50 protein-coding genes and 1 pseudogene (1 of these 51 running past the window's edge) are annotated in these 56990 nt (G+C 63.5%); 25 read left to right on the top strand and 26 right to left on the bottom strand.

Translation table 11 applies throughout. From position 1 onward, the window contains the following. The 6 genes from rbfA to X743_RS149445 form a co-directional block, all read left to right on the top strand. Nucleotides 1-6 carry the 3' portion of a 30S ribosome-binding factor RbfA gene (rbfA, locus tag X743_RS149420; RefSeq protein WP_031257936.1) on the top strand. The gene continues 450 nt to the left of window position 1, outside the view, so only the last 6 of its 456 coding nucleotides appear in the window; its start codon lies off the left edge, out of view; it ends in the stop codon at nucleotides 4-6. Then, the gene (truB, locus tag X743_RS149425) at nucleotides 6-998 is read left to right on the top strand and encodes a tRNA pseudouridine(55) synthase TruB (protein WP_023766974.1); all 993 of its coding nucleotides are present in this window, start codon (nucleotides 6-8) and stop codon (nucleotides 996-998) included. Before rbfA ends, truB begins: the two co-directional genes overlap by 1 nt. A gap of 44 nt (nucleotides 999-1042) precedes the next feature. Beyond that, complete coding sequence (corA, locus tag X743_RS149430; protein WP_023766973.1) at nucleotides 1043-2137, top strand: magnesium/cobalt transporter CorA; 1095 nt, start codon at nucleotides 1043-1045, stop codon at nucleotides 2135-2137. Nucleotides 2138-2214: 77 nt separating this feature from the next. Beyond that, complete coding sequence (gene rpsO, locus X743_RS149435; RefSeq protein WP_280801310.1) at nucleotides 2215-2589, top strand: 30S ribosomal protein S15; 375 nt, start codon at nucleotides 2215-2217, stop codon at nucleotides 2587-2589. 277 nt (nucleotides 2590-2866) lie between these two features. Then, on the top strand, nucleotides 2867-5014 hold the full coding sequence (pnp, locus tag X743_RS149440; protein ID WP_023766972.1) for a polyribonucleotide nucleotidyltransferase: 2148 nt from the start codon (nucleotides 2867-2869) through the stop codon (nucleotides 5012-5014). 69 nt (nucleotides 5015-5083) lie between these two features. Next, entirely contained in the window at nucleotides 5084-6097 is a 1014-nt protein-coding gene (locus X743_RS149445) for a class I SAM-dependent methyltransferase (RefSeq protein WP_023766971.1), read from the top strand. Nucleotides 6098-6115: 18 nt separating this feature from the next. Here X743_RS149445 and X743_RS149450 read toward each other — a convergent pair whose 3' ends face one another. From X743_RS149450 to fabA, 4 genes are all read right to left on the bottom strand, one after another. Continuing rightward, entirely contained in the window at nucleotides 6116-7660 is a 1545-nt protein-coding gene (locus X743_RS149450; RefSeq protein ID WP_031257935.1) for a bifunctional diguanylate cyclase/phosphodiesterase, read from the bottom strand. Between the two features lie 128 nt (nucleotides 7661-7788). Then, nucleotides 7789-8601, bottom strand: a complete 813-nt coding sequence (fabI, locus tag X743_RS149455; RefSeq protein ID WP_023766969.1) for an enoyl-ACP reductase FabI — start codon at nucleotides 8599-8601, stop codon at nucleotides 7789-7791. A 51-nt stretch (nucleotides 8602-8652) separates the two neighbouring features. Further along, nucleotides 8653-9873 carry a beta-ketoacyl-ACP synthase I gene (fabB, locus tag X743_RS149460; RefSeq protein WP_023766968.1) on the bottom strand — a complete coding sequence of 407 codons (1221 nt, stop codon included), beginning with the start codon at nucleotides 9871-9873 and terminating at the stop codon, nucleotides 8653-8655. 49 nt (nucleotides 9874-9922) lie between these two features. Further along, nucleotides 9923-10438: a 3-hydroxyacyl-[acyl-carrier-protein] dehydratase FabA gene (gene fabA / locus X743_RS149465; protein ID WP_023766967.1), complete on the bottom strand. Its 516-nt coding sequence runs from the start codon at nucleotides 10436-10438 to the stop codon at nucleotides 9923-9925. A 241-nt stretch (nucleotides 10439-10679) separates the two neighbouring features. Between fabA and irrA the strand changes: the two genes are divergently transcribed. Next, complete coding sequence (irrA, locus tag X743_RS149470) at nucleotides 10680-11147, top strand: iron response transcriptional regulator IrrA (protein WP_013891257.1); 468 nt, start codon at nucleotides 10680-10682, stop codon at nucleotides 11145-11147. A gap of 22 nt (nucleotides 11148-11169) precedes the next feature. Next, on the top strand, nucleotides 11170-11550 hold the full coding sequence (locus tag X743_RS149475; protein WP_023766965.1) for a DUF4260 domain-containing protein: 381 nt from the start codon (nucleotides 11170-11172) through the stop codon (nucleotides 11548-11550). On the opposite strand, the gene X743_RS149480 is transcribed toward X743_RS149475, so the two are convergent. Beyond that, nucleotides 11540-12100, bottom strand: coding sequence for an SH3 domain-containing protein (locus X743_RS149480; protein WP_023766964.1), 561 nt, complete (start codon nucleotides 12098-12100; stop codon nucleotides 11540-11542). The genes X743_RS149475 and X743_RS149480 overlap by 11 nt on opposite strands. Before the next feature lie 148 nt (nucleotides 12101-12248). Between X743_RS149480 and X743_RS149485 the strand changes: the two genes are divergently transcribed. Then, entirely contained in the window at nucleotides 12249-13250 is a 1002-nt protein-coding gene (locus X743_RS149485; protein ID WP_023766963.1) for a D-glycerate dehydrogenase, read from the top strand. Here the strand turns inward: X743_RS149485 and X743_RS1000000169905 are convergent. The 10 genes from X743_RS1000000169905 to X743_RS149530 form a co-directional block, all read right to left on the bottom strand. After that, entirely contained in the window at nucleotides 13240-13827 is a 588-nt protein-coding gene (locus X743_RS1000000169905) for a GNAT family N-acetyltransferase (RefSeq protein ID WP_023766962.1), read from the bottom strand. The genes X743_RS149485 and X743_RS1000000169905 overlap by 11 nt on opposite strands. Beyond that, complete coding sequence (locus X743_RS149490) at nucleotides 13824-14312, bottom strand: GNAT family N-acetyltransferase (RefSeq protein WP_031257933.1); 489 nt, start codon at nucleotides 14310-14312, stop codon at nucleotides 13824-13826. The genes X743_RS1000000169905 and X743_RS149490 overlap by 4 nt, the downstream gene beginning before the upstream one ends. A 2-nt stretch (nucleotides 14313-14314) precedes the next feature. After that, nucleotides 14315-15067 carry a molybdopterin-synthase adenylyltransferase MoeB gene (locus tag X743_RS149495; protein ID WP_031257932.1) on the bottom strand — a complete coding sequence of 251 codons (753 nt, stop codon included), beginning with the start codon at nucleotides 15065-15067 and terminating at the stop codon, nucleotides 14315-14317. A 53-nt stretch (nucleotides 15068-15120) separates the two neighbouring features. Then, entirely contained in the window at nucleotides 15121-16254 is a 1134-nt protein-coding gene (gene recF / locus X743_RS149500) for a DNA replication/repair protein RecF (protein ID WP_031257931.1), read from the bottom strand. A 75-nt stretch (nucleotides 16255-16329) separates the two neighbouring features. After that, nucleotides 16330-17448: a DNA polymerase III subunit beta gene (dnaN, locus tag X743_RS149505; protein ID WP_010913340.1), complete on the bottom strand. Its 1119-nt coding sequence runs from the start codon at nucleotides 17446-17448 to the stop codon at nucleotides 16330-16332. Between the two features lie 305 nt (nucleotides 17449-17753). After that, nucleotides 17754-19298, bottom strand: coding sequence for a chromosomal replication initiator protein DnaA (gene dnaA / locus X743_RS149510; protein ID WP_013891250.1), 1545 nt, complete (start codon nucleotides 19296-19298; stop codon nucleotides 17754-17756). Nucleotides 19299-20155: 857 nt separating this feature from the next. After that, the gene (gene rpsT / locus X743_RS149515; RefSeq protein ID WP_013897320.1) at nucleotides 20156-20422 is read right to left on the bottom strand and encodes a 30S ribosomal protein S20; all 267 of its coding nucleotides are present in this window, start codon (nucleotides 20420-20422) and stop codon (nucleotides 20156-20158) included. A 178-nt stretch (nucleotides 20423-20600) separates the two neighbouring features. Next, a complete protein-coding gene (locus X743_RS149520) occupies nucleotides 20601-21374 on the bottom strand; it encodes an enoyl-CoA hydratase (protein WP_023766957.1) in 774 nt (257 codons plus the stop codon). A gap of 30 nt (nucleotides 21375-21404) precedes the next feature. Then, nucleotides 21405-22310, bottom strand: a complete 906-nt coding sequence (gene mutM / locus X743_RS149525; protein WP_031257930.1) for a bifunctional DNA-formamidopyrimidine glycosylase/DNA-(apurinic or apyrimidinic site) lyase — start codon at nucleotides 22308-22310, stop codon at nucleotides 21405-21407. Continuing rightward, nucleotides 22303-23559: a phosphopentomutase gene (locus tag X743_RS149530; RefSeq protein ID WP_023766955.1), complete on the bottom strand. Its 1257-nt coding sequence runs from the start codon at nucleotides 23557-23559 to the stop codon at nucleotides 22303-22305. Before X743_RS149530 ends, mutM begins: the two co-directional genes overlap by 8 nt. A 125-nt stretch (nucleotides 23560-23684) precedes the next feature. Here X743_RS149530 and X743_RS149535 point away from each other — a divergent pair, with 125 nt between their 5' ends. Further along, nucleotides 23685-24608 carry a phosphate/phosphite/phosphonate ABC transporter substrate-binding protein gene (locus tag X743_RS149535; protein ID WP_023766954.1) on the top strand — a complete coding sequence of 308 codons (924 nt, stop codon included), beginning with the start codon at nucleotides 23685-23687 and terminating at the stop codon, nucleotides 24606-24608. A gap of 4 nt (nucleotides 24609-24612) precedes the next feature. Here X743_RS149535 and X743_RS149540 read toward each other — a convergent pair whose 3' ends face one another. The 3 genes from X743_RS149540 to X743_RS149550 form a co-directional block, all read right to left on the bottom strand. Continuing rightward, on the bottom strand, nucleotides 24613-25236 hold the full coding sequence (locus X743_RS149540; RefSeq protein WP_023766953.1) for a TadE/TadG family type IV pilus assembly protein: 624 nt from the start codon (nucleotides 25234-25236) through the stop codon (nucleotides 24613-24615). 33 nt (nucleotides 25237-25269) lie between these two features. Next, nucleotides 25270-25860, bottom strand: a complete 591-nt coding sequence (locus tag X743_RS149545) for a TadE/TadG family type IV pilus assembly protein (protein WP_023766952.1) — start codon at nucleotides 25858-25860, stop codon at nucleotides 25270-25272. A gap of 137 nt (nucleotides 25861-25997) precedes the next feature. After that, entirely contained in the window at nucleotides 25998-26423 is a 426-nt protein-coding gene (locus X743_RS149550) for a pilus assembly protein N-terminal domain-containing protein (RefSeq protein WP_023766951.1), read from the bottom strand. 357 nt (nucleotides 26424-26780) lie between these two features. On the opposite strand from X743_RS149550, the gene X743_RS149555 reads away from it, so the two are divergent. The 9 genes from X743_RS149555 to X743_RS149595 all read left to right on the top strand — a co-directional run bounded on the left by X743_RS149555 (nucleotide 26781) and on the right by X743_RS149595 (nucleotide 35887). Further along, a complete protein-coding gene (locus X743_RS149555; protein WP_013897312.1) occupies nucleotides 26781-26957 on the top strand; it encodes a Flp family type IVb pilin in 177 nt (58 codons plus the stop codon). 170 nt (nucleotides 26958-27127) lie between these two features. Then, nucleotides 27128-27646, top strand: a complete 519-nt coding sequence (locus X743_RS149560; protein WP_023766949.1) for a prepilin peptidase — start codon at nucleotides 27128-27130, stop codon at nucleotides 27644-27646. A gap of 215 nt (nucleotides 27647-27861) precedes the next feature. After that, nucleotides 27862-28677, top strand: coding sequence for a Flp pilus assembly protein CpaB (gene cpaB, locus X743_RS149565; RefSeq protein WP_031250322.1), 816 nt, complete (start codon nucleotides 27862-27864; stop codon nucleotides 28675-28677). Further along, nucleotides 28674-30191, top strand: coding sequence for a type II and III secretion system protein family protein (locus X743_RS149570; RefSeq protein WP_023766947.1), 1518 nt, complete (start codon nucleotides 28674-28676; stop codon nucleotides 30189-30191). Before cpaB ends, X743_RS149570 begins: the two co-directional genes overlap by 4 nt. A gap of 14 nt (nucleotides 30192-30205) precedes the next feature. Beyond that, nucleotides 30206-30931, top strand: coding sequence for a CpaD family pilus assembly protein (locus X743_RS149575; RefSeq protein ID WP_031250323.1), 726 nt, complete (start codon nucleotides 30206-30208; stop codon nucleotides 30929-30931). Nucleotides 30932-30996: 65 nt separating this feature from the next. Further along, nucleotides 30997-32286: a CpaE family protein gene (locus X743_RS149580; RefSeq protein WP_032923236.1), complete on the top strand. Its 1290-nt coding sequence runs from the start codon at nucleotides 30997-30999 to the stop codon at nucleotides 32284-32286. A 23-nt stretch (nucleotides 32287-32309) separates the two neighbouring features. Further along, entirely contained in the window at nucleotides 32310-33815 is a 1506-nt protein-coding gene (locus X743_RS149585; protein ID WP_023766944.1) for a CpaF family protein, read from the top strand. Nucleotides 33816-33844: 29 nt separating this feature from the next. Next, nucleotides 33845-34858: a type II secretion system F family protein gene (locus tag X743_RS149590; protein ID WP_023766943.1), complete on the top strand. Its 1014-nt coding sequence runs from the start codon at nucleotides 33845-33847 to the stop codon at nucleotides 34856-34858. A gap of 9 nt (nucleotides 34859-34867) precedes the next feature. After that, nucleotides 34868-35887: a type II secretion system F family protein gene (locus X743_RS149595; protein ID WP_023766942.1), complete on the top strand. Its 1020-nt coding sequence runs from the start codon at nucleotides 34868-34870 to the stop codon at nucleotides 35885-35887. A 167-nt stretch (nucleotides 35888-36054) separates the two neighbouring features. Here X743_RS149595 and X743_RS149600 read toward each other — a convergent pair whose 3' ends face one another. Continuing rightward, nucleotides 36055-36885 (bottom strand): tetratricopeptide repeat protein, encoded by an 831-nt coding sequence (locus X743_RS149600; RefSeq protein WP_023766941.1) that lies wholly within the window; start codon nucleotides 36883-36885, stop codon nucleotides 36055-36057. Nucleotides 36886-37010: 125 nt separating this feature from the next. Between X743_RS149600 and X743_RS149605 the strand changes: the two genes are divergently transcribed. The 5 genes from X743_RS149605 (at nucleotide 37011) to pdeM (ending at nucleotide 43232) form a co-directional block, all read left to right on the top strand. Then, a complete protein-coding gene (locus X743_RS149605; RefSeq protein WP_023766940.1) occupies nucleotides 37011-38375 on the top strand; it encodes a leucyl aminopeptidase family protein in 1365 nt (454 codons plus the stop codon). Between the two features lie 72 nt (nucleotides 38376-38447). Beyond that, nucleotides 38448-38798 (top strand): MarR family winged helix-turn-helix transcriptional regulator, encoded by a 351-nt coding sequence (locus tag X743_RS149610; RefSeq protein WP_023766939.1) that lies wholly within the window; start codon nucleotides 38448-38450, stop codon nucleotides 38796-38798. Between the two features lie 27 nt (nucleotides 38799-38825). Next, nucleotides 38826-39686, top strand: a complete 861-nt coding sequence (locus X743_RS149615; RefSeq protein WP_031257929.1) for an NlpC/P60 family protein — start codon at nucleotides 38826-38828, stop codon at nucleotides 39684-39686. A 298-nt stretch (nucleotides 39687-39984) separates the two neighbouring features. After that, nucleotides 39985-42519 carry a ligase-associated DNA damage response DEXH box helicase gene (locus X743_RS149620; protein WP_023766937.1) on the top strand — a complete coding sequence of 845 codons (2535 nt, stop codon included), beginning with the start codon at nucleotides 39985-39987 and terminating at the stop codon, nucleotides 42517-42519. Beyond that, a complete protein-coding gene (gene pdeM / locus X743_RS149625; RefSeq protein ID WP_013897299.1) occupies nucleotides 42516-43232 on the top strand; it encodes a ligase-associated DNA damage response endonuclease PdeM in 717 nt (238 codons plus the stop codon). The genes X743_RS149620 and pdeM overlap by 4 nt, the downstream gene beginning before the upstream one ends. A 2-nt stretch (nucleotides 43233-43234) precedes the next feature. On the opposite strand, the gene X743_RS149630 is transcribed toward pdeM, so the two are convergent. From X743_RS149630 to X743_RS12075, 3 genes and pseudogenes are all read right to left on the bottom strand, one after another. Beyond that, entirely contained in the window at nucleotides 43235-44170 is a 936-nt protein-coding gene (locus tag X743_RS149630) for a DmsC/YnfH family molybdoenzyme membrane anchor subunit (protein ID WP_023766936.1), read from the bottom strand. 3 nt (nucleotides 44171-44173) lie between these two features. Further along, the gene (locus X743_RS149635; RefSeq protein ID WP_023766935.1) at nucleotides 44174-44908 is read right to left on the bottom strand and encodes a 4Fe-4S dicluster domain-containing protein; all 735 of its coding nucleotides are present in this window, start codon (nucleotides 44906-44908) and stop codon (nucleotides 44174-44176) included. Continuing rightward, nucleotides 44905-47911, bottom strand: a pseudogene (locus tag X743_RS12075) (molybdopterin oxidoreductase family protein). Before X743_RS12075 ends, X743_RS149635 begins: the two are co-directional and overlap by 4 nt. A 266-nt stretch (nucleotides 47912-48177) precedes the next feature. Between X743_RS12075 and X743_RS149640 the strand changes: the two are divergent. Continuing rightward, nucleotides 48178-49080, top strand: coding sequence for a LysR family transcriptional regulator (locus tag X743_RS149640; protein ID WP_023766931.1), 903 nt, complete (start codon nucleotides 48178-48180; stop codon nucleotides 49078-49080). Between the two features lie 143 nt (nucleotides 49081-49223). Here the strand turns inward: X743_RS149640 and X743_RS149645 are convergent, their stop codons facing one another. The 4 genes from X743_RS149645 to X743_RS149660 all read right to left on the bottom strand — a co-directional run bounded on the left by X743_RS149645 (nucleotide 49224) and on the right by X743_RS149660 (nucleotide 56608). Beyond that, on the bottom strand, nucleotides 49224-50480 hold the full coding sequence (locus X743_RS149645) for an Hsp70 family protein (RefSeq protein WP_023766930.1): 1257 nt from the start codon (nucleotides 50478-50480) through the stop codon (nucleotides 49224-49226). A gap of 186 nt (nucleotides 50481-50666) precedes the next feature. Further along, nucleotides 50667-51458 (bottom strand): TIGR02186 family protein, encoded by a 792-nt coding sequence (locus tag X743_RS149650; protein ID WP_031257928.1) that lies wholly within the window; start codon nucleotides 51456-51458, stop codon nucleotides 50667-50669. Further along, complete coding sequence (locus tag X743_RS149655; RefSeq protein WP_013897292.1) at nucleotides 51458-52381, bottom strand: sulfite exporter TauE/SafE family protein; 924 nt, start codon at nucleotides 52379-52381, stop codon at nucleotides 51458-51460. The genes X743_RS149650 and X743_RS149655 overlap by 1 nt, the downstream gene beginning before the upstream one ends. Nucleotides 52382-52573: 192 nt before the next feature. After that, nucleotides 52574-56608, bottom strand: a complete 4035-nt coding sequence (locus X743_RS149660; protein ID WP_023766928.1) for a peptidoglycan-binding protein — start codon at nucleotides 56606-56608, stop codon at nucleotides 52574-52576. Between the last annotated feature and the right edge of the window lie 382 nt (nucleotides 56609-56990).

Below are 56990 nucleotides of genomic sequence, written 5' to 3'. Positions count from 1 at the left end.
GAATAATGGCGCGCCGAGGCAAGAAGAAGGGCCGGCCGGTCTCCGGCTGGGTGGTGCTGGACAAGCCTGTCGGCATGGGCTCGACCGAGGCCGTTTCCAAGATCAAATGGCTGTTCCAGGCCGAAAAGGCCGGCCATGCCGGCACGCTGGATCCGCTGGCGTCCGGCATGCTGCCGATCGCGCTCGGCGAAGCCACCAAGACCGTGCCCTATGTTCAGGACGGCGCCAAGGTCTATCGCTTCACCGTGGCCTGGGGGCAGGAGCGCTCGACCGACGACCTCGAAGGGCCGGTGACGAAAGAGGCTGACCAGCGGCCGTCGGAAGCCGAGGTCAGGGCGCTGCTTCCCAAATACACCGGCGTCATCATGCAGACGCCGCCGCAATTCTCGGCCATCAAGATTGCGGGCGAACGCGCCTACGACCTTGCCCGCGAGGGCGAGACGGTCGACATTCCGGCCCGCGAGATCGAGATCGGCCGTCTCGACATCGTAGAGCACGGTGCCGATCAGACCGTTTTCGAAGTCGAATGCGGCAAGGGCACCTATGTGCGCTCGCTGGCCCGCGACATGGGCCGCGATCTCGGCTGCTTCGGTCATATCCGCGAACTGCGCCGGGTCGAGGTCGAGCCGTTCACGCCGGAGGATTTCGTCACCGTCGCGGAACTCGAGGCGGCCCGTTTCGGCGCGCCGGGCGAAGACGTCGAGGGGGAAGGCAAGTCGGAAACGGCGGATGCCGTCGACGTTGTGGAAGCGCCGAACGATTTCGGGGCGATCGATGCGCTTCTGGTCGATACGTCCGCCGCGCTCGACTGTCTGCCGCAGATCGCCATCAGCGACGACGCGGCGACCAAGATCCGCCTCGGCAATCCGGTCATCATCCGTGGCCGCGACGCGCCTGTCGAAGCCGAGGAAGCTTGCGCCACGGCACGTGGCAAGCTGGTCGCCATCGGCGCCATCGAGCAAGGCATGTTCAAGCCCAAGCGGGTCTTTGCCGGGTGACGGCTGTCGTCTAATCTCGGTTTCATTCTACGCTCGAGGGGCACATGGCAAAGGCCGAGGCGGTGAAAAAGCGGGCGCCGGTGAAGACGCGGCGGCCACCGGTCGGGGCCTCGCCAGGCACGCTGATCGCCGATCCGGCGGCGCGCCGTTCGGAACTGCGGCTGACGATGATCTCGCCGCAAAAGTACAAGACCATCGAAAACGCCAGCGTCGACGATATTGAGGCCAATTGCCGCAAATGGCCTGTCATCTGGCTCGACTGCACCGGTCTCGCCAACATCCAGCTGATCGAGGAGATCGGCCGCATCTTCAGTCTGCATCCGCTTGCGCTGGAGGACGTCGTCAACTCCGGCCAGCGGCCAAAGGTCGACTTCTTCGAAGATCATGCCTTCGTCGTCGTCCGCATGATCGACGATGTCACTTCGCATCGCTATGAACAGATTGGCCTCTTCGTCGGCGAGAACTTCGTCGTCACCTTCCAGGAGCGCGAGGGCGATCCGTTCGATCCCGTGCGCAAGCGCATCGAGAGTTCGGCGCCCAACCGGTTGCGGGCGCGCGGCGCCGATTATCTCGCCTATGCGCTGATCGACGCCATCGTCGACAGCTATTTCCCGCCGATCGAGGCGGCCGGCGATCTGGTCGACAGCATCGAGGACGAGATGCTGCACACACCGCACAAGCATCAGATGCGGCAGCTGCACGAATTGCGGCGCGACGCCAATGTCCTCAAAGGCGTGCTGTGGCCGATGCGCGATGCGCTGGCAACGCTGATCCGCAACGACGTGCCTTATGTGAAGGCTGAAACCAAGGTTTTCCTCAACGATACGCTTGACCATTCGCTCAGGCTGATCGAGCTGGTCGAGACCCAGCGCGACATGCTGACCGGGCTGATCGAGATGCATCTGTCGCTGAGCCAGGCCCGCACCAACGACGTCATCAGCTATCTCACCATCGTCTCGGTCATTTTCATGCCGCTCACCTTCCTGGTCGGCGTCTGGGGCATGAATTTCGATCCTGAATCCTCGCCATGGAACATGCCGGAGCTGAAGTCCTACTACGGCTATCCCGTATCGCTCCTGTTCATGGCAGTTGTGGCGGTCGGGCTGATTGCCTTCTTCAAGTGGAAGAAATGGCTTTAGCAGCGACAAAACTTGCCATTTGGGCTGGAAAAGCCGGCTTGTGAATTGGGCTGGTGTTTTCCGGGGAATTGCACTATATGCGCCGCAGCATAGCGCCACGAGGCTTTGCTTGCACCGGCCCCTGCTGGACGACATCCCGGCTGAGGGCGACCCGTTTCCTCGAACAGATAAGGAAAAACACGATGTCGATTACTGCCGAGCGCAAACAGGAATTGATGGGTGAATTCGCAACCGCCAAGGGCGATACCGGTTCTCCGGAAGTCCAGGTGGCCATCCTTTCCGAGCGCATCAAGAACCTGACCGATCACTTCAAGGACCACAAGAAGGATAACCATTCCCGCCGTGGTCTGCTCGCCCTCGTCTCCCAGCGCCGCAGCCTGCTTGATTATCTCAAGCGCAAGGACGACGCGCGCTACCAGACGTTGATCGAGAAGCTCGGTCTGCGCCGTTGACGAATTGACTGGCGGGCTTTCCTCGGAAAGCCCGCCAGTCGCGCATTCTGCCAGTCTTATAGATTGGCCAGACCCGGTTTCGAGCGCGCAGAGGGCCACTCGAAACCGCCCATGGACGGTCATGGGGCAGGATTGCAGGACGCTCGCGCGCTCACCGCGCTGACACCACCCGAGCTTCCCGTTGTCTTGCCCGTGGCTGCCCGAGAAAGGAAGCCAGGGAAAGGGCATCCGCGCACCGTGAAACGGCGCGCCCCTTTCCGCTTATTAAGGACAAGATATGTTCAACCACCACAAAGTGGAAATCGAATGGGGCGGCCGTCCGCTCATCCTCGAAACCGGCAAGATCGCGCGCCAGGCCGATGGCGCAGTGCTCGCCACATACGGCGAGACCAAGGTGCTGGCCACCGTCGTTTCGATGAAGGAGCCGAAGCCCGGCCTCGACTTCTTCCCGCTGACCGTCAACTACCAGGAAAAGACCTATGCCGCCGGCAAGATTCCGGGCGGCTATTTCAAGCGTGAGGGCCGTCCGAGCGAGAAGGAAACGCTGGTTTCCCGCCTCATCGACCGCCCGATCCGCCCGCTCTTCGCCGACGGTTACAAGAACGACACGCAGATCGTCGTCACCGTGGTCCAGCATGACCTCGAGAACGATCCGGACATCCTGTCCATCGTCGCCACCTCGGCCGCGCTGACCCTGTCGGGCGTTCCCTTCATGGGACCGGTTGGCGGTGCCCGCGTTGGTTACATCAACGGCGAATACGTTCTCAACCCGCACATCGACGAGATGCAGGAATCCAAGCTCGACCTCGTCGTCGCCGGCACTGCCGACGCCGTGCTGATGGTTGAGTCCGAAGCCAAGGAACTTGGCGAAGAGCTGATGCTCGGCGCCGTCATGTTCGGTCACAGGGGCTTCCAGCCGGTCATCGACGCCATCATCAAGCTGGCCGAGGTCGCCGCCAAGGAGCCGCGCGATTTCACGGCGCCGGACTATTCCGTGCTCGAAGCCGAGATGCTGAAGATCGTTGGTGACGAGCTCAGCAACGCCTACAAGAACGTCGACAAGCAGAAGCGCTACGCCGCCGTCGACGCCGTCAAGGCAAAGGTCAAGGCAGCCTTCGCCCCGGCCGAAGGCGAAGAGGCCAAGTACACGTCCGAGCAGATCGGTTCGGTGTTCAAGGAACTGCAGGCCAAGGTCGTGCGCTGGAACATCCTCGACACCGGCTCGCGCATCGACGGCCGCGACTTGAAGACGGTTCGCAAGATCGTTTCCGAAGTCGGCGTGCTGCCGCGCACCCACGGTTCGGCGCTGTTCACCCGCGGTGAGACCCAGGCGCTGGTCGTCGCCACGCTCGGCACCGGCGAGGACGAGCAGTATGTCGATTCGCTGACCGGCATGTACAAGGAGAAGTTCCTCCTTCACTACAACTTCCCTCCCTATTCCGTCGGTGAGACCGGCCGCATGGGTTCGCCGGGCCGCCGCGAAATCGGCCACGGCAAGCTCGCCTGGCGCGCCATCCGCCCGATGCTGCCGAGCGCCGACCAGTTCCCCTACACGCTGCGCGTCGTCTCCGAGATCACCGAGTCCAACGGCTCGTCCTCGATGGCCACCGTCTGCGGCACCTCGCTGGCGCTGATGGATGCCGGCGTTCCGCTGGCCAAGCCCGTCGCCGGTATCGCCATGGGCCTGATCAAGGAAGGCGAGCGCTTCGCCGTTCTGTCCGACATCCTGGGTGACGAAGATCACCTCGGCGATATGGACTTCAAGGTCGCCGGCACCACCAGCGGCATCACCTCGCTGCAGATGGATATCAAGATCGAAGGCATCACCGAGGAGATCATGAAGATCGCGCTGGACCAGGCCAAGGATGGCCGCCAGCACATTCTCGGCGAAATGGCTCATGCCCTGACCGGTGCCCGTCCCGAGCTCGGTGAGTTCGCGCCGCGCATCGAGGTGATGCACATCCCGACCGACAAGATCCGCGACGTCATCGGCTCGGGCGGCAAGGTCATCCGCGAGATCGTCGAGAAGACCGGCGCCAAGATCAACATCGAGGACGACGGCACGGTCAAGATCGCTTCCTCGAACGCCAAGGAGATCGAGGCGGCGAAGAAGTGGATCCACACCATCGTCGCCGACCCGGAAGTCGGCGAAATCTACGAAGGCACGGTCGTCAAGACCGCTGACTTCGGCGCCTTCGTCAATTTCTTCGGTCCCCGCGACGGCCTGGTCCACATCTCGCAGCTCGCCAACGAGCGCGTTGCCAAGACCTCCGACGTCGTCAAGGAAGGCGACAAGGTCTGGGTCAAGCTGATGGGCTTCGACGAGCGCGGCAAGGTCCGCCTCTCGATGAAGGTCGTCGACCAGGCCTCGGGCAAGGAAATCGTCCGCGACAAGAAGTCCGAAGGCGAAGAAGACGCCGCCTGAGCGGTCTGACAGGAAAATCGAAGCGGGCGCGGCTTATGTCGCGCCCGCTTTCGTTTATGGAGCAAAGGCATGTCCGCTGAGGCGCTGAAGACGCTGTTCCATCCGTTCGAGGCCGAGGCCATCGCTCTGCCGCGAGAGAATGAGCGCATGCTCTTCCTCGGCGCCGAGCCTGGCCTGCGGCTGCCGCAGGGTTTCGAGACCGCGCTGCATCTCGTGCAGGGCTTCCGCCCGCATTTCCGCGCGTTGCAGGCGGCGAAATTCACGGTTACGCCGCAACCGGAGGGCGACGGTTTCGATGCCGCGCTGGTGCTCGCCGGCCGCCATCGCGGGCAGAACGAGCTGCGCATCGCGGAAGCGCTGGAGCGCGTGGTGCCGGGCGGATTGATCGTCGTTGCCGGCGGCAAGGATGACGGCATCGCCAGCCTGCGCAAGCGCATCGACGAGCTTGTCCCGCTCGACGGCCATATGCCGAAATATCACGGCATCGCCTTCTGGCTGAGCCGTCCTGCCGATCCGGCGGCCGCACAAGAGTTGCGTGCCGCCAATCCCGTCTTGCTGGTTGAAGGCCGATTCCACACCGCGCCCGGCATGTTCTCCTTTGATCGGATCGACGCCGGCTCGAAACTGTTGGTGGATAATTTGCCCGGCGACCTGCGTGGCAACATCGCCGATTTCTGTGCCGGCTGGGGTTATGTGGCGGCGGAAGTCGCTTCACGGTCCCCTGGCATAACGGCGCTTGACCTCTATGAAGCGGATTTCGCGGCGCTGGAGGCGGCCAAGCGCAATCTCGGCGCGGCGGCCCTCGTGCCGGGCTTCTTCTGGCTCGATCTGCTCGCCGAACCTGTCGAGCGGCGCTATGACGCCATCGTCATGAACCCGCCCTTCCATCGCGCCCGTGCGGCTGAGCCGGAAATCGGCGCCGGCATGATCCATGCGGCAGGCAAGGCGTTGAAGCCAGGCGGGCGGCTGTTCATGGTCGCCAATCGCCAGCTGCCTTACGAGCCGGTTCTCAAGGCCGCCTTCTCCAGCCACGCTGAACTTGCCCGCGACGGTATGTTCAAGGTGTTGTCCGCGCGTCGCTGAAACGATGCGAGGTTGCGTTCAATGCAGACTGGCGACGCGCCGGACTTCATCGGTGGCGTGGGCGTCACCCATGCTGAACTTGAGCGGAGCCGGCCGGCCGAACAAATAGCCTTGCACGACTTCGCAGCCAGCCGCCCGCAGCAGCGTCGCCTGGCTCTCGGTCTCGACGCCTTCGGCGATGATGCTGACGCCGAGTGCACGCGAGAGCCCGACAATGGTCGAGACGACCGCGCCCGAGCTGGAATCGGTGTCGATGCGGCTGACGAAGGAACGGTCGATCTTGAGCTTGCCGAACGAGAAGTCGATGAGGTAGCTGAGGTTCGAATAACCGGTGCCGAAATCATCGACGGCGACCGAGATGCCCATTTCGGCCAGCTCTTTCAGGATGGCCGCCGCACGGTCGCGATCCTGCATCATCGCCGTCTCGGTGACTTCCAGTTCCAGCCGTGACGGCTTGATACCTGTGGCCCGCATCGTGTCGCGAACGATACCGACGAAGTCCTTGGTCATGAACTGGACCGGCGAGATGTTGACGGCGACGAAGCAGTCGTCCGGCAGATGGCGGGCGTCGCTGCAGGCTTTGCGCAGAACCCATTCACCGATCGGATTGATCATCCCGGTTTCCTCGGCGATCTGGATGAACTCCATGGGCGGGATCATGCCGCGTTCGGGGTGGTTCCAGCGGATCAGGGCTTCATAGCCGACGATGCGGCCGGTCGGCAGGTCGAGCTGCGGCTGATAGTGAAGGTCGAAATCCCCGCGTTCGAAAGCAGTGTGCAGCTCGGATTCGACCCATTGGCGATAATCGGCGACACGCCCCATCTCGCTGTCGAAGACCGACCAGTTGCCGACGCCGCCGGCGCGCGCATTCTGCAGCGCCAGGTTGGAGCGGCGCAGGATAAGCACCGGATCGACGCCATCCTTGGGCATGGCCACGATACCCACCGACAGGCTCACCGATTGCTGATGGCTGCTGAGTTCATAGGGCTCCATCATCTCGTCGAGGAGCCTCTCGACCATGCTTTCCATCGTTCCCGGGATCTGATGGTCGGGCAGCAGCACCGCGAACTCGCCGGCGCCGATGCGCCCGATCAGGGAGCGTGCGGGCACGCAGCTCTGCAGCCGCTTGGTGAAGGCGCGGATCAGCTCGTCGCCCTGTGTATAGCCGATCGCGTCGTTGATCTGCTTGAAGCGGTCGATGTCGATGTCGATCAGGAACACCGGTTCGCCGGTCCGGCTTGTCGTGCAGGCCGCCTCGGCGATCTTGCCGACCATCGCCGGGCGCCCCAGCAGCCCTGTCAGCTTGTCGAAATGGGTTTCGTTGAAGACGAAATCCGCCGATTCATCGACGCCGGCGAAGAAGGACATTGCCGCCACCGACGCCGCCAGCGCGCAAAGCGCAGCCATGATCGCGACCATCATGTCCGCCGATATGCCGGCAAACCCACCGCCGAGGCCGTACTTGAGACCCCAGATGCCAAGGACGAAACTGCCAATACCCGAACTTGCTATCGTGAGCAGTCGGAACACTGGTGTTCGCTTTGGATCGCTGACGGCAGGCATTAAAAATCCCCAGACTGCGGGACTCTATAGCGGAAACCTTCTTAAAATGAGTTGCCGCGAATGCGTCCAATTTTACTGGAGAGCATCTTTTTTACTGAAGGCACTTCGGCTCAAGGCAAGGCGACGCTTTAGTCGCGCGTGCCATCCGTCTGCTTCAACTCGTCGAGCGTCGGCATCGAGACGATGTGGTAGCCTGAATCGACATAGTGGATTTCGCCGGTGACGCCCGAGGAGAGGTCCGACAACAAATACAGCGCCGAGCCGCCGACCTCGTCGATGGTCACCGTGCGACGCAGCGGCGAGTTGCGCTGCTGGTAGGAGAACATGTGGCGGGCGTCCGAAATGCCGGCGCCGGCGAGCGTGCGCACCGGTCCCGCCGAGATGCCGTTCACCCGGATGCCGCGCGGGCCGTAATCATTGGCGAGGTAGCGCACGCTGGCCTCGAGTCCCGCTTTGGCGACACCCATGACATTATAGTTCGGCATGACGCGGACCGAGCCGGCATAGGTCAGCGTGATCATCGACCCGCCATCGTTCATCAACGCGGCCGCATGGCGGGCGATCTCGGTAAAGGAATAGCAGGAGATCACCATGGTGCGGACGAAGTTGTCGCGGCTGGTGTCCGCGTAGAGACCCTTAAGCTCATTCTTGTCGGAAAAGCCGATGGCATGGACGACGAAGTCGAGCCCACCCCATTCCTTGTTAAGCGTCTCGAACGTGGCGGCGACCGAAGCACTGTCCTCGACATCGCAGGGAACGACAAGGGCGGCGCCGAGCTTGTCGGCAAGCGGCTTGACCCGGCGGCCGAAGGCCTCGCCCTGGTAGGTGAAGGCGAGTTCCGCGCCATGCTCGGACAGCTTCTTGGCAATGCCCCAGGCGATCGAATGATCGTTGGCGACGCCCATGACAAGCCCGCGCTTGCCCTTCATCAGTCCGTTCATGGCCGCCAAATCCTTATTTAAAATTGCTGGCCTTGTACAAAGACAATGGCCCTATGCGGAATAGCGCTGGAAAACGAGCGTCGCGTTGGTGCCACCGAAACCGAAGGAATTCGACAGAACGGTGTCGATCTTGGCATTGTCGATGCGCTTTCGCACGATCGGCATACCCTCGAATTCAGGATCGAGCGTCTCGATATGGGCGCTCTCGCCAATGAAGCCGCCTTGCATCATAAGGATCGAATAGATCGATTCCTGCACACCGGCCGCGCCCAGCGAATGGCCGGTCAGCGATTTCGTCGAGGTGATGAACGGCATCTTCTCGCCGAACACTTCGCGGATCGCGCCCATTTCCTTGGAATCGCCCACAGGCGTCGAGGTGCCGTGGGTGTTGATGTAGTCGACCGGCGTGGAAACCGTCGACAGCGCCTGGCGCATGCAGCGGACGGCGCCTTCGCCTGACGGCGCGACCATGTCGTAACCGTCGGAGGTCGCGCCGTAGCCGACGATTTCGGCGTAGATCTTGGCGCCGCGCGCCTTGGCGTGCTCCAGCTCTTCCAGCACCAGCACGCCGGCACCGCCGGCAATGACGAACCCATCGCGATTGACGTCATAAGCGCGCGAGGCGGTCGATGCCTTGTCGTTGAACTTGGACGACATGGCGCCCATGGCGTCGAACAGGTCCGACATCGTCCAGTCGAGATCCTCATGGCCGCCGGCAAAGACCATGTCCTGCTTGCCCCACTGGATCAGTTCGTAGCCATTGCCGATGCAATGCGCCGAGGTCGAGCAGGCCGACGAGATCGAATAGTTGACGCCGTGGATCTTGAACCATGTGGCCAAGGTGGCCGACGCGGTCGACGACATCGCTTTCGGCACCGCGAACGGGCCGATGCGCTTGGGACTGCCGTTCTTGAGCGTGGTTTCGGCCGCCTCCACGATGGTGCGGGTGGAAGGCCCGCCCGAGCCCATGACAATGCCGGTGCGTTCATTGGTGACGTCGTCCTCGCCAAGGCCCGCATCCGCGATCGCCTGGTCCATGGCGACGTGGTTCCAGGCCGCGCCCTGCGACAGGAAGCGCATCGCGCGGCGGTCGATCATGGCGGACGGGTCGAGCGTCGGCGCTCCCCAGACCTGGCAGCGGAAGCCGTGCTCGGCGAAGGAATCGGAGAAGCTGATGCCGGATCTGGCGTCATGCAGCGAGGTCTGCACCTCGTTGGCATTGTTTCCGATCGACGACACGATGCCGATGCCTGTGACTACGACACGTCTCATTCGCAACTCCTTCCAGGGATGCTGGCCAGTGGATCGGCCAGGGCTGCGGTCAAGCGACCGCCGACTGCTTGGACAGACCGACTTTCAGGTCCGTCGCCGCATATATGGGCTCGCCATCCGCCTTCATCCAGCCATCGGCGATGCCCAGGACCAGCCGGCCGCGCATCACGCGCTTGAAATCAACGCCATATTCGACCTTCTTCACCGATGGGGTGACCATGCCCTTGAACTTGACCTCACCGGTCGACAGCGCCATTCCCTTGCCGGGTTCGCCGAGCCAGCCGAGGTAGAAGCCGGTCAACTGCCACAGGGCGTCGAGGCCGAGGCATCCTGGCATGATCGGATTGCCGATGAAGTGACAGGCGAAGAACCAAAGATCCGGCTTGATGTCGAATTCCGCGCGGATGAAACCCTTGTCGAAGGCACCGCCCGTTTCACTGATCTCGGTGATGCGGTCGAACATCAGCATGGGCGGGTAGGGCAGCTGGGCATTGCCCTCTCCGAACAGCTCGCCGCGGGCGCAGGCCAGCAATTCGTCGTAGTCGTAGCTGGATTTACCCGCCATCAATCTCATCCCCATTCGTCCGGGCGGTAACGCGCCCTTGTCGTCGGTGTCCTAACACAATCTGTTTCAGGCCGGAAACCGGCGTTTGCGCTTAACCCGCCAGTCTGCCCGGGTCAATGCGCGCTATTGATCGCATTCCGGCGACAGAATATATGTCAACAGGGGTCCGGTTTCGGCAGACATTCATTTTTTTGCCAATCTGGGCGTGTCTTGAAGCGGGACTGTGAGCTTGGAAGACCAGATGGACCGGGGCTGCCGGAAGGAAAATGTCGCTGTGGACAAGCGGGTACGTGAAGCCGGCCTGAGGCCGACGCGTCAGCGCATCGCGCTGGCCGACCTGCTCTTCGCCAAGGGCGACCGCCATTTGTCGGCCGAGGAACTGCATGAGGAGGCGCTGGCCGCCGGCGTGCCGGTGTCGCTGGCCACCGTCTACAACGCGCTTCACCAGTTTACCCAGGCGGGGCTGCTGCGCATCCTCGCCGTCGAGGGCGCGAAAACCTATTTCGACACCAACACTTCCGACCACCACCATTTCTACATCGAGGGCGAAAACCGGATTTTCGACATCGCCAACGGCCCGGTGACGGTCACCAACCTGCCTGACCCGCCCGAGGGCATGGAAATCGCCAATGTCGATATCGTGGTGAGGCTGCGTCCCAAGCGCCAGGAATCACCGGCAGGGCCAGAACAGTCGGCGAAGCCAGAATAATCCGCTTGGCCGGACAATCGGAATGAAACCCCTCGACCTGATAATCCGGCTCGAATGGGCCGTCGTGGCGGTGGCCGCTATTGTCTTCTACGCTTTGTCGGGCATTTCCTGGTGGCTCTTTGCCGTGCTTATCCTGGCGCCGGATCTGTCGATGCTCGGCTACCTCGGCGGGCCGCGCCTTGGCGCGATAGCCTACAACGCCTTGCACATGCTGATCGCACCGGTGCTTCTGCTGCTCGCCGGCCACCTGCTGGGCAATGCGGCCGCCATCGCGGTCGCGCTGATCTGGATCGCCCACATCGCAATCGACCGTGCCTTAGGCTACGGCCTCAAGCTGTCGACCGGCTTTCAGGATACTCATCTCGGCCGCATCGGGCGCAAACCGGGGACGTTCACTCCTTGACCCGCTCGCCGGGATAGGCGCCCCACACCGTCGACTGGGCGAGCCAGCCGGTGTGCCCGCCAAGCGTCATTTCGCACCATTGGCCGTCGCAAGACTTGATCGTACCCATGACGCCCGGCTCGACGATCGCTATCACCCTGGCGTCCTTGTCCGGGCTGTTCAGAAGGTTGATCTGGGCACCCTTTCCGCGCTGCCAGGGCGCAATGATCGCGGTGCGCCGGCCAGAAAGCAGCGACTGGTTGATCCATCCTTCCGAACCGTCGGCATCACGCACGCGCCGCCACGTATCGAACTCCTGGATGATCTCCATCGGCAGGCCGGCCTTCATATACATCCAGTCGACCGAGTAATTGGCCCCCGGGCCGACGCGCGAGTTGACGCGGCCGGATTTCAGGCTGACGAATCGCGGCAGCGGAAGGCCGCTCGGCCCGAGGGTGACGGCGCCCTGGGCGGGTGCGGCCGCGCCCTGCGCCGCCGCGAGCGGAGAATAGAGGAGAGTGCCGAGAAATGCTGCGCTGAGGACCAGGCGAAGCGACGCGAAACCAGACACTTTCGTTCCTTTCGGCGCCGGCCTGATGGCTGCTGCGCCCCTTTTTCTTTGTCTTCGGCGGCACCGCTTGTTACATGGGTAAATCGGCTACCGCGACCGGCTTTCAGTTTCGCCGGTCTTGGTTAAAGAGGTCTCAACGAGGGAAACAATGCCAGGCAAAAAGAAGCCTCTCGTGGTCATCACGCGAAAGCTGCCCGACCCGGTCGAGACCCGCATGCGCGAACTGTTCGACGCGAGGCTGAATGTCGAGGACCGGCCGATGACGCAGCCGGAACTTGTTGCCGCGGTCAAGGAAGCCGACGTTCTGGTGCCGACCGTGACCGACCAGATCGACGCCGCACTGATCGCCCAGGCTGGCGACAACCTCAAACTGATCGCCAATTTCGGCAACGGCGTCGACAAGATCGACGTGGCGGCGGCGGCCAAGAAGGGCATCACGGTCACCAACACGCCCAACGTGCTCACCGAAGATACCGCCGACATGACCATGGCGCTGATGCTGGCGGTGCCGCGCCGGCTGGCGGAAGGCGCCAACGTGCTCACCGGCGACAAGAAATGGGCCGGCTGGTCGCCGACCTGGATGCTTGGCCGGCGCATCTGGGGCAAGCGGCTGGGCATTGTCGGCATGGGCCGCATCGGCACGGCCGTAGCGAGGCGGGCCAAGGCTTTCGGCCTTTCCATCCACTATCACAATCGCCATCGCGTGCTGCCGGCCGTCGAGGACGGGCTGGAGGCGACCTATTGGGAGAGCCTCGACCAGATGCTGGCCCGCATGGACATCATCTCGGTCAATTGCCCGTCGACGCCAGCCACCTTTCATCTCCTGTCGGCGCGGCGGCTGGCCTTGCTGCAGCCGACGGCCTATATCGTCAACACCGCGCGCGGCGACATCATCGACGAGGAAGCGCTGGTCAAGCTGATCCAGGACGGCAAGATCGCCGGCGCCGGCCTCGACGTCTACGAGCACGAGCCGGCGCTCAACGGCAAGCTGCTCAAGCTTGCCGCCAGGAACAAGGTCGTGCTGTTGCCGCATATGGGTTCGGCGACGCTGGAGGGCCGTATCGACATGGGCGAGAAGGTCATCATCAACATCCGGGCCTTCGTCGACGGCCATAGACCGCCGGATCGCGTGCTGCCGCTCAGGACGTAGTCAAGTCGCGTTTCATCATCAGCCATTCGCGCGGCCCGCTCCTGCCGCCATAGGCAACCCAGGGAAGTCTGTCGGCAACGGCAAACCCCAGCCTTTCGTAGACGGAAATGGCCGGCAGGTTTGTGTCCTCGACGACCAGGCACAGGCCTTTTGCCCCAGCAACGCCAGCCAGTTCGCCCGCTCGCGAAAGTAAGCCGGTGGCAAGTCCTCTGCCACGGAACTCGGAATAGACGGCAACCGCAAGGACTGACCAGTAGCCGGCGAGCCTGGTTTCCAGCGTAACGAGCGGCATCAGCGCCGGTGACACCTCGATGGCATGATCTTGATTGTGCGAAAGCATCTCTCCGACCAAGCCGCCGGCGATGGTGCCATCGACTTCGACAAGATGCGCCTTGGAAAAATGATAGGGCGAACCGGCGTCTGCGGATGCCGCGCGCCGGGCCGCTTCAAGGACCGCATGGTCGTCCCCGCTGCTGTTCATCCAGCTCTCGAGATCGATGCCATGTCCGGCAATATCCACGATCGCGGCGACGTGTAACGCATCGTTCCTTTGTGCCGGACGGATGTGCGCGCTCATGAAATACCCTTGCGCATGGTGATCGAGGTCGGCCTGCTGTAGCCCTCATGCGCCGTCCGTTCGGTCTCGTGAAAGCCGAGGCGGGCAAAGACGGCGTGATTGGCGGTGAGCTCGATCCGCGTCTGAAGCTCCAGCGCCGTCTTGCCGCGGTCGAGCGCAAGAATTTCGACCGCCCGCATCAGCTGCCGGCCGATGCCTTGTCCTTGGCAGTCCGGCTCGACGGCGAGCTTGCCGACGTAGAAGTCGTCAGTCCTTTCGATGGCAAAGACGCAGCCGACGATCCTATCGCCGTCGAGAGCCACGAAGCCGGTCTCCAGGCGGGCCTTGTCGCGCAGGGAATCGACGGTGAGCCGGTGGGCCGATGACGGCGGGTCGATGACGCCGTCCATGAAGGCGAAGGCGCGCATGATGAGTGCAAGCACATCATCCCAGCGGTCGAAGTCGGCCGTGATTCGGGTAATCGAGGGCGCCGCGGTCCGCGCCAAGGTCAACTTCTCTTGTAGCGGATCGTTTCGAAGCGCGCGGCGAGCGCATCGTAGAGCAGCAGCCGGCCAACGAGCGGCTCGCCGATGCCGGTGATCAGCTTGATCGCCTCCATCGCCTGCAGCGTGCCGACGACGCCGGTCAACGCGCCAAGCACTCCGGCCTCGGCGCAGGACGGCACCAGGCCCGGCGGCGGGGCTTCCGGGAACAGATCGCGATAGCCGGGGTTCGGCTTGCCGTCCTTGCCGTCCTCGAAAGGCTTCAGCACGGTCACCGAGCCGTCGAAACGACCGACGGCGGCATGCACCAGGGGCTTGCGCGCGCTCGCGCAGGCATCGGCCACCACGTAACGGGTCTCGAAATTGTCGGAACCGTCGACGACCATGTCATAGCGAGCGACCAGGGCGGGGGCGTTGTCCGCGGTCAGCCGGAATGTGTGCGTCTCGACAGCGGTGTTAGGATTGATGCGGGCGATTGCGGCCTCGGCGCTATGGGTTTTCAGCACGCCGACCGTATCGGTGCCGTGAATGACCTGTCGTTGCAGATTGGACAGCGAGACGGTGTCGTCGTCGACGATGCCGAGCGTACCGACGCCGGCTGCCGCGAGATATTCGAGCACCGGCGCGCCCAAGCCGCCGGCGCCGATCACCAAGACCCGCGCTTGCTTGAGCTTCTGCTGGCCGGCGCCGCCGACCTCCGGCAGTACGATGTGCCGGGCATAGCGTTCGATCTCGTCGGCGGTGAGCGGGGTGGTCATATCAGGACCATATAGCGGCCGGAAAATCTTGACGACATCCATGCAACAAAAATCTAGACGGTTGGCCCAACCATGCCATGGTCGACCGTCAGGAACTGCGCGCGGCCCTGCAGGCTGGAAAACAGCGCCGCATCGGTTCCCGTCATGAAAGCCTGGCAGTTCAGCTCCTCCAGGATCGAAAACAGTGCCGCCCGCCGTCCGCCGTCGAGATGTGCTGCGATCTCGTCGAGCAGGAGGATCGGCGTCATCCCGGACATCTCGCCGGTCAGCCGCGCATGCGACAGAACGATGCCGACCAGCAATGCCTTCTGCTCGCCGGTCGAGCAGAGCTCGGCCGGCATCGCCTTCGGCCGGTGCCGGACCAGGAGGTCCGAACGGTGCGGGCCCTCAAGCGTGCGCCCGGCGGCGCGGTCGCGGTCACGGCCATCGGCAAGCGCCCGCCGGAACCGCTCCTCGACATCGACCGCCGGCGTGCCGGCGATCTCGGCTTCCAGATCGCCTGCGAGGCCGATATCGGCCTGCGGGAACGGCCCGCTGTCGGGCAGCCTGTCGATCATGGCGGCCAACAGGCGCACCAGCTCGGTGCGTGCCGCGGCGATGGCGACCCCGGTCTCGGCCATCTGGATCTCGATCGCCTCGAACCAGCGGTCGTCCCGCGAATTTTCGGTAAGCAGGCGGTTACGGCCCCGCATCGCCTTCTCGTAATCGAGGGCGCGCTGGCCATGGCCGGGATCGATCGCCAGTACCAATCGGTCGAGAAAGCGCCGGCGATCCGCGGCGGGCCCGGTGAACAATGCATCCATGGCCGGCGTCAGCCACACGACGCGCAGCCATTCCAGCATGTCCTCGGCCGACCGCGCGGTGGCGCCGTTGATACGCACCCGCCTGCCCCCCTCGCTGTCACCGCCGGAAATGCCGGTGCCGATCTCGACCTGGCCGTCGGGTCCGTCGAGCCTTGCGTGCAGTGCAAAGCCGCCGTCGCCGCCCGCGCGCGCGACATCGGCGTAGGGAGCACGGCGCAGGCCACGCCCGGGCGTCAGAAAGGAAATCGCTTCGAGGAGATTGGTCTTGCCGGCACCATTGTCGCCGGAAAAGACCACCGCGCCTGGCGTGAGATCGATCGCCAGCGCCGCATAATTGCGGAAATTAGTAAGTGTTAGCTTACTTATGTGGGTTTGTCCTGGCAACCGCTATCCGCCTATAGAAGTCGCCGCAACATAGCTTTCGTTGCCAGCCGTGCCGCGAGGCAACCGCCGCGCGGGCTATACCCGCATCGGCATCAGCACGTAAAGCGCGGTCTCGTCGGCCATGTCGTGGATCAGCGTCGGCGAACCGGCATCGGCCAGCATGAATTTCGCTTCCGTGCCGGTCAGCTGCGCGGCGACATCGAGCAGATACTTGGCATTGAAGCCGATCTCGATCGGGTCCGACGAGTAGTCCGCCGCCAGTTCTTCCGTGGCGCTGCCTGAATCCGGGTTGTTGACCGCGAGCGTCACCTGGCCTTCGCTGATCGAAAGCTTCACCGCGCGGCCGCGTTCGGACGAAATGGTCGAGACGCGGTCGACCGCGGCGGCAAAGCTCTGGCGGTCGAGGATCAGCTTCTTGTCGTTGCCGGTCGGAATGACCCGCTGATAATCCGGGAAGGTGCCGTCGATCAGCTTCGAGGTCAGGACGACGCTGCCGATGGTGAAGCGGATCTTGGTGTCCGACAGTTCGGTGGTCACGGCGACATCCGGGTCGTCGACCAGCTTCTGCAGCTCGCTCACCGTCTTGCGCGGAATGATGATGCCCGGCATGCCCTCGGAGCCAGCCGGCGCGTCGATCTCGGCGCGCGCCAGGCGGTGGCCGTCGGTTGCCACCGAGCGCAGCTTCAGCTTGCCGCCGACCTCGTGCGTGTGCAGGTAGATGCCGTTGAGATAGTAGCGCGTCTCTTCGGTGGAAATGGCGAACTGCGTCTTCTCGATCAGACCCTTCAGGGCAACCGAATCGAGGCGGAAGATATGCGAGAAGGATCCGGCCGATAGCTCGGGAAAATCGGATTGCGGCAGGCACTGCAGGCGGAAGCTCGAGCGGCCGGACGTCACCGTCATGGCGTTGCCGTCCTCATCCGTCTTCAGCATCACCTCGGCGCCGTCGGAAAGCTTGCGCACGATATCGTAGAGCAGATGCGCGGGAACCGTCGTCGCCCCACCGCGCTCGACCTTGGCCGGCGTCGCTTCCGTCACCTCCAGGTCAAGGTCGGTGGCCTTCATTTCGAGGCTTGCGCCTTCGGCGCTGAGCAGCACGTTGGACAGGATCGGTATGGTGTTGCGCCGTTCGACCACGCGGTGGACGTGGTTGAGCGACTTCAGGAGATTGGACCGTTCCAGGATAACACGCATGACGAAACAGGCTCGCTTGAAAGGATGAGCGGGTCTCCGGCTGGCGGCGCCCCGCGAAAGGTCTGAACAGGCTCAGAATCTGCGTAAACTGACAGGAAAAAGCCTGCAAACGCAAGCCCGCGCGACCGGTTCGGGCCGGCCGTGCGGCCTTTCTGGGGATAAAGGGTACGAAGACCGCCAGCCGCCGGGCAGAATCGGGAATTCGGATCGTCTCCAGGCAATGCCGCGCGCCCGTTCCGGACCCATGGCATTGCAAGCAAGTCATTGAATTCCAGCGCGGTTCTGGCTTGCCTGTCCCGGATCGGTCAGGCCTGGTCGTTGATCAGGCGCCGCAGCAGCTCGAGTTCTTGTGCCAGCGTGTTGTCGTTGCCGGACAGATCCTCGATCTTGCGCACGGCGTGCAGCACCGTGGTGTGGTCGCGTCCGCCGAAACGCCGTCCGATTTCGGGCAGTGAACGCGGCGTCATCACCTTTGACAGGTACATGGCGACCTGCCGCGGTTTGACGATGGTGCGCGTGCGCCGGTTGGACAGCAATTCGGTCTTCGACACGTTGTAGTGGCGCGCCACGATGCGCTGGATGTCCTCGATCCGGACCCGCTTCGGTTCGCCGGTGCGATAGATGTGGCCGAGGATCTCGTCGATGCGGTCGATGGTGATTTGCGGCTCGAACGACTGACGGAACAGCAGCTGATTGAAGGCGCCTTCCAGTTCGCGGCCGCTGCCGGTCACGGTGCGGGCGACGTGGTTGAGGATTTCCTCCGAGATGTCGAGCGATGCGTCGTCGACCCTGGCGGTGGCCAGGCGCAGTTTGAGCATGCCGAGGCGCATGGCGAAATCGGGCGCCGACATTTCGAGCGCGACGCCGCCGTTGAGACGCGAGCGCACCCGCGGTTCGAGCGATTCCAGTTCCGACGGCGGCCGGTCGGCGGCAACGACCACTTGCTTGGCGCTGTCGAGCAACATGTTGATCAGGTGGCAGAATTCGTGCTGGATCGACTTGCCCTGCAGGAACTGCATGTCGTCGATGATCAAGAGATCGATGTCGCGCAGCTGTTCCTTGAGCGTCAGTGCATTGTTGTCACGGATCGCGGTGGCAAAGCGCCACATGAAATACTCGGCCGTCAAATAGACGACGCGTGATTTGGGGTTCTGCTTCAGGGATTCCGCGGCGATTGCTTGCAGCAGATGGGTTTTGCCGAGCCCGACCGTCGCGTGCAGGAAAAGCGGATTGAAGCGCACCGCGCTCGACTGCGATTCCGCCACGGCCTTGGCGGCGGCGAAGGCCACCCGGTTCGACGGCCCCTCGATGAACGAGCCGAACGTGTAGCGCGGATCAAGCGGCGATCCCAACACATTGTGGCGGAACTCGCTCTCGATCGCGGCGCCGGGGCGCGGCACCGGCGACCGCTCGATCCGGCCAGGGCTCACGGTGCCGGCGGCCAGCGCCGTCTGCGTCTGCCGCGTCATCTTGCGCACTGGCGCCAGTTCCGGCTCGGCATGGCTGCGCCCCTGGCGGGTGGCCGTGCGCACGATGATTTCGATCTTGAGGAGATCGGCATCCTCCTGCTTCCACAGTTCGGAGATCAGGTCGAGATAATGGCCGTTGATCCAGGAGCGCAGGAACGCGGTGGGCACCGAGATGCGGACAATGCCCTTGGAGGCCTCCGCGACCTTCATGCGGCCGAACCAGCTCGAATAGACCTCGGCTCCCAGACGCGCCTTCAACTGGGCCTTGACCCGGTCGAACTTCTGTTCCGCGTCGCTGGAGACCGCCATGCCGTTTGCTCCAATCAAAGTTCCAGGAAATGGAAGGTCGCCCGTAAGCTCCCTTTCGACGCCGCTCTGCATGATCGAGTTCCTTGTCTTTTTGTACCTGTTTTCCGCCGGGAATGCGCCTCCTGCATCCGTGATCCGGCGACCTAAGTCTTTGCTACGATGCCCGCTGCCGCCGCCGGCAGATGAACGTCGCCCATTACCCGGGGAACCGGTGCCGGCCCTTGGAAGCCAGTCCGCGTTGGGTATGTCAGGGCAATACAACACCGCCCGGCGAAAAGAGCGCCGGCGCGCCGTCTACCTGCCATGTCTTGTTACGCCAGTCCCCTACCGTATCAAAAAAAGACAAACCAAACCCGTTCGCGGACTTGATCCGCGTTGCAAATCCCGCCAATTTGCGCTGGCCGATTCGGGCTGGGTTAAGGGCCAATGGCCCGTCCCTTTTTGATGAACCGACATTACCGAAATCGCTGTGGATAGGGCAAGGCCACCTCTAACGGATTTTTAAGGAATCTGGTTAGCACCGGCAGGTTGGTGCTCTATGGCGTAGTGGTATATTTTGACAAAGCCATTGTGATTCAAACCCTTTTCCGGCGAATATGAAAAAGCCGGGCCGGCGCGAAATTTTCTGAAATAATTCTCTTGACAGCCAGTTGTCCTCCCGTCGCCCCGACGCGCTGTGGACAAGTTGTGGATGACCATCACTAACTGGTTGAAAAACAAGGGCTATTTCTGAGGGGTGAGAATTTTTTAGGCGACGCTTTCAAGCATGTCGAGCCTTCAGCGGGCATGTATGTGCCGGCAAAACACTTTGAACCGTGCAATCCGTTCTTGACGCTGCTTGCGGGCATTCTTTTTAAGTACTTGCCGGCAAACGAAAAAACCCGGCGCGATCGGCCGGGTTCGAAGAAGATCAGCCTTGGAAGGCGATGTCAGGCCGACAGCACCTTGAGGCGCTGAGCCAGACGCGACACTTTGCGCGACGCGGTGTTCTTGTGGATGATGCCCTTGGTTGCGGCACGCATCAATTCAGGCTCGGCGGCCTTGAAAGCGGCCTGCGCGGCGGCCTTGTCGCCGGAGGCGAGTGCCTCCTCGACCTGGCGGACGTAGGTGCGGACGCGCGAGCGGCGGTTCTTGTTGATCTCCGCACGGCGGGCGATCTTGCGCGTTGCCTTTTTGGCCGAGGATGTGTTGGCCATGATGCCTCTCTTCTGATCTGGTCGGCGCACGCGGCATGCCGCAGGGCGCAAAAAACAAACGGGCAGCCACGGGGCCGCCTCGGTTGGTGCGGCTTATAGTTCAGCTTTTCCGGCGCGTCAACGCTGCCTGGCGTTCTTTTTGGCTGATGCCGGGGTTTCGGTCGCGGCCGGCGACGCTCTACCGGTTGGTGAAATTCGGCTTCCGCTTTTCGGCGAAGGCCGCCATGCCTTCCTTCTGGTCATCGAGCGCGAAAAGCGAGTGGAACAGGCGGCGTTCGAACCGCAATCCCTCCGCCAATGTCGTCTCGTAGGCGCGGTTGACGGCTTCCTTCGCCATCATCACCGACGGCAAGGAGAAATCGGCGATCCTGGCCGCCGCCTTGACGGCCTCCTCGACAAGCTCGCCGGCAGGCACCACCCGCGATACCAGGCCGGAGCGCTCGGCTTCCGCGGCGTCCATCATTCGTCCGGTCAGGCACATGTCCATGGCCTTCGATTTTCCGACGAACCGGGTCAGGCGTTGCGATCCGCCCATGCCGGGAATGACGCCAAGCGTGATTTCGGGCTGGCCGAATTTGGCCGTATCGGCGGCGATGATGAAATCGCACATCATCGCCAGTTCGCACCCGCCTCCCAGGGCATAGCCGGCCACCGCCGCGATGACAGGTTTTCTGACACGCGTGAACTCCTCCCAGCCGGCGAAGAAGTCCTGGCTGTAGGCGTCCACATAGGAGATGGCCTGCATCTCCTTGATGTCGGCACCGGCGGCAAAGGCCTTGTCGGAACCGGTAACGACCATGGCGCCGATGCCGGGATCGGCGCCGAAAGCGCTCACCGCCACGACGAGTTCGGCGAGGATCTGGGAATTCAGCGCGTTGAGCGCCTTTGGCCGGTTCAGCGTGATCAGCCCGACCTTGCCGCGCGTCTCGGTGATGATCGTTTCATAGGCCATGGCTGCGCTCCTCGCTTGATCCGGTCTAACTCAGCTCTGACACGTCCGGCAATAGAAGGTCGAGCGCCCGCTCTGGACGACGCGTTCGACGTGGCCGCCGCAGCCGGGTTTCGCGCAAGGCTCACCCTCCCGGTCGTAGACGGCGAAGGAATGCTGGAAGTAGCCCAGCGATCCGTCCGCGTGCATATAGTCGCGCAGCGAAGATCCGCCAGCGGCGATGGCATCCGATATGACCGAGCGGATCGCCTCGGCGAGGCGTTCGCTCTGTTCCCTGGCCTTCTTGCCCGGTCTGGCGATGGTGCCTGTTTCACGCAGCGGCGACAGGCCGGCGCGCCACAACGCTTCCGACACATAAATATTGCCAAGCCCCGCGATCAGCCTCTGGTCGAGAAGCGCTGCCTTCAGAGGCGATCTGCGGCCCTTCAGCAACGAGGCGAGCAGCACGCCGTCAAGCGCGTTGCCCGTGGGCTCGACGCCCAGCCCGGCCAGCATCGGATGCGTCTCCGGCGATCCTTCCGCAAACAGCATGAAGCCGAAGCGGCGCGGATCGTTGAAGATCACGCGCGACCGGGCACCGGCCGCGGAAGCGACATGGAACACGACATGGTCGTGCGCCGCGCTTTTCGGGCGTTCGTGGTGGAACACGCCCAGAGTCCCGTTGTCGTCGGTCTCGTTGTCGGCATCGGCCTCGATGCGAAAGGAGCCCGACATGCCGAGATGGCAGATCAGCACCGGACCGTCCTGCACGTGCATGGTCAGATATTTGGCGCGGCGGCCGAGCGCGGTGATTGTCCTGCCGGTCAGCCGCTCCGAAAACCGTTCGGGAAAGGGAAACCGCAAATCCGGTCGTCGCGTCTCGACACGGATAAGGCGGGCGCCTTCCATAACCGGCTGCAACCCGCGCCGAACCGTTTCCACTTCGGGCAATTCAGGCATGGCCGCCAATCACTGGGCCGCCAATCACTGGATAGAAAGAAGTGCCGTGACGGCCGTGCGCCAGTTCGAGATGTTCGGCCACGGTCTCGCCGATATCGGCGAATGTCGCACGCAGCCCGATGTCGCCACCCCCGAGGTCCGGCCCGATGCCGATTATCGGGATACGCTCACGCGTATGATCGGTTCCGCGCCAGGTCGGATCGTTGCCGTGATCGGCCGTCAGGATCAGCAGGTCGCCCTGCCTCAGCCTGGAGAATGCCTCCGGCAGCCGCCGGTCGAAGGCCTCGAGCGCGGCGGCATAGCCCGCCACATCGCGGCGATGGCCGAATTCGGTGTCGAAATCGACGAAATTGGCGAAAACGAGATCGCCGGCGCCGGCGTCGTCCATCGCGCCCAACGCCTTGTCGAACATAGCCATGTTGCCGGCGGCCTTGCGCACTTCCGAAATCCCGCGATGGGCGAAGATGTCGCCGATCTTGCCGACGGCGATGACACGGCTTCCCCGCGCCGTCAGGCGGTCGAGCAGGGTCGGCTCCGGCGGCGGCACGGCGTAGTCGTGGCGGTTATACGTTCGCGTGAAGGTGGCGGCGGTTTCGCCGACGAAAGGCCGCGCGATCACGCGTCCGATCCTCAATGGATCAACCAGCCGCCGCACCACCTGACAGAATTCATAAAGCCGCTCCAGGCCGAAATGAACCTCATGCGCGGCGACCTGCAGGACAGAATCGACGGAGGTGTAGCAGATCGGCTTGCCGGTGCGGATATGCTCTTCGCCGAACCGTTCGATGATCTCGGTGCCGGGCGCATGACAATTGCCGAGAATGCCTGGAACCTTGCCCTCGCGGATGATCGCCTCGGTCAGTTCCGCCGGAAACGCGGGAACCGTGTCGGGAAAGTAACCCCAGTCGAAGCGCACCGGCAGGCCCGCCATCTCCCAGTGGCCGGAACGCGTGTCCTTGCCGCTCGAAACCTCTTGCGCCGCACCGTGGAAGGCATTGGCGAGCAGATCCGTCCCGAAATGGGCAAAGCCCAATCCCGTCGCGGTCTCGGCCGACTTGCCAAGCCCGAGCGATGCCATGTTGGGGACAAACAGCGGACCTTGACGAAGCCCCTCGCGGTCCGCGCGCCCTTCCGCGCAGGCTTCGGCAATGTGGGCCAGGGTATTGGCGCCGGCATCGCCATAGCGTTCGGCGTCGGCCGCGCCGCCGATGCCGAAGGAATCCAGGACAAAGAGGAAAGCACGCGCCATCGGGTCATCGTTGCCAGTGTGAACGACCAGACATAGGGTCCCACGGTGGCATTGGCAATTCGGAAACCAAAAGGCGACGCGGCGGGCATGGGCATGGATCGATTGGAACCCAGGGCGGTCTTGTCATGAAGGCGACGCCCAAGGCATTGGCTGCGCTTATGCTCGTCCGTGGTGCGTTCTGGTGCGGGCCGGCGCAGGCCGACTGGCGCGACGATATCGGCACATTCCGCATCGGCGTCGTCGCCGAGCCTGGCGCCGGCAACACCGTTCCCGGGCTGGCGCAGTTGACGCAAGCCTTCACCAATGCGCTCGGCATGAAGGTGGAGTTCGTCGTCGCACGCGATTATGCCGCCCTGATCGAGGCGCAGGCCAACGCCCGGATCGAATACGCCATCTATTCGGCGACCGCCTACGCGACGGCGCTGCAGCGTTGTGGATGCGTCGAGCCGCTTGTGGCTCCGGTCGATTCCGACGGTGCGGCCGGCATCCGTTCGGTGCTGCTCACCAGGGACGGCAAGCTATCAGGCCTGGCGGCGATGGGGACCCACCGGATCGCCATGCCGCCATCGGACAGCGTCGGGGGCTCGCTTTTGCCGCTGGCGGGGTTGGCCGCCGAACACGTCAAGATCGCCGAAGATTCACCGTTTCTGATCCATGCCGTGACGGCGTCGGCGGCGGAGGCCATGCTCTTCGATGGCTCGGCCGACGCCTTGTTCGGCTGGGTAAGGGCTGCGGCCGACGGCCAGCCGCTGCTATCGGGCGGCACGCAGGCAAGGCTCGAAGCGGCCGGTCTTTCGCCGTCGGCTTTCCAGATCGTCTGGACGTCGGGGGTGCTCAGATACGGTCCGCACGCCGTACGCAGCGATCTCGACCCGGAAGCCAAGCGCCGGCTGACCGTGTTCCTCACCAACCTCAAGTCGACGACACCGGATGTCTACGATCTCCTGGAATCGAAACATTCCGGTGGGTTTTTGACCGTGGCCCCAAAGGATTACGCGATGGCGGAAGCCATCGTGCGCTTTGTGTCAACCGATGGCGGGCAGCAGTAAGGCCTCAGCAATCGCCGCAGGGGATCGTCAGGCTTCTGCGGGGACGCAGATAGTAGGTTTCGCCCATCGGTATGGTGGTGCTGAGGGATTGGGTCAATCCGAGCTTTTGTTGGGTGTCCGCCTGCCAGTTGATAATCGGCGAATAGCTGAGATTGCTCTGAACGCGGATGAGGAAGGTGCCGGCGACCTTGAGCGTTGTCGGAACCGTGGTGGTCGCGGGCAGGGTAGTGGCGATGCTGGAGACGCCATTGACCAGCTTGCGCGACCACACCACGTTCACCTTGGGCGGCGTATCGGTGGTGACCTGTATTGCCGTGATGATAATGCTCGGCGTTGACCGGTTATAGGGCTGAATGGTCGAGGTGCCGATCTTCATGATGGCATCGAGGTCCGCCGCGACGATGGTCGGCTGCTGCGTGACCAGGTCGGCGACCATGCTGCCGATACGGCTGACCTTCTTGCTGGTCTCGATCGCCTGCGAAGCCTCCATGGTCATGAAGTACATGACCAGCAGGATAGGCAGGATGAGAGCGAACTCGACCGCGGCGACGCCACGGCGATTGGACAAGAACCCGACGGCCTTGCCGCGGATCCCTGCGATTTCCGGATGTGCCCCCGCACGCATCATGCCATTGCCTTTTTTCTTGTGGTGTTTGCGAACTCAATTGTCGAACGGCTCGTTCTGCCAGGTCACTGACGCGAAGTGCAATGTCCTGCCACCGCTCAGATTGGCCATCGACTTGGCCATCAGATCGGTCATCACAGGCCATTTGTAGAAGACCCGCAGCATGTTCCTCGATTCCGCGAGGCCAGGCGTAGTCGCGAAGGCCTGTGAGTTGGTGCCCTGCATCAGCACGACATCGCCGTTCTGGATCTTGAAGCTCGCCGAGGCCGCGTCGGCGAAAGTCGGATATTCGCGAAGATCCGCAAGCAACTGATTGGGGCAATCCGTGGAGACGATGATCTCCAGCCTGTCGCAGATCAGGGTCGTCAATTTGCCTCCCGCGACATCGGCCGGCCTCAACTGGCCCGTGCGCAACTGGCGCGCAACATCGTCGGTGATGTTGGCCATCACTTCCTGGCCGGCAAACGAGATGCAGCTTTCAAGGATAGCGAATACGAGGAGGGCGAACGGCATTGCCAGCAGCGCGAATTCCAGGGCCGTGCTGCCGCGCCGGTCGTGGAAGAAGCGCCTGAAGAAGCTGGAGCGCTCCACCTTGCGCTGACCTTTCGATGCGAATTCCTTGCCCATGCCCTGTTTCCTGCCACCCTTGGACGGTTCTGACAGGCGTTATTAGCGCAAACCAATTGAGGCCCGGTTTGAATGATCGCTAAAGTCGACGCACGCGTTTTAACCATGCCGTAACCCGGATAGCGGGCGGGCGCCGCCTATTTGCTGCCGCCGCCCATCTCTGCTTCGGAGGATTTTTCAGCCTCGCTCTTGTACGAGCTTTCACAGTAGGGCGTGCAGGACATGGTCTGCACTTCGGCGCGCCGGTAAATGCGCACCGAGGAGGCTGCCTGCCGCACGACTGTAACCTGCGCGTCGACGATCGGGCTGCCTTCCTGGTCGAGAACGACGAGATTGGTGACGCCGAAACCCTTGCCGGTGAGCACGATCGTCGAGGCGTCCTGGACCGAGGCATCGGCGATTGACGGGTTGCCGACGACGATCGTGTCGGCGGGGCGCGACAGCTTCACGATCTTGGCCTGATTCATGGTGACCTCGATGCCGGTGCCGGCCCTGGCAGGCACGACGAGGCACGTTGCTGCAAGAAGCGCGGCAATCAGGATTGAGTATCTCGGCTCGGCCATCGGGGCGCTCCACGCAAGCAACTTGTTCAACAGAACATGAACGAGATTGGTGAACCAACGGTTAAGTCCGCCTACCCGGCATCGGAAGTCGCGATCGACGGGGTGTCCGGCACGGCTGGATCTCAGCTCGGTCGCGAGCGTTCCCCGCCCTTGCCCTTTGCGGCATTGGCCCGGAAAATGGCATTTTAGCGATCGCTTAGTATGGGGTTAACCACGCAATATGTTCGAGCCGGGAAAGGAATCGGTAAGGCTGTTTATTAAGCCGATCGAAAGAGCTTCTCCCTAGATTGGCAGCATCCGATCAACCATCACAGAAGTTGACGGAAGTGCTGTAACACGTGGAGTAGGAGCTCTCGAATGTCTAACCTTTTTGCACGTTTCGTGAAGGACGAATCCGGCGCGACCGCTATCGAATATGGTCTGATCGCCGCTCTCATCGCGCTCGCCATCATCACTGGCGCCGGCGCGCTCGGCAATGCAATCAACGCCAAGTTCACCACGATCGGAACCACCCTGAATTCCAGCGGCGCCTGATCCGCTGTATTGCTGGGTATCCAGATTGCGTACTGGAAAGGGGCTGCCGCGTGGCGGCCCTTTTTCTATATCCTAGCCAACACAGCCGTCTTTCATTCCGGTCTCATCAATCGTTAATCGAACATGCCTAGATTGAACCCGGTGGAATTCGCACAATAGGCATAGCGCCGATGCTTGAAGCCCTGATCTTCGTCGTCTTTCCGTTCTGCATGCTGTTCGCGGCGATCTCCGACATGCTGTCGATGACGATTGCCAACCGCGTGTCGGTGCTGCTCGTTGTCGTCTTCGCACTGGTTGCGCCGCTGACGGGCATGGAATGGGCAACATACGGTTGGCATTTTGCCGCCGGCGCGCTGATCCTGGCCGTGACGTTCGGCCTGTTCGCGATGGGTGGCATGGGCGGAGGCGATGCCAAGCTGCTGGCCGCTACGGCCGTATGGATGGGGCTCAACGTCCATCTCGTCGAGTACCTTGTTGTCTCGACGTTTATCGGCGGCCTGCTGACGCTCGCCATCGTTCTTTATCGCAAGTCGCCGCTAGCGGTTATTACCGGCCGCAATCCATTCCTGCGCCATTTCGCCGAAGAGTCGGCCGGTGTTCCCTATGGGATCGCTCTCGGCCTGGGTGGGCTGCTGACCTATCCGGATTCGCCCTTGATGGTCTGGGCGCTGGCAAGGCTGGCGAGCTGAGTTCAATCCTAATTTCTTTTCCCGATTTGTGTCGTTGGGCTTGGCCTTGAAGTGAGGCCGGCCGGCAGCATTGCTGGGCCGCAGCCCGATCCGTCTAATTTATGTAAACCTTAAATTAATCACGATCGTAAGCATTACATTAACCTTGTTTTGACGATTGCCGCTGCAAAGTCCGCCTTGGCTACGTGGTTTGCCAAGGGCGAGGGTTCGGACAGATGCCAGCATCCCGATTGATTATCTTAAGCGTGGCGGTGGCCGCGGCGGGTGGTGCTGGCTACGTCGCGAAGAACATGGTCGCCCCGCCACCCGCCCAGATCGTCGTCGATTCCGGCCCCCAGGCTCCCGCGGTGGCTCTGCAGGACGTGCTTGTGCTTTCCGGCGATGTCGCGATGGGTAACCAGCTCGAGAACAACATCGCCTGGCAGCCCTGGCCAGCCGACGGCATCAACCCGAACTTCATCACCAAGGCCACGGCTCCCGACGCCCTGGAGAAACTGAAGGGGTCGATAGCCCGTGTGGGAATGTACGCGGGCGAACCTGTGCGGCGTTCCAAGCTGATCGGCGAGGGGCAAAGCTTCATGTCGTCGATCCTGCCTTCCGGGATGCGGGCGGTCGCCACGACCATATCGGCCGACACGTCGGCCGGCGGCTTCATCCTTCCCAATGATTTTGTCGACGTCATCATGACCCGCAGGGCGGATGCCAACAGCGGCAGCACCGGCTTCAACACCGAAACCATCCTCAAGAACATCCGCGTCCTGGCAATCGACCAGACCATCCAGGAGGACGAGGAAGGCAAGAAGACCAGGGTGGGCCAGACCGCCACGCTGGAGCTCACACCCAAGCAGGCGGAGATCATCACCGTCGCCCAGCAGATGGCGGATCGCCTGACACTGGCGTTGCGGGCGATCACGGACACTCAGGAAAAGAATGTGGACGAGGCCGACTATCTCGTTTCCGGCAATGGCCGCAAGGGAACGGTGAGACTGATCAAGTCGGGCGAAGTTTCCGAAGTAGGGGCAAGGAAATGAGGCTAAGCGGAAAACTGCCAGCGATCGTGGCCGCGGCATTCGGCCTCCTGCTCGTCGGGACGAATGTGCAGGGCGTTGTCGAGGCCAAGAGTACGCAGGTGACGGCCACCACGGCCTCCCAGCGTGTCAAGCTTGGCCTCAACAAGTCGGTGGTCATAGACCTGCCGAGCGATGCCTACGACATTCTCGTCGCCAACCCGGCCGTTGCCGATGCCGTGACCCGCACCGCAAGGCGTATCTACCTGTTCGGCAAGGCGGTCGGCGAGACCAACATCTTCGTCTTCGGTCCGAACGGCGAACAGATCGCCAGCCTGGATCTGGCCGTCGAACGCGACGTCGCCGGCTTGGAGGACTACATCAAGCGCTTTATTCCGACCTCGGATATCAAGGTGGAACTGCTGAACGACAACGTCGTTCTGACCGGAATGGTCGATACGCCTCTGGACGCGAAACGGGCGGTTGATCTGGCGACCATCTTCGTCTCGGGCGGTGAAGCGACGACGGGACAATATTCGCAGACCGCGGCCGGCGGCTCTGCCCAGAGCGGTGTCGACATCAACAACCCCGACCAGGAACGCCGCACCAGCAAGATCGTTAATCTCCTGCAGATCATCGGTGACGATCAGGTGACGCTGAAGGTGACGGTCGCCGAAGTCAGCCGCACCGTGATGAAGCAGCTCGGCGTCAACATGATCGGCAGCGGTGGCAGCAACGGCATCAGCTACGGCGCGATCAGCGACAACTTCACCGGCCTTGGCAAGCAACTGTCGAATTCGGGCTTCAATATCGGCGCCTCGGGACTTCGGGCCTATATCAACGCCATGGAGGAGTCGGGGGTCATGAAGACCCTGGCCGAGCCAACCTTGACCGCCGTATCCGGCGAGAAGGCGACCTTCAAGGTCGGCGGCGAATACAATATGGTGACAGGCGTCTCCGCGAACGTGTCCACCGACAACCAGACCGGTCTGAAGACCTATTCGGTCGACAAGATCGAGTACGGCATCGGCCTGGAATTCCAGCCGGTGGTTTTGTCGCCCGGACGCATCAGCCTGAAAGTCAGAACCTCCGTCTCCGAGCCGACAACCGAAGGATCCGCGTCACTGTCCGAGGGCGTGACCAGTGCCGGCATGAATGCCCTGTCGTTGCGCAAGCGCCTTGCCGATACGACGGTTGAACTGCCCTCGGGCGGCTCCATGATGATCGCCGGCCTGGTTCGCGACGATGTCAGGCAAGCCGTCAATGGGTTGCCTGGACTGACAAAGATCCCGGTGCTCGGCACGCTCTTCCGCAGCCGGGATTTCGTGCGCAACGAAAGTGAGCTGGTGATCATCATCACGCCCTATCTGGTGAAGCCGGTGGCTCGCAACGATCTCGCCAAGCCGGACGACAATTTCAACGCTGCCAGCGATGGCGCCGCCATGTTCCTTGGCAAGGTCAATCGCGTCTACGGCACCATGCAGACCGACAAGCCCAACGGCCGGTACCACGGCGTTGTCGGCTACATCTACAAGTGAATGGGGAAGCGGACATGTCTCAGTCAGCGTTGAAGACAAGCATCGCCACGATGCGCCCTGGCCGTTCGCGGATCTGGCTGCTTCCGGTCCTGGCCGTGGCGGCAACGGCTCTGCTGGCCGGTTGCGCCCAGCGCGACAGTGTCACCGTCGGCGCCATTCCGGACGACTATCGCACCAACCATCCCATCGTCATCGCGGAGAAGAACCAGAAGATCGACCTGCCCGTCGGTGCCGGCGATCGCGGCATGACCGGCTCGCAACGCGACACGCTTCTGGGTTTCCTCGACGGCTATGACAAGAGTGCCGCTCCGGCGTTGACCATCCAGATTCCCAGCGGATCGGCCAACGAGGTTGCCGCAAGGGCGGCCGGCCGTGATTTCGCCAGGCTCGCGGTCGCCAGCGGCATCAAGCGCAACCGGATCGCCGTGGTCTCCTATCAGGCTGGGTCGAGCGAGGCATCGGCCCCGGTTCGCGTCTCCTTTATCGCGGTGAGAGCCCAGACCGACAAATGCGGACGCTGGCCCGAAGATCTGGTCGAGTCGTCTGAAAACAAGCACTACGCCGACTTCGGCTGCTCCTATCAGAACAATCTCGCCGCCCAGATGGCCAATCCGGCCGATCTGCTCGGACCGCGCAAGCAGACCACCATCGATGCGGAAAATCGTGGCGCGGTGATCGACGTCTACCGCAGCAGGGGCATTTCGGATGAGTTCCTCGGCAATTCGGAAGTGACCTACTGAGCCGCCCTCGGGAAAGAGAAGTCACGCAAGAACAGGCCACGCAAAGAACAGGCCACGGAAAGAGCATGACCATGAGCAACCTCGCCTATGATGCCACCGTGGACGGCGGCGATACCTCGCCGCAGGACATCGCCGCGATGCAGGCGTTGCGGCCGATACCGCGCATCTCGATCCAGGCATTCTGCGAGACGGAGGGCGTTGCCAATCCGGTCGAGCGGGCCGGCGAAGACCGCCGCATGACCAAGGCGCATCTCAAGGTCCACATGGGCGGCGTTCCCACCGCAATCGAGTTCTATCAATCGGCGCCGACGCCCAATCTGATCCTGCTCGAGTCGCGCAGCGAACCCAAGCAACTGCTGGAGCAACTCGCCCAACTCTCGGAGTACTGCGATCCGTCCTCGAAAGTGGTGGTGATCGGCCACTACAATGATGTCGGCCTCTATCGTGAACTCATCCGCTCCGGCATCTCCGAATATGTCATCGCGCCGGTCTCGATGGCCGACATCGTCAGTGTCGTGTCGTCGATTTTCGTCGATCCGGAGGCTGAACCGCTCGGCCGCTCGGTCGCCTTCATTGGCGCCAAGGGTGGCGTCGGCTCCTCGACGATCGCTCACAACGTAGCCTGGGCGATGTCCTCGCTGTTCAAATCCGAGGTCGTCGTTGCCGACCTCGACCTCGCCTTCGGCACGGCCAACATCAATTTCGACCAGGATCCGGCACAAGGCATCGCCGAAGCGGTGTTTTCGCCCGAGCGCATCGACGAAGTCTATCTCGATCGGCTGCTGACCCAGTGTGCCGAGCACCTGTCGCTGCTCGCGGCGCCTTCGACACTGGAGCGCGTCTACGACTTCGATCCGGATGCCTTTGCGCAACTTGTCGATACCGCGCAGCGCAGCGTGCCGCTCCTGGTGCTCGACGTTCCCCATGTCTGGACCGGGTGGGCCAAGAACACGCTGGTCAAGGCCGACGAGATCGTCATCACGGCGACGCCGGAGCTGGCCAACCTGCGCAACACCAAGAACCTGGTCGACATGCTGAAGCGGCTTCGCCCCAACGACCCGCCGCCAAAGCTGATCATCAACCAGGCCGGGATTCCCAAGCGGCCGGAGATTTCGCCTTCCGATTTCGCCGAACCGCTCGGCCTGACGCCGATGTCGGTCATCGGCTTTGATCCGGTCCTGTTCGGCAATGCCGCCAACAACGGGCGTATGCTTGGCGAGATGGATGCCAAGAATCCGGTTGTGGCCACGATCAACGAGATTGCTCATGTGCTGACCGGCCGCAGCGAGATCAAGACGAAAAAGAAGGCTGGCCTGGGCAGTCTGCTCGGCAAGCTCTCGCGCAACAAGAAGTGACGCAGTGGGACCGGTAGTCGATCATGTTTGGTAAACGAGGCAACGACGACGGCAACCGGTTCACGCCGGAATTTCGCCAGCCGGCACCTGCGCCGGCCGCACCGGCAGCCGCGGGTTCGGCTGACACGGCGGTTCTTGCGCGGCCGGCGGCAACGCCGCAGCCGAGCGCACCTGTCGCACCGCCGGCTCGCCGCGCGGTAGAGGCGCCCCCCATTGCGCCGGAGCCCAAGCGTGGCCGCGAAAAAAGCGAGACTTACTACGACACCAAGAGCCAGGTGTTCTCGGCGCTCATCGACACGATCGACTTGTCGCAGCTCGCCAAGCTCGACCCCGAAAGCGCGCGCGAGGAAATCCGCGACATCGTCAACGACATCATCGCGATCAAGAATTTCGCGATGTCGATCGCCGAGCAGGAGGAATTGCTCGAGGACATCTGCAACGACGTGCTTGGCTATGGGCCGCTCGAGCCATTGCTTGCCCGCGACGACATCGCCGACATCATGGTCAACGGCTCCAAGAACGTCTACATCGAAGTCAACGGCAAGGTCGAACAGACCCCGATCCGCTTCCGCGACAACCAGCAGCTTCTCAACATCTGCCAGCGCATCGTCAGCCAGGTCGGCCGCCGTGTCGATGAATCGAGTCCGATCTGCGACGCCCGCCTTCCCGACGGCTCCCGCGTCAACGTCATCGCGCCGCCGCTCGCTATCGATGGCACCGCACTCACCATCCGCAAGTTCAAGAAGGACAAGCTGACGCTCGATCAGCTGGTCAAGTTCGGCGCCATCTCGCCACAGGGAGCCGAAGTCCTCAAGATCATCAGCCGTGTTCGCTGCAACATCGTCATCTCGGGGGGCACCGGCTCCGGCAAGACCACACTGCTCAACTGCCTGACCAACTACATCGACCGCGAGGAGCGCGTCATCACTTGCGAGGATTCGGCCGAACTGCAACTGCAGCAGCCGCATGTCGTGCGCCTGGAAACCCGTCCGCCCAACCTCGAAGGCGAAGGCGAGGTGACGATGCGCGATCTGGTCAAGAACTGCCTGCGCATGCGGCCCGAGCGCATCATCGTCGGCGAAGTGCGCGGACCCGAGGTGTTCGACCTTCTGCAGGCGATGAACACCGGCCACGACGGCTCGATGGGAACGATCCACTCGAACAGCCCGCGCGAATGCCTGAACCGTATCGAATCCATGATCGCCATGGGCGGTTACTCGCTGCCGCAGAAAACCGTGCGCGAAATCGTCGTCGGCTCCATCGACGTGATCATCCAGGCGGCCCGCCTGCGCGACGGTTCACGTCGCATCACCCACATCACCGAGGTGATCGGGATGGAAGGCGACGTCGTCATCACGCAGGATATCGTCCTCTACAACATCAAGGGCGAGGACGCCAACGGCAGGCTGCTGGGAGAGCACGTGTCGACCGGCATCGGCCGTCCGCATTTCTGGGAACGGGCCCGTTATTACGGCGAGGAGCAGCGCCTCGCCATAGCGCTCGAGGCTATGGAGAAACGCGCTGACTGACGTACCCGCAGGCGTGAAGGTTCTGGCCAATGTTTGGAATTGACGGCACCGTATTGGCGTTTGTCGTGCTCGCCGGCTTCAGCGCCGGCGCGGTCGCCTATGCATTTCTGTTCAACCAGATCAGCAATGAGAGACAGACCGGCAAGCGGCTTGAAACGATCAAGGCCGCGGAGACGGACCGTTCCGTCGTCAAGGCCACGCGCGACCGTGCGACGGACGCGGCCAAGCGCCGCAAATCGGTCCAGGATTCGCTCAAGGAGCTCGACGAGAAGCAGAAATCCAAGGACAGCGCCATCAAGAAGCCGCCGCTGAAGGCACAGCTTCGCCAGGCTGGGATGAAGGTTCCGATCGAGCGTTTCTATATCTATTCCGCCATATGCGGCATCGCGCTGACAGTGATCGCGTTCGTGGCCGGGGCGCCGCTGATCGTCTTGCCCGGCGTGCTGCTGGCCGGTGCGCTCGGCCTGCCGCGCTGGTTCGTTTCATTTCGCCGCAGCCGGCGCGTCAAGGCGTTCCTCAACGAATTTCCAAACGCGCTCGACATCATCGTGCGCGCCGTCAAATCCGGCCTGCCGCTGAACGATGCAGTGCGCCTGATCGCCAACGAAGCCCCCGAGCCGGTGAAGACCGAGTTTCGCCGCATCGTCGATTCGCAGCAGATGGGCCTGTCGATCCCCGACGCAACCTTGCGCATGCCCGAAACCATGCCATGCACCGAGGCGAGCTTCTTCGGCATCGTCATCCAGATCCAGTCGCAGGCCGGTGGCAATCTCTCCGAGGCGCTGGGCAATCTTTCGCGGGTGCTTCGTGATCGCAAGAAAATGAAGGCCAAGGTCCAGGCACTGTCGATGGAGGCAAAGGCGTCGGCCGCCATCATCGGCGCGCTGCCTTTCATCGTCGCGTTTCTCGTCTACCTGTCGAGCCCGACCTACCTGATGCCGCTGTTCAACACCAGCGTTGGAAATCTCATCCTCGGCTGTTCGGCAGTCTGGATGTCAATCGGCATCCTGGTGATGCGCAAGATGATGAACTTCGAGGTCTAGGATCGCGACATGACCGATCAAGTCATCAAATCACTGACCGATCCGAGCCTCCTGATCGCGCTGCTCGTCGCCATCGCGGTGTTCGCGACCGTCTTTACACTGCTGCCGGCGTTCAGCGGAAACCAGCTCAAGTCGCGCATGAAATCGGTCGCGCTGGAGCGCGATGAGCTTCGCGCCAAGCAGCGCGCGCGGCTGGCAACCGAGGCCGATCGCCGGCGCAAGGGCTTGCGCGAAGAACAGTCGGTCGGCATGCGCAACATTGTCGACCGGCTTGATCTGCGCCGCGCCCTTGCCGACGAAAGCACCTTGCAGAAGCTCAAGGTCGCCGGCTTTCGCGGCCAGAATCCGCTGACGCGGTTTCTGTTCTTCCGTCTCGTGCTGCCTTTCGTCGGCTTCGCGCTGGCCCTGGTCTACATATTCGTGCTCGGAGGATTGCCCGACAAGCCATTGGTCATCCGGCTGTTCGTTTGCATCCTCGTTGCCTATGCCGGCTTCTACGCGCCGGTCGTCTATGTCAACAACCGCGCCACCAAGCGCAAGCAATCGATCCAGATGGCGTGGCCGGATGCACTCGACCTGATGCTGATCTGCGTGGAGTCGGGCATGTCGGTCGAAGCCGCGCTCCGCAAGGTCGCCGACGAGATCGGCGCGCAATCGGTGGCGCTGGCTGAAGAGTTCATCCTGACCAATGCCGAGCTTTCCTATCTGCAGGAGCGCAAGCAGGCTTACGAGAATCTGGCCAGCCGCACTGGCTTGGAATCGGTCAGGTCGGTGTCGCAGGCACTCGTCCAGGCCGAGCGTTACGGCACGCCGGTGGCGCATGCGTTGCGCGTGCTTGCAGCCGAAAGCCGCGACCAGCGCATGAACGCCGCCGAGAAAAAGGCGGCAGCCCTGCCGCCAAAGCTCACCGTGCCGATGATCCTGTTCTTCCTGCCGGTGCTTTTCGCCATCATTCTGGGTCCCGCCGGCATTCAGGTCAGCCAGCGCGGCATCTTCGGCAGCGATCATGCATCATCGACTGCCCAGTAACGGCGGCACGTCCCTGCATGACATCTGAAAAAAGCCGCGCTGAACCAAGCGCGGCTTTTCATTCATGGTCGCAGCGGATTTCGTCTGACGCATGTCGCCCGAAAGTCCGCATGCATGAAATCGTGAGTTGAGCGCGCCGGCTGAATCCGCTTTCGGCGCGGCGCGCTTCAGTTGGTCGCCGACTTCGACTTGTCCTTGTCCTGGTCCTTGAGCTGGCTCCAGGCATTCTGCTGCGCCAGCATGTGCCTGAGATAGGCGACATTGGCCTGCGCCTGCTCGGGCGAGAGCTCCTGCGAGGCAATCTTCTCGGCTTCGTCGAAGCGGCCTTGCAGGCCGACGACGAGCGCGAGGTTCTGGCGCACGCGGCTGTCGGCGGTGGGTTGCTGTGCGGCCGAACGCATGTAGGTCTCGGCGGTGCGCAGATCGCCTGCCAGCACATAGGACATGCCGAGATTGGAGAGAACCGAAGGCTCGTTCGGCTTGAGTTCGAGCGCCTTGCGATAGTCCTGGCGCGCCTGGTCCTTCTGGCCGAGTTGATCGAGGATGGCCGCTTCCGCCGACACCAGCCTCCAGTCGGGATATTCCGGCGTCTGCGCGCGCTGCACGGCGTCGAGCGCCGCTTCGAACTGGCCATTGGCGGCCAGCGCCTTGCCATACGAGGCGAGCACGTCGCGATCCTTGGGGTAGGCGATCGCCAGCTTGCGCATCACGGCAAGCGACTGGTCGGCATCGCCGTCCATCTGCAGCGCCGCCGCGAAATTGGTGGCGATTCGCTTGTCGTTGGGGTTCCTGGAGTAGGACTGGCCAAGGGAAGCGGTGGCATTGTGGAGTTCGCCCGCCGACATGGTCTCCAGCGGTTTGCCGCTGGTGGTGCGGCCGATCGAGCCGGTGGTGAGATTGCTGGTTCCACAGCCGGCGACACCCGCGGCGAGCGCCAGCATGAGGGCCGTGGTGATCAGCCGTTTTCCCCTGACGTCGATGGTGCGGTTGGTCGGCATCGGCCCTGGGCCTCCATTCATACGCGGCCATTGCGTGGCCATCTTTCCTCCCGCAGAAATATTCTGTTAACCCTAACGGACGGTTAAGAAACGCCGACTCGCCAGGGTCGGCAGGAGAACATCGGATGCCTGTCGAACTCGTCGAGAAGAAATTGCAGGGCGCGCTGCCGGTCCATCTGGTCGCCAGGGATGGCCTGGAGGCCGCGGGGCTTGCGCCGTCCATGGTCGCCTGGGCCAGGGTCAACGGCTTTTCCGGGGAGGCGGGCAGGACGCTGGCCGTGCCCGGCGAAAATGGCGCGCTCGCCGGTGCCTTGTTCGGTCTTGGCGACGGCGATGGCGCGCTCGCGCTCGGCGCGCTGGCGAAAGCCCTGCCCGAAGGCGACTGGCATTTCGCCTCGATGCCGGCCGATCCGCAACTTGCGGCGATCGCGTTGGTGCTCGGCGGCTATGTCTTTACCCGTTATGGCAAGAAGCCGGGCAAGACGCTGCGCTTCGACCTGCCGGCCGGTGCCGATGCAGCGCGCGTTCGCCGCATCGCCGATGGTGTCTTCCTGACACGCGACCTGGTCAACACGCCGACCAGCGACATGGGGCCGGACGATCTGGAGGCGGCGGTGCGCACCCTGGCCGAGGTCCACAAGGCCGAAGTCTCGGTCATCAAGGGCGACGACCTGCTTGTGCGGAATTTCCCGATGATCCACGCCGTCGGCCGCGCATCCGTCGGCGCGCCGCGCCTGATCGACATGACATGGGGACGGCAAGGCGCGCCGAAGGTGACGCTGGTCGGCAAGGGCGTCTGTTTCGACACCGGCGGTCTCGACATCAAGCCGTCATCCGGCATGCTGCTGATGAAGAAGGACATGGGCGGAGCGGCCAATGTGCTTGGCCTGGCCTCGATGATCATGGCGGCCCGGCTGAACGTGCGGCTGCGCGTGCTGATCCCCGCGGTCGAGAATTCCATCGCCGGCAACGCCTTCCGGCCTGGCGATGTGCTGGCGAGCCGCAAGGGCATCTCGGTCGAGATCGGCAATACGGACGCTGAAGGCAGGCTCGTGCTGGGGGACGCACTGGCGCTGGCCGATGACGAGGAGCCTCAGCTGCTGATCGACATGGCAACGCTGACCGGAGCTGCCCGTGTCGCGCTCGGCCCTGATCTGCCGCCGTTCTACACCGGCGACGAGATACTGGCTTCCGACCTGGCGGCGGCTTCCGCCGCGGTCGAGGATCCGCTGTGGCGCATGCCGCTGTGGCAGCCCTATGAGGCGAAACTGTCGTCGAAGATCGCCGACATCAACAATGTCACCACGGACGGTTTCGCTGGCTCGATCACGGCGGCGCTGTTCCTCAAGCGCTTTGTCGAAAGGACGGCGAGCTGGGCGCATTTCGACATCTTCGCCTGGAGCCCCGCCGACCGTCCGCACGGCCCCGCCGGCGGTGAGGCGCAGGGCATCCGCGCGTTGGAGCGGATCATCTCGAAACGCTTCGGCTGACAGCTGTGGGCTGAGCCGGCAAATTGCCGTGACTGAAACGGAACCGAAACAATTTGCCGTCATGCTGGCGCAATGTCGATTGCGATGCGCCCAAGCCAGGCCTTGCGACTGTGGCAGCAAGTAATGCTGTCGCAGGTGCGCGCCGACGCGCCCGACCTTACCATGCGCCAGACGGCGATCCTGTTCACCATCTATCTCGATCCGCCGCCGCACACGGTGCGCGGGCTCGCCGCCCGCCTGAACGTCACCAAGCCGGTCATCACCCGCGCGCTCGACACGATGGGCGCGCTGAAACTGGTGTCGCGCCACCGCGACGAGCTCGACAAGCGCAATGTGCTGATCAAACGCACGGTCGAGGGCGCGCTCTTTGTCGAGCGCTTCGGCGATGGTATCATTGCCAGAGCCCACGAACTGCCGATCTAACCAACCAACCTTGACCGAGTTGCTGATTTGACTGCCAGGGATGCCCGCCTTCACGCCTTTCGTTCCGACCTTGCCGATGCAAGATTGAAAGGAGAGGTTACCGCCGACCGCTTTGTCGCCGGCCGGCCGGCCCGGATCACCGCCTCCGTTGCCGATCTGCGCAAGGCGCCGCGTCCGGATGCCGGCATCAACACGCAGCTCCTGTTCGGCGATGATGTCCTCGTCTTCGAGGACAGGGAAGGCTGGGCCTGGGTCCAGGCCGAGCGCGACGGCTATGTCGGCTATGTCGCCGACATGATGCTGGGCGGACGCGACCGCGCGCCCACCCATATCGTCTCGGTACCGCGCACCTTCCTCTACCCTGGTCCGGACCTGCGTTTCCCGATCGCCGGACAGCTGTCGATGGGATCGACGGTAACGGTGACAGGTGCCGCCGAGACGCGGGGCACGCACTATGCTGTCCTTCCTTCCGGCGAGGCCGTCATATCAGGTCACCTCCGGCCGATCGGTGAGAGGGTGAGCGACTATGTTTCGGTGGCCGAGATGTTTCTCGGCACGCCCTATCTCTGGGGCGGTGTTTCCGGCTTTGGCATCGATTGCTCGGGCCTCGTGCAACTGGCGATGCGCATGGCCGGCAAAAACGTGCTGCGCGATTCCGACATGCAGGCGGCAAGCATCGGCGAGCCGCTCGACCCGGGCGCTGATTTCTCAGGATTGCGGCGCGGCGACCTCGTCTTCTGGAAAGGCCATGTCGCCGTCATGACCGATGCCGAGACCATGATCCACGCCAATGGCCACACCATGCTGGTCTCGCGCGAAGGGCTGAAAGACGCCATCGCCCGCATCGGCTATCTCTATGGCGGTCCGACAGGGTTCAGAAGGCCGTGAGCACTGATCTTCCCTTCTCCCCTTGTGGGAGAAGGTGTCGCCGAAGGCGACGGATGAGGGGTGTTCCAGGGAACGCCAACGTCTCACTCCGCTGGAACACCCCTCAACCGTCTCGGCGCTGCGCGCCGATCCACCTTCTCCCACAAGGGGAGAAGGAAGAACNTGGAACACCCCTCAACCGTCTCGGCGCTGCGCGCCGATCCACCTTCTCCCACAAGGGGAGAAGGAAGAACAGCTCGATCCCCTTTTGTTCCGATTTTCCTTGGCGTTGGGCCGCCGTCGCGCTACCTCTGGGAGCGTGACCGAGCAACCGCGCCTTGCCAATCAGAATGCAGCCGTCGTCCTGCCCGAACCATTCATCAGATGGTTCGGCGAGAAAGGCTGGTCGCCGCGCGCTCACCAGATCGAACTTTTGGCGAAGGCCCAAGCCGGGCAATCGGTGCTGCTGATCGCACCGACCGGCGCCGGCAAGACGCTGGCTGGGTTTCTTCCCTCGCTGACCGAACTCGCCGTCAGGCCAAGGCGGAAACCGGGCCAGGCGCATCGCGGCATCCACACGCTCTACATCTCGCCACTGAAGGCGCTGGCTGTCGACATCGAGCGCAACCTCGGCAAGCCGGTGGAAGAGATCGGCCTGCCGGTCACCATCGAGACGCGCACCGGCGACACGCCTTCCCACAAGCGCCAGCGGCAGAAGCTGGTGCCGCCCGACATTCTGCTCACCACACCCGAGCAGTTGGCATTGCTCATCGCCGCCTCCGACGCCCGGCGCTTTTTCGAGGATCTGCGCTATGTCGTGCTCGACGAATTGCACTCGCTTGTGACGTCGAAACGCGGTCATCTGCTGGCGCTCGGGCTGGCGCGGCTGTGCGGCTACGTGCCCGGCCTGCAGACAATCGGCCTCTCGGCGACGGTCGCCGAGCCGGACGAATTGCGGCGCTGGCTGGTCAGCCAGAACCCACCCGGCGATATGTCCGAATTGATCGTTGTCACCGGTGGCGCGAAGCCTGAGATTTCCATCCTCGATTCCGAAGAGCGTGTGCCTTGGGCAGGACATTCGGCGCGCTACGCCACGCCGGAGATCTATCGCGAGATCAAGCGCCACAAGACGACGTTGCTGTTCGTCAACACCCGCAGCCAGGCGGAGCTGCTGTTCCAGGAATTATGGCGGGTCAACGAGGACACCTTGCCGATCGCCCTGCATCACGGCTCGCTCGATGTGGCCCAGCGCCGGCGCGTCGAGAAGGCGATGGGCGAGAACGCACTGCGCGCCATCGTCGCCACCTCGACGCTCGATCTCGGCATCGACTGGGGCGATGTCGATCTGGTCGTGCATGTCGGTGCGCCGAAGGGGGCGAGCCGACTGGCGCAACGCATTGGCCGCGCCAACCATCGCATGGACGAGCCGTCGAAGGCGATTTTGATCCCGGCCAACCGCTTCGAAGTGCTGGAATGCCGTGCTGCTCTCGACGCCAACTATCTCGGCGCCCAGGACACGCCGCCGCTGGTCGATGGCGGGCTCGATGTGCTGGCGCAGCACGTGCTGGGCTGCGCTTGCGGCGCGCCGTTCGGTGCCGATGATCTGTTTGAGGAAGTGCGAACGGCGGCGCCCTATGCCAGCCTCGACCGGCCGACCTTCGACCGTGTCATCGATTTCGTCGCCACCGGCGGCTACGCGCTGAAAAATTATGAGCGCTACGCCCGCATCCGCCTCAACAAGGATGGGCTGTGGCGCGTCTCCAATCCGCGCGTCGCCCAGCAATATAGGCTGAATGTCGGCACCATCATAGAAGTGCCGGCGCTCAACGTGCGCTACGTGCAGGCTGGCAGCAAGGGCTCGGCCTCACGCGGTGGCCGGGTTCTCGGCAAGATCGAGGAGGCTTTTCTCGAAACCTTGACGCATGGCGACACCTTCATGTTTGCTGGCAAGGTGCTGCGCTTCGAAGGCATCCGCGAGAACGAATGCTTCGTCTCGAATGCGCCTGGCAGCGATGCCAAGGTACCCTACTATGGCGGCGGCAAGTTCCCGCTTTCGACCTACCTTGCCGAGCAGGTCCGCATCATGCTGGACGACCCCCGGCGCTGGGGGAAGCTGCCCGAGCAGGTGGCCGACTGGCTGCGGTTCCAGGCCGACAAGTCGGTGCTGCCAAAGCGCGATGACTTGCTGATCGAGACCTTTCCGCGCGGTAATCGCCATTATCTGGTCGCCTATCCCTTTGAAGGCCGGCTGGCGCACCAGACGCTCGGTATGCTGCTTACCCGGCGTCTCGACCGGGCGGGCGCGAGACCACTCGGCTTCGTCGCCACCGACTACGCGCTGGCCATATGGTCGCTGGGTGATATGGGCGCGATGTTCAAGGCCCGGAAGCCCTCGCTCGGTGCGCTCTTCGACCAGGATATGCTTGGCGACGACCTCGAGGCCTGGCTGGCCGACAGCTGGCTTCTCAAGCGCACCTTCCGCAACTGCGCGCTGATTTCCGGACTGATCGAAAAACGCCACCCCGGCCAGGAGAAAAGCGGCCGCCAGGTCACGGTGTCGACGGACCTTATCTACGACGTCCTGCGCAGCCACGAGCCCGACCATATTCTGCTGCAGGCGACACGTGCCGATGCAGCGACCGGCCTGCTCGATGTCAGCAGACTTGCCGACATGCTCTCGCGCATTCAAGGTCGAATCGTGCATAAGGATCTGGAACAGATCTCGCCGCTTGCCGTGCCGATCATGCTCGAGATCGGCAAGATGCCGGTGAATGGCGAAGCCGATGAAACGCTGCTGATGGATGCCGCGACGCTGGTCGAGGAAGCCATGGGGCCGGAGATGGTCGAGGAATGAACTTTTCGCTGGCGCGGACATCGCTGATCGCCGAGGCCGACCTTGTCGGTATCGCCGGCGAGAGCGCGGTCTGCGATCCGCGCGGCGTGCTCTATTTTCCCGAGCTCCGGCTTCTGGCGGTATCGGACCTGCATCTCGAAAAAGGCTCGTCGCTGGCGCGGCGCGGCACGCTGATCCCGCCCTACGACACCGGCGCGACGTTGCTGCGGCTGCAGGCTGTGATATCGGATTATCAGCCCTCGATCGTCATCAGCCTGGGTGACAGCTTCCATGATGGCGGTGGCGCGGAGCGCATGCATGCCAGTTTCCGCGAGCGGCTCGAAGCGCTGATGGCAGGCCGCGACTGGTTCTGGGTCGCCGGCAATCATGATCCCGAAGCGCCGGCCGATTTGCCCGGCGAAACGGTGCGCGAACTGGCGATCGGCTCGCTGCTGTTCCGGCACGAGCCATCCAAGCTGCGCGTCGAAGGCGAGATATCGGGTCACCTGCATCCGTGCGCGCGCATCGTCCAGCAGGGGCGCTCGGTGCGCAGGCGCTGCTTTGCCGGCGACGGTGGGCGCATGATCATGCCGGCCTTTGGCGCCTATACCGGTTCGCTCAACGTGCTCGACCGCGCCTATGCCGGGCTGTTCCGCCTGGAATCGCTGATGGCCTACATGCTTGGCGTCGACCGCATCTTCGCCATCTCCGGCTCGATGCTGCGCCCCGGCTGACCTCAACGTTCGTAGTAGAGCGTGACCGTGTGCTTCGCCTCGGCGAAGAACAGCCAGCGTTCGACCAGCATGCCGGCGAACTGGACGATCGCGGCCAGCACCGACGCCGCCGCCGCAAAAGGCCAGGGCAGAGCAGAGGTGACGGCGAGGAGCAGGACTGGCAAGGCAAAGGCCAGAGCTTGCGTGATCTGGCGCAGGCGTGCGCCATGCTTGCGCGCGATGCGAAAACCCATTTCCTTGAGCAGGTAGTTTTCCTCGGTATGCGGCCATTCCAACGACCGCACCGTGCCGCCGGCAAGGCCGGTCGCGGTGTTGACGTTGGTCAGGATCTCCAGGCGGTCGTTGTAGCGCCACGTCGCCAGCTTCCAGCCCCAGCCGATCATGGTCAGCAGCACGCAAGCCGCCAGAAGCGTCTTCGAACCGACATCAAGACACTGCATCAACGCGTTCAACAGCACGCTGCCGGTCATCGCCGAGAAGATGAAATAGCCGGGCAAGGTGAATCGGCTGTGCCACTGCGCGATCGGCTTCAGCGACGCGTAGATCATGCCTGTGGTGCAGACGGTGACCACCGCGCAACACGCCGTCAGAACTCCGGCGATGCCGACCCAGCCATCCGTGCGGCCGAAGAACACCCAACCGATGCCGAACAGCCCCGCGGGGATGAAGGTGATGACGGAGGCAACGCCCTCGCGCGACAGCCACGAGCTGCGCCATTGCGAGAACGCCCGCCAAGCGCGTTCGGGCCTGCCGAGATGGCCGGTCGAGGACAACAATCCGGCCGCGATCAAGCCGAGCGCCAGCCCCAGGCCGATGAGGCCGAGCCAGAAATCGGGCGGGATGATCTGGAGGCCTCCGAGCACGCCGAGCAGCGCCAGAAGGCCGTAGCCCGCGCCTGTAGCAGTGGTGAAGAAGACAACGGAAAAGGCTGGATGCATGTTCTAGTTCGAAAGCATGCGGTCGACCCAGCCGAGGAAGCCGCCCTCGGCCCGCACCGGCTCAAGCGGCTTGGCGGGCACCGATGCGGCGCGCTGCGTGTGGGCGCGCGGCGGCAGGTATTTGTTGGTCGGGTGATAGCCGAGTTCCGGCATCAGGTCGACGCCGCCGCGCTCCGCCACCAGTTGCGAGACGGCTGACTGGGGATCGCCGAGGTCGCCGAAATGCCGGGCGCTGGTCGGGCACGCGGCGACGCAGGCCGGCACGCGGTCCCCTTCGGCCAGATTGTCGTTATAGATGCGGTCGATGCACAGCGTGCACTTCTTCATCACCCCGACATCGGTGTCGAATTCGCGCGCCCCATAGGGACAGGCCCAGCTGCACAATTTGCAGCCGATGCACTTGTCCTCGTCGATCAGCACGATGCCGTCCGAGGCCCGCTTGTAGGAAGCCCCGGTCGGGCAGACGGTGACGCAGGCAGGCGTCTCGCAATGCAGGCAGGAGCGTGGGAAGTTGACCGTGTGCCCACCCATCTCGGTGGTGTGCTCGTAACTGTGGACGCGGTTGAACCAGACGCCGTCGGCATGGCCGCCATAGGGATCGATGTCGGTCAGCGGAGCCATGTGGCCGCCGGTGTTCCACTCCTTGCAAGCGGTGACGCACGCCTGGCAACCGACGCAGGTGTCGAGGTCGATGACCAGGCCGAGCCTCTTGTCGGTGTGGGTGGGAAGGCAGGTCATCCGGTGGTTTCTCTTTTCGTGCGGAATTCGGCGCCGAAGGTCAATTTATCGGGCGCGGGCTCGAAATGCGGTGGCTGCTGGAAACGCTCGAATTGCGGTTCGGTGAAGCCGGCTTCCTCATCAGCGCATTTGGCGATGCGCACGCGCAGATCGAACCATGCCGCCTGGCCGGTGACTGGATCGGAGTTCGAATAGCGTTTGCCCTGCGCGTCCGCCGCGGTCTGGTCGCCGATCACATGGTTGAGCAGGAANTGGATCGGAGTTCGAATAGCGTTTGCCCTGCGCGTCCGCCGCGGTCTGGTCGCCGATCACATGGTTGAGCAGGAAGCCGCGATTGCTCTCAGCGGCATCTTCCTTCAGTCCCCAGCTGCCGCGCCGCTTGCCGATCGCGTTCCAGGTCCAGACCGTGCTTTCGTTGACGCCGTCGACCAGCTTGATCTGCCCCTTCACCTTGCCATTGACGCTTTCGATCCACACCCAGTCATCGTCGGCAAGACCGAGGCCGGCGGCGGTCCGGTGATGCACGAACAGCCGGTTCTGGCTGGTGATTTGCCTGAGCCACGCATTTTGCGAACCCCAGGAATGATACATGTGCATCGGCCGCTGCGTCAGCGCGTGCAGCGGGTATTTTTCGAGGTCGACGGCCGCTTCCTCGAACGGCATGTGCCAGAACGGCAGCGGGTCCATGTAGGTCTCGATGCGCTGGCGATCACCCTCTGGCGGCAAGACGCGGCCGTGGCCTCGCGCGGCGAGGCGGAAGCGCTGCAACGGCTCGGAATAAAGCTGGAAGACGATCGGCTCCGCCGTGGGGATGAAGCCCATCTGCACGGCGAAGTCGAGATAGGAGCGGTTGGCCATCTTGTAGTAGCGTTGCTCGTCAGCGAAGTCGTGGTGCCAGAAGCCGCCATTGTCGATGTAACGCTGCAACTGGTCCGGATTGGCCTCGCCCTTGCCGATCGACGTCCCGTCCTTGCCGCGCCAGCCGGCAAGCGGCCCGATGCCCGGCGTGCGCTCGTGGTTGACGATGTAGTCGGCATAGTCGGCATATCTGGCCGAGCCGTCGTCCTTGACGAAACCGGGCAGGCTGAGCCGTGCACCGAGTTCGATCAGCACCGACTGGAACGGCCTGACATCGCGGTCCGGCTCGACGACGGGATGGCGGATGGCATCGCCCGGCCCGTCGGCATGGCTGATCGGCCGGTCGAGCAGGCTGATGCAGTCATGCCGCTCGAGATAGGTGGTGTCCGGCAGCACGAGGTCCGCGAACGGCACCGTCTCGGAATAATAGGCGTCGGAATAGATGATGAAGGGGATCTTGTAGTTACCCGCATCATCGCTGTCGGTCAGCATGGCCATGGTCTCGACAGTGTTCATCGAGGAATTCCACGCCATGTTCGACATGTACATCATCAGCGTGTCGATCGGGTACGGATCGCCGGCCCAGGCATTGCGGATGACGGTATGCATCAGGCCGTGCGCGGCCAGCGGCGCCTCCCACGAATAGGCCTTGTCAATGCGAAGCGGTGTGCCTGTTTCTTCGACCAGCAGATCGTCCGGCCCACAGACGAAGCCAAGCGGCATGCCGTCGAGCGGCGTCATTGCCTTGCTTGTCTTGCCGGCGGGTTTTGGGCCCGGCGGTGCCGATCTGGGGTAGGGCGGCTTGAAACGGAAGCCGCCGGGAACATCCACCGTGCCCAAGAGAACCTGGAGCAGGTGGATGGCGCGGCAGGTATGAAAACCGTTGGAATGGGCGGAGATGCCACGCATGGCATGCATCGAGATAGGCCGACCCTTGATCGTCTCGTGCCGGCGCCCGGCCCAGTCGGTCCAGGCTATCGGCAATTCGATGGTCTGTTCGAAGGCGACATGGGCGAGCTCGGCCGCGATCCGGCGGATCGTATCGGCCGGAATGCCGCAACGCTCAGCGACCGCATCCGGCGCATGTTTCTCGTCGAGGTAGCGGTCGGCAATGAGCTGGAACACCGGCGTACAGCGACGGCCGCCGACCTCGAAGCTGCCGGTCAGCGCCGGCTTCGCCTCCGGATCGGTTGCCTTGACGGAGGTCTTCGCCACCCTGTCCCAGGCCAGCGGATTGCCGTCGGCATCGCGGACGAACAGCCCATCGTCGGAGGCGCCCGGCTCCTGCACGACGAGGATATGGGCGTTGGTGTAGCGGAGCAAATAATCGAGATCGACGCGGCCGGCCTTCAGCAATTCGTGGATGAGGGCGAAGACGAACAGGCCGTCGGTGCCCGGCCGGATGCCGATCCAGTCGTCGGCAATGGCATTGTAGCCGGTCCGGCACGGATTGATCGAGACAACCTTGGCGCCGCGCGCCTTGAGCTTGCCGAGGCCGATCTTGATCGGGTTGGAATCATGATCCTCGGCAACGCCGAACAGCATGAAGTATCTGGTGTTGTCCCAGTCGGGCTCGCCGAACTCCCAGAACGAACCGCCGATCGTATAGAGGCCGCCGGCCGCCATGTTGACCGAGCAGAAGCCGCCATGGGCAGCGAAGTTCGGCGTGCCGAACTGGCTCGCCCACCAGCCGGTCAGGGATTGCGACTGGTCGCGGCCGGTGAAGAAGGCGAGTTTTTTCGGATCGGTCCGGCGGATGGCGGAGAGCCGTTCCGTGGCGATCGCGAACGCTTCTTCCCACTCGATCTCGCGGAACTCGCCCGAACCGCGCGGGCCTGTGCGCAACAAGGGCTTCTTCAGCCGGGCCGGGCTGTAGTGCTGCATGATGCCGGAGCTGCCCTTGCCGCAGATCACGCCGCGATTGACCGGATGGTCCTTGTTGCCGTTGATGTAGCGGACCTTGCCGTCCTTGATGTGCACGTCGATGCCGCATCGGCAGGCACACATGTAGCAGGTGGTCTTGGCGATGCTGTCGGAAACATCGGGCGAAGTGTCGACGCCGTCACCTTCGTCAGGCGCGCGCGTGTCAGCCAGTGGGCGTTGCGATGGTGCCGAATTCGCGCCGCGCGGTGGTCCGTGCATCATGATCCAGTGCGCGCGGATTTGGCCCGCGTCTTCGGTCCGGGGCCGCGCATGTAATGCTCTTCCGGGTGGTAGCGATCGCCGGTCAGCCGTCGCCTTATGCCACGGGCCCAATGGGCAAACAGGGATTTGAACCGCCCGATCATTTTATTCGCTGCGACCTGATGGCCAATTTTTTCTAACTTCGACTGAAAAAGTAGAATAAAGCTATCGATCCGTCTAATCAGTTGTTCTTGTAAATTCGATCGATATTGGTTCTTAATGCGCGCATGACCCTGGACCAGTTGCGCATTTTCGTCGCCGTCGCCGAGCGCGGCCACATGACCAAGGCAGCGGAGCTTTTGGGCATCTCCCAGTCGGCGGCATCGGCCGCCATCCGCGCGCTCGAAGAGCAGCACGGCGTGCACCTGTTCAACCGCGTCGGCCGCAACATCGAACTGGCCCAGACCGGCCATCGGTTCCTGCCGGAGGCGAAGGCCGTGCTCGAGCGGGCCGCCGCCGCCCGCAATGTGCTTGAACATGTCTCGCAGACGGTCGCGGGCAGTCTCTCGATCGCGGCCAGCCTGACCATCGCCAGCTACTGGCTGCCGCGCCGGCTGGCTTCCTTCCACGAAGCCTATCCGGCCGTCAGGCTGAGCGTCACCATCGGCAACACCAGGCAGGTCGAGGCCAGCGTGCTGGATGGAACCGCCGATCTCGGCCTGGTCGAGGGGCGCACCGAATCCGACATATTGCGCCGCGCCAAGGTCGATACCGACAGGCTGATGCTGGTCGTTGCCAGCTCCCACCCCGAGATCGTTGAAACCGCGCCTGGCCATTCCGACATCAGGGGCCTGCGCTGGATCATCCGCGAGGGCGGCTCGGGCACGCGCGAGGTGCTGGAGGATCTGGCGCGGCGCGAGGGGATTTCGCTTGCCGACCTGCAAATATTCCTGGTGCTGCCCAGCAACGAGGCGGTTCGCCAGGCGGTCGAGGCGGGTGCCGGCGCCACCATCATTTCGGACCTGGTCGTCGGACGCGCCGTTGCCGAAGGCAGCCTGCGGTCGGTGCCGCTCGAACTGCCGAAACGCGACTTCGCCATGATCACGCACCGGGATCGCCAGGCGAGCCTGGCCCAGATGGCGCTCAAGGCGCATCTCGGTGCCGAAACAACCGGATCTGCGCCAGCATAAGGTTCGTTGAGATTCAGGTCAGGCCGTGCCGAAAATGGTTGGTTCCGAGAACCGGAACGGAGCGTACGTTCGGGTACGCGAGTACCGGAAGCGCAGGAAACGGCCATTTGCAGGCCGGCATCACCTGAATATCAACGGACCGGTCAGCCGAACTTCCGCTGCGCGTCGAGAGCCAGGCCAAGCCCGACCGAGCCGAACATGTCGCCCTCGATGACGGAAGCCTGCGGCACCAGCGACAGGATCTCCCGTCTTGCCAGCGGGATCGCGGTCGATCCGCCGGTCAGGAACACCGCGGTGATGTCGGACGGTTTGACCTGTGCGTCGCGGATAGTCTCCCCGACCGTTGCGGTGACCCGCTCGATGTCCCTGGCGATCGTGGCATCCAGCCCGCCGCGCGTGATCTCGGCGGCGAAGTCCGCGCCCGGCAGCTTCACCGCCACCTCGGCGGATGATCTGTCCGTCAGCTCGATCTTGGCCTTTTCGACCAGAGCCGCCAGCGCGTGCCCATAACGATGCTCGACGATGTGGATGAAACGATCGACCAGGTCGGCGCGCGCGGCCTCGTAGCGGATCTGGCGCAGATGCGTCATCGCCTTGGCGGTGTAGACCAGGTTGATGCGCTGCCATGTCGCGAGATCGATGAAATAGCTCGCCGGCAGATTGCGCTTGCCGTCCTTGGTCGGGGTCAGATAGCCGAGCCGCGGCATCACATGGGCAATGCTCAGCAGCCGGTCGAAATCCGTACCGCCGATATGAACGCCCCGGCTGGCCAGGATGTCGTCCTTGCGGTCCAGCGAGCGGGAGCGCTCCGGCGAGACGCGCACGACCGAGAAGTCCGACGTGCCGCCGCCCATGTCGATGATCAGCGCCAACTCCTCGCGTGTGACCCTCTGCTCGTAGTCGAGCGCCGCGGCGATCGGCTCGAACTGGAAAGCAATATGCTTGAAGCCCTGGGCGTGGGCGGCCTTTTCGAGGTCGCCCTGCGCATTCGCATCGGCTTGCGGATCGTCGTCGACGAACTGCACCGGCCGGCCGAGCACCACCGTCTCGACCACGTCGCCGGCGTCTTCTTCCAGCTTCTTCCTGAGATGCCCGAGGAACAGGCCGATGATTTCCATGAAGCCGATCGAGCGCGCCTTGATGCGCGTCTTTTCGTGCGCCAGCGAACTGCCGAGCACGCTCTTCAGCGAGCGCATCAGCCGGCCTTCGACGCTGTCGGTGTAGTTGGCGATGGCCTGGCGGCCAAAGCAGATGCGGCCGTCTTCGAAATTGAAGAACACCGCGCTCGGCAACGTGACCTGGCTGTCTTCAAGCCCGACGAGACGCGGCTGCCCGTTGCGGACCACGCCAACCGTGGAATTCGACGTGCCGAAGTCGATACCGGCGAATGCTGGTCGCAAGGCAGCCTCCTGTCATTGGTGGCAGGCAGCGGATCGGCGCTCGCGGAAGAAGCGTGCGCTGCGGTCCGGGGCGACCGAACCACTCTGCCGGATTGACCACTCTGCCGAATTGAATTGCTTGCCCGTCGGGCGGGGGAGGTGCGGTCTACAGCATGATCCGGAAAAGGGAAACCCCTTTCAGATGCCTCAATCCCTGCGGAAGACCAGCCTGCCGAGCCAGCCCGTCAGCATGGCCAGCGATATGGCGAAGACGCCATAGAGGAAGGCATAATCGTGAGCGACGCGGAAGATCGACTGTTCGAAGCCGGACTTGCGGATTTCGAGCTGGGCCGAGCTCTCCTTGATGAACAGGCCGCTCTTGAACAGGAACGCGCGGGCTTTATGGGTGCCGACCGGCACGTTCGGCGCCAGCCTGACGGTGGCGCGGAACAGGTTCTGCGACAGGAACTGCACGCCGCCGACATTCTCGCTGTAGAGGCCGGCCGCCGCCTTGCGCTCGCGCAGGGCGGCGGTGAATTCCTGGATCGTCGCCGGGCTGTCGCCGGCATCGGCGGGCTGCATGTAGAGGTTGGAGGCGCCGAGCGACAGCTGCTTGTAGCTGTTCGGTTCGGTGATGTCCTGCAGCGGCCGTGTCGTCGCCACCGAATAGGAGACCGGCACGTTCTCGAAGGTTTCCGATTCCAGGTTGACCCAGACCCCGAGCACCCGGTCCTTGCGGCGCACCACCACAGGCTTGGGTGGTCCTTCGAGCACGACGATGACATCGTAGCGGCCCTGGCGGGCAACCAGCGGGTCGGGGTTCTCCAGCGAACCGAAAATGGTCAGGTCGGCACCGGAAAAGCCGGCGGTGATCGAGACATTGTCTGTGGAGAGCCCGATCTGGATGCCTTCCGTCAGCGGCGTCTGTGCCTTCGCCGGCAAGGCGGCCACGAGCAAGGACAGGAGAATGGCAGTTGCGAATGCGTTAGGGCCCGCCATCAGTTGAGACCCGCGCCGGACAGCGAATATAGGTTGGGCGGCGTGACGAACAGGCCGATGGCAAGCCTTATCGCCACCGCCAGGACCAGCAACGCCAGGAGCGCCCTTAATTGCTCGCCGCGCAGCCTCTGGCCGGCCTTGGCGCCATATTGTGCGCCGGCCACGCCACCCGCCATCAGCAGGAAAGCCAGCATCACGTCGACGGTCTGGTTGGTGCTGGCGTGAACCAGCGTCGTGTAGGCGGAGGTGAAGATGATCTGGAACAGCGACGTGCCGATAACCACATTGGTCGGCACTTTGAGGAGATAGATCAGCGCCGGCACCATGATAAAGCCGCCGCCGACGCCCATGATGGACGACAGGAAACCGATGCCGGCGCCAAGGCCTAGCACCGGGATGACGCTGACGAACAGTTTCGAGGCCCTGAAGCGCATCTTCAGCGGCAAGCGGTGGATCCAGTTGTGCTGGCCGGATTTCTTCAGGACCGGTGCCGCACCGCTGCGCGTCGCGCGCAGCGCATTGACGCTTTCGACCAGCATCAGTCCGCCCACGGTGCCGAGCAGCACGACGTAAAGCAGTGAGATGAACAGGTCGAGCTGGCCGAGCCTGCGCAGGAAAGCGAACACGAAGATGCCGCCGGTCGAACCGACAACGCCGCCGGCCAGAAGCACCCCGCCGAGCTTGAAGTCGAGCGTACCCCGCTTCATGTGCGACAGCGCACCCGAGAAGGAGGAGGCGATAACCTGATTGGCGCCCGTGGCGACCGCGATCGCTGGCGGAATGTTGTAGAAGATCAGGAGCGGGGTGATGAGGAAGCCGCCGCCGACGCCGAACATGCCCGACAGGAAGCCCACCGCGGCGCCCATGGCCAGCAGCACGAAGACGTTGACGGAAATTTCCGCAATCGGGAGATAGATGCCCACCCGTCAGTCTCGATCAGTTTGCCTGTCGGCGAATACAGCCGTTGCGGACAGTCTCGCACCGAAAAGCCAATTTTTTCTTGCGCCGACGCGGCGGCGGGGAAAAACCCCGTCACCGGGCCGAAACAAAAAACATCTCAATCAGTTAACAGGCAAATGTGTGGCAAGGGCGTCGTGGAAGCGACGCATCTGCCGTTATTTGCGCGCCAGCAGTGCCTTGACCAGTTTCTCGTCGACCGCGCCGGTGGCCGGCATCTTGTTGTCGGTCTGGAAAGCCATGATCGCGGTCTTCGTCTTCTGGCCCATCTTGCCGTCGGCACCACCGGCGTCGTAGCCGTTCTTGTTGAGAATGCGCTGGATGTTCTGGACCGCCTTTTTCATGTCGATGCTGGCGGTGGTCTGCGGCGTGCCTTCCTGCCAGGCATCGGGAACGTCGACCGAATTGGCTGCCACGTTGAGCGGCTTGGCCTTCCACAATTCGGTCGCGGCACGGGCGCGCTCGAGCTGTTCGGGCCGCAGCGCATTGGCAATCTCGTCGCGCTTGGCGGCCGCGTCCTTGTCCCCGGTCTTGGCGACGAGCGCGAACCATTTGTAGGATTCCTCGAGGTTCTGCTTCATGCCGACGCCCTTGGCGGCGAGAATGCCGAGATTGAACTGGCTGTCCTTGACGCCGAGGTCGGCGGCCTCCTGGAACCAGTGGGCGGCCGATTCATTGTCGGTCACGCCGTCGGCGGCCATGGCGAACAGCACGGCCAGATTGTGCATAGCGCTGGCGTTGCCCTGCTCGGCGGCCATCTGGTACCAGGTCTTCGACTTCTTGATGTCGCGCGCGACGCCGATGCCCTTCTCGTAGAAATTGCCGATACGGTATTCGGCCGGCGCGAAGCCGAGTTCTGCCGATTTCTCATACCATTTGGCCGCTGTCGCCATGTCTTCCTTAACGCCGCGCGACTCCGCGTAGCGCGAACCGATCTCGAACAGCGCCTTGGCGTCGCCGCCAGCGGCGGCATCGCGGAGCCCAACCGGGCCGGCCTCGGCCGGAATGTCGAACTTGGCCGCGGCTGTCGTGGCGGATGTATCCGTCGGCGCAACCGCGCCAGTGGTGTCATTGCCCTTGGTGTCGTTGGTCGCGGTTGGCGCGGCCATGGTCGGCTGGGCATCGCTGGCCGTCGCCTGCGCGCCACCGGTAATGGCCGCCGGCGTTGACGTCGTCGGGGCCATCGAAGTGGGCGCCGTCGGCGCGGCCGGAGCCATTGCATCGGAGGCGCCGAAGCCGGAAGCAGCGGCCGAAGCCGCGGGTCCCGATGTCGGCCCGGTGGCTGGTGCCGTATCCGCCATCGCATCGTTGTCGGAAGGCATCGCCATGGCGGTCTGGTTGACCATGTCGTCTTTAGCCATCGGCGCGGATGGTTCGGCCTGCCTGACGGCGTGGGCCGGCGCGTTGTCCGTTGCCGCCGGCTGGGCTTCCGCCTTCGGCGGGCTGGCTGCGTCGACGGATGCCGTTTGAACCGGCTGCGAGGCCACGATTGGTGCCGCGTCGTTGCTTGCCACCTGGGCCGGATCGGAGAGGAATGCCTTGCCGAGTTGCAGGCCGGCAAGCGCCAGCATGATCGCGGCCGCCGCCATCAGGATCGGCTTGCGCCGCGCCTTGAGCAGGTCGCCGATCCTGAGCGCCTTTACCGGCCCTTTCATCGTCGACTGGCGCTTCAAGGCATCGGCTTCGGCCGCGGCGGCCTGCGCCGCGCGCCGCGCCGCCGCGATGAAGTCCGATTTGGAGGCATCGCTGTCGCTGAGCTTTGCCGGCTGGCCCCGCTCGTCGCGCACGCGCTTCATGATGGCATTGAGGTCGGGTGCGCCCGAGCCGGGCTCCAGCGGCCGGTTGGCCATTTTCGGGTCGAGCGGCTCGTCGAGATCGACGCTCGGAATATCGGCGCTCGGCGCCGAGCCGGCCAGGGGCGGAATATCCGCCGCCTTCTTGCCCTTGAAGGCGCGTGCCAGCCCGCCGAACATCGATTTGCGGCCGGCCGGCTGGTCCTTCTCGGCAATGGTGTCGGAACCGAGTGCGGCCATCGCGGCTGCAGCGGCGGCTTCCGCCGGCGAGCGTGTGCCTCCCGGCTCGTTGCGCATTATGGCGGCGGCACGGCCGTCGAGATCGGCCATGTCGCCCGTCAGCGGCATCGGCGCGTCGATATCCATCGACGGCGCCTCGACAGCCATCTTGGCCGTGCGTGCGCGGCGTTTGCCGACCGCTTCATCCGGCCGTGCGTCCAAAAGCTCGCTTACCGCCTCGGACGGATCGCTGGTTTCCAGCGAGCCCAGCCTGTCGACGATCTTGAGCAGCGTGTCGTGGATGGCCTCGAAGGTCCGCGAATTGCGCTCGTCGGAACGGCGTGTCAGCGTCTCAAGCGTCTTCAGGTCCTGCGCGAGCCCCGAAACGGCGGCGGTATTGGCGCTCGACCCGGCCAGCGACTGCACTGCGTTTTCGGCCGCTTCGCGCGCCGCGCCGAGGATGGAATCGCGGGTCCCGGCCAGCGACTTCTCGATTTCGTTGAGGCGCGGGCTAATGTCTTCGAATTCCGGCAGCGGCGTGCCGGGCTTGGAAAGATGCGCGGACAGGCCGGTGACCTGCGCCTCCAGGCTGCGGATCAGCGCCGGGTCGATGCCGGCTACCTGCGCGGCCGATGCGTCGAGCCGGCTGGAAATGTCCACGAGCCGGCTTTCCAGGCCGCGGATTGCCGCTTCGCCGGCGGGATCGGGAGCGCGCGTCTCGATGCGCTTGGCGAGCGCGGTGAAGCGGGCGTCGATGGCCTCCATGATACCGGCACTGTCGATCTGCGGCACGCGCTGGTCCAGCCGATCGGCAACCTCGTCCAGCCGGCGCTCGAGATCGCGAAACAGCATGTTGCCCTGTTCGATGGCGTCGCCCTGGCGGCGTTCCATCATGCTCGACAGCACGTCGAAACGCTGCTCCAGCCCGTGGAAGATATAGTCGGCATCGGGCATGGCCGGCGCCTGGTCGATCTTGTCGGCGATGAGCGCGATCTGCTTGGCCAGCCGTTCCATCGCCTGTTCGGGCAGGTTGGCGCGGCCGGCGAGCTCGTCGACACGGCTCGACAGCGTGCTCAGGCGATCCATGACGGCATTGCCCGGGCGGTCCTGCGCCACTTCCTCGATCTGCCGGGCCAGAGAATCGATCCGCTTCTCGATGCGCTCGAAGGCTTCATGGTCGAGCGAATTGGCCTGCGCCGCGACGGTCGAGGCAACGATAGCGCGGGAAATTTCGTCCAGCCGCTCGTCGATCATGGCCAGCGTGTCGCTGCCGCTATTGTCCTGCTGGCTGGCGAAGTGATCGACGGCGCCGGCCAGCGTGCGGACTTTTTCCTCCAGCGAACGCAGCGACAGCGATTCCGGCAGGTTGTTGACGGCATTGCTGATCTGCTCCAGCCGATCGGTCAGGGCGGCAAGCGCGGGCTCGTCGGAGCGCTTGCGCTGGTCGGCGTCGACGCGGTCTTCGAAGGCTGTCCAACGGCGATCGAAATCATCCCAGCGGCGATCGACCTTCTGCACGCTCTCCTCGCGCGCCAGCGTGTCGAGCGCGGCCTTGACCTGCTCGAGTTCCAGCCGCAGCAGGTTGACGCTTCTGTCGTCGCTCTTTTCCGACAGCGACTTGATGGCGCCGGAGAGCCGTTCGAATTCGACGCCGAGTTCGGCGCTGCCCTTGCCCGATCCGCCTGGGCCCGATGCGCCCAGCTTGGCGTTCGACTGGAAGGCGCGATCGATATCCTTGCGCAGTGCTTCGAATTCGCGCTGCAGTCCTGATGTCATCTGGTGGCGCAGTTCCTCGCGCATGCCGCGCAGCTCGCCGGCGATCTTGCCGACCATGGCGACGCTGTCTTCCTGGCCGCGGACGCGGTCGATGTCGCGGGCAATGGCCTGATAGCTCTGGTCGAAGGCGGGGGGCGGCACTGGAGCCTTGGCGCGCGGTGCCGGCTGCGGATCCTCGTACCAGCGCTGCTGGGGCTGGGTGGCGGGATAGCGGGGATCGGCTGCGGGATAGCGCGGTTCGGCGTCATACTGGCGGGGAGCGGGACGTGCCATCGTGTCTTCGCGCGTCTGCCCCAGCCGCTGTTCCAGCGTCTCCAGCGAGCGGTTGAGCTGCTCGAGCGTGGTCTGCGGCCTGCGCGGCCTGCCGGCGTTGAGTGTATCGAGATAGGACCGCTTGCTGTTCATCGGTGCGTCCGTCTTTCAGATTGGCCAGTTTGCGACCAGCTCCCCAAGTCCCTGCCGGAACGAGGCGACCGCGCTTCCATGCGGTGGAAGACAAGCTTCCCGGGGTTCACCCGCGCTCCGAAAAACCGTGAAAAATTCGATACAGGATAAACACGGGTAGCCGACATGCGCACATTTCGCCCAACGTGGTAAACAACGCGTTAACCAAGCTTAAGAAGTTGGAAGGAAGTTCACGGCCGCGCCCGCGCTGCGGCATCGCCCTTGCGCTGCGTCAAAAAGCACCGTCCGCGGAACGCCCACAGAACGCCCTGTCGGTAGCTAATCAAGATGTCCGGTTTTGGTAGCACATTACTTGTCCGCTTCAGTTTTGCGTCGAAGCGGT

The organism is Mesorhizobium sp. LNHC232B00 (genome assembly GCF_000502435.1).
GTDB lineage: Bacteria > Pseudomonadota > Alphaproteobacteria > Rhizobiales > Rhizobiaceae > Mesorhizobium > Mesorhizobium opportunistum.
The sequence above is the reverse complement of the archived record's forward strand: the minus strand, read 5'-3'. Positions and strand labels throughout refer to the sequence as shown.

What these genes read in the sequence shown, in the direction of transcription:
- truB (WP_023766974.1), top strand. Translation starts at nt 6, where the DNA reads ATGGCGCGCCGAGGCAAGAAGAAGGGCCGGCCGGTCTCCGGCTGGGTG.
- corA (WP_023766973.1), top strand. Translation starts at nt 1,043, where the DNA reads ATGGCAAAGGCCGAGGCGGTGAAAAAGCGGGCGCCGGTGAAGACGCGG.
- rpsO (WP_280801310.1), top strand. Translation starts at nt 2,215, where the DNA reads ATGCGCCGCAGCATAGCGCCACGAGGCTTTGCTTGCACCGGCCCCTGC.
- pnp (WP_023766972.1), top strand. Translation starts at nt 2,867, where the DNA reads ATGTTCAACCACCACAAAGTGGAAATCGAATGGGGCGGCCGTCCGCTC.
- X743_RS149445 (WP_023766971.1), top strand. Translation starts at nt 5,084, where the DNA reads ATGTCCGCTGAGGCGCTGAAGACGCTGTTCCATCCGTTCGAGGCCGAG.
- X743_RS149450 (WP_031257935.1), bottom strand. Translation starts at nt 7,660, where the DNA reads ATGCCTGCCGTCAGCGATCCAAAGCGAACACCAGTGTTCCGACTGCTC.
- fabI (WP_023766969.1), bottom strand. Translation starts at nt 8,601, where the DNA reads ATGAACGGACTGATGAAGGGCAAGCGCGGGCTTGTCATGGGCGTCGCC.
- fabB (WP_023766968.1), bottom strand. Translation starts at nt 9,873, where the DNA reads ATGAGACGTGTCGTAGTCACAGGCATCGGCATCGTGTCGTCGATCGGA.
- fabA (WP_023766967.1), bottom strand. Translation starts at nt 10,438, where the DNA reads ATGGCGGGTAAATCCAGCTACGACTACGACGAATTGCTGGCCTGCGCC.
- irrA (WP_013891257.1), top strand. Translation starts at nt 10,680, where the DNA reads ATGGACCGGGGCTGCCGGAAGGAAAATGTCGCTGTGGACAAGCGGGTA.
- X743_RS149475 (WP_023766965.1), top strand. Translation starts at nt 11,170, where the DNA reads ATGAAACCCCTCGACCTGATAATCCGGCTCGAATGGGCCGTCGTGGCG.
- X743_RS149485 (WP_023766963.1), top strand. Translation starts at nt 12,249, where the DNA reads ATGCCAGGCAAAAAGAAGCCTCTCGTGGTCATCACGCGAAAGCTGCCC.
- X743_RS1000000169905 (WP_023766962.1), bottom strand. Translation starts at nt 13,827, where the DNA reads ATGAGCGCGCACATCCGTCCGGCACAAAGGAACGATGCGTTACACGTC.
- X743_RS149495 (WP_031257932.1), bottom strand. Translation starts at nt 15,067, where the DNA reads ATGACCACCCCGCTCACCGCCGACGAGATCGAACGCTATGCCCGGCAC.
- dnaN (WP_010913340.1), bottom strand. Translation starts at nt 17,448, where the DNA reads ATGCGTGTTATCCTGGAACGGTCCAATCTCCTGAAGTCGCTCAACCAC.
- dnaA (WP_013891250.1), bottom strand. Translation starts at nt 19,298, where the DNA reads ATGCAGAGCGGCGTCGAAAGGGAGCTTACGGGCGACCTTCCATTTCCT.
- rpsT (WP_013897320.1), bottom strand. Translation starts at nt 20,422, where the DNA reads ATGGCCAACACATCCTCGGCCAAAAAGGCAACGCGCAAGATCGCCCGC.
- X743_RS149520 (WP_023766957.1), bottom strand. Translation starts at nt 21,374, where the DNA reads ATGGCCTATGAAACGATCATCACCGAGACGCGCGGCAAGGTCGGGCTG.
- mutM (WP_031257930.1), bottom strand. Translation starts at nt 22,310, where the DNA reads ATGCCTGAATTGCCCGAAGTGGAAACGGTTCGGCGCGGGTTGCAGCCG.
- X743_RS149530 (WP_023766955.1), bottom strand. Translation starts at nt 23,559, where the DNA reads ATGGCGCGTGCTTTCCTCTTTGTCCTGGATTCCTTCGGCATCGGCGGC.
- X743_RS149535 (WP_023766954.1), top strand. Translation starts at nt 23,685, where the DNA reads ATGAAGGCGACGCCCAAGGCATTGGCTGCGCTTATGCTCGTCCGTGGT.
- X743_RS149540 (WP_023766953.1), bottom strand. Translation starts at nt 25,236, where the DNA reads ATGATGCGTGCGGGGGCACATCCGGAAATCGCAGGGATCCGCGGCAAG.
- X743_RS149545 (WP_023766952.1), bottom strand. Translation starts at nt 25,860, where the DNA reads ATGGGCAAGGAATTCGCATCGAAAGGTCAGCGCAAGGTGGAGCGCTCC.
- X743_RS149550 (WP_023766951.1), bottom strand. Translation starts at nt 26,423, where the DNA reads ATGGCCGAGCCGAGATACTCAATCCTGATTGCCGCGCTTCTTGCAGCA.
- X743_RS149555 (WP_013897312.1), top strand. Translation starts at nt 26,781, where the DNA reads ATGTCTAACCTTTTTGCACGTTTCGTGAAGGACGAATCCGGCGCGACC.
- X743_RS149560 (WP_023766949.1), top strand. Translation starts at nt 27,128, where the DNA reads ATGCTTGAAGCCCTGATCTTCGTCGTCTTTCCGTTCTGCATGCTGTTC.
- cpaB (WP_031250322.1), top strand. Translation starts at nt 27,862, where the DNA reads ATGCCAGCATCCCGATTGATTATCTTAAGCGTGGCGGTGGCCGCGGCG.
- X743_RS149570 (WP_023766947.1), top strand. Translation starts at nt 28,674, where the DNA reads ATGAGGCTAAGCGGAAAACTGCCAGCGATCGTGGCCGCGGCATTCGGC.
- X743_RS149575 (WP_031250323.1), top strand. Translation starts at nt 30,206, where the DNA reads ATGTCTCAGTCAGCGTTGAAGACAAGCATCGCCACGATGCGCCCTGGC.
- X743_RS149580 (WP_032923236.1), top strand. Translation starts at nt 30,997, where the DNA reads ATGACCATGAGCAACCTCGCCTATGATGCCACCGTGGACGGCGGCGAT.
- X743_RS149585 (WP_023766944.1), top strand. Translation starts at nt 32,310, where the DNA reads ATGTTTGGTAAACGAGGCAACGACGACGGCAACCGGTTCACGCCGGAA.
- X743_RS149590 (WP_023766943.1), top strand. Translation starts at nt 33,845, where the DNA reads ATGTTTGGAATTGACGGCACCGTATTGGCGTTTGTCGTGCTCGCCGGC.
- X743_RS149595 (WP_023766942.1), top strand. Translation starts at nt 34,868, where the DNA reads ATGACCGATCAAGTCATCAAATCACTGACCGATCCGAGCCTCCTGATC.
- X743_RS149600 (WP_023766941.1), bottom strand. Translation starts at nt 36,885, where the DNA reads ATGCCGACCAACCGCACCATCGACGTCAGGGGAAAACGGCTGATCACC.
- X743_RS149605 (WP_023766940.1), top strand. Translation starts at nt 37,011, where the DNA reads ATGCCTGTCGAACTCGTCGAGAAGAAATTGCAGGGCGCGCTGCCGGTC.
- X743_RS149610 (WP_023766939.1), top strand. Translation starts at nt 38,448, where the DNA reads ATGTCGATTGCGATGCGCCCAAGCCAGGCCTTGCGACTGTGGCAGCAA.
- pdeM (WP_013897299.1), top strand. Translation starts at nt 42,516, where the DNA reads ATGAACTTTTCGCTGGCGCGGACATCGCTGATCGCCGAGGCCGACCTT.
- X743_RS149630 (WP_023766936.1), bottom strand. Translation starts at nt 44,170, where the DNA reads ATGCATCCAGCCTTTTCCGTTGTCTTCTTCACCACTGCTACAGGCGCG.
- X743_RS149635 (WP_023766935.1), bottom strand. Translation starts at nt 44,908, where the DNA reads ATGACCTGCCTTCCCACCCACACCGACAAGAGGCTCGGCCTGGTCATC.
- X743_RS149640 (WP_023766931.1), top strand. Translation starts at nt 48,178, where the DNA reads ATGACCCTGGACCAGTTGCGCATTTTCGTCGCCGTCGCCGAGCGCGGC.
- X743_RS149650 (WP_031257928.1), bottom strand. Translation starts at nt 51,458, where the DNA reads ATGGCGGGCCCTAACGCATTCGCAACTGCCATTCTCCTGTCCTTGCTC.
- X743_RS149660 (WP_023766928.1), bottom strand. Translation starts at nt 56,608, where the DNA reads ATGAACAGCAAGCGGTCCTATCTCGATACACTCAACGCCGGCAGGCCG.